This is a genomic window from Pseudomonas sp. CM25, from assembly GCF_013179705.1.
Classification (GTDB): Bacteria; Pseudomonadota; Gammaproteobacteria; order Pseudomonadales; family Pseudomonadaceae; genus Aquipseudomonas.
The window spans coordinates 1-44,475 of sequence record NZ_JABMCW010000008.1 but is presented as its reverse complement, the minus strand read 5'-3'; the positions used below and the strand labels follow the sequence as shown (position 1 = coordinate 44,475).

The 44,475-nt window shown below is 58.8% G+C and carries 44 protein-coding genes and 1 pseudogene; 32 read left to right on the top strand and 13 right to left on the bottom strand.

Features of this window, described 5'->3' with window-relative positions:
* Positions 1-53: 53 nt before the first annotated feature.
* Positions 54-281, bottom strand: a complete 228-nt coding sequence (locus tag HP546_RS01925) for a hypothetical protein (protein WP_172219091.1) — start codon at positions 279-281, stop codon at positions 54-56.
* Between the two features lie 141 nt (positions 282-422).
* On the opposite strand from HP546_RS01925, the gene HP546_RS01920 reads away from it, so the two are divergent.
* The 13 genes and pseudogenes from HP546_RS01920 (at position 423) to HP546_RS01860 (ending at position 11,670) form a co-directional block, all read left to right on the top strand.
* The gene (locus tag HP546_RS01920; RefSeq protein ID WP_172219090.1) at positions 423-767 is read left to right on the top strand and encodes a helix-turn-helix domain-containing protein; all 345 of its coding nucleotides are present in this window, start codon (positions 423-425) and stop codon (positions 765-767) included.
* A 97-nt stretch (positions 768-864) separates the two neighbouring features.
* Complete coding sequence (locus HP546_RS01915) at positions 865-2,832, top strand: DNA topoisomerase III (RefSeq protein WP_172219089.1); 1,968 nt, start codon at positions 865-867, stop codon at positions 2,830-2,832.
* A gap of 741 nt (positions 2,833-3,573) precedes the next feature.
* Complete coding sequence (locus tag HP546_RS01910; protein ID WP_172219088.1) at positions 3,574-4,104, top strand: STY4534 family ICE replication protein; 531 nt, start codon at positions 3,574-3,576, stop codon at positions 4,102-4,104.
* A 67-nt stretch (positions 4,105-4,171) separates the two neighbouring features.
* Positions 4,172-4,429: a hypothetical protein gene (locus HP546_RS01905; RefSeq protein WP_172219087.1), complete on the top strand. Its 258-nt coding sequence runs from the start codon at positions 4,172-4,174 to the stop codon at positions 4,427-4,429.
* A gap of 67 nt (positions 4,430-4,496) precedes the next feature.
* Complete coding sequence (locus HP546_RS01900) at positions 4,497-4,991, top strand: JAB domain-containing protein (RefSeq protein WP_172219086.1); 495 nt, start codon at positions 4,497-4,499, stop codon at positions 4,989-4,991.
* A 65-nt stretch (positions 4,992-5,056) separates the two neighbouring features.
* The gene (locus HP546_RS01895; RefSeq protein ID WP_172219084.1) at positions 5,057-5,773 is read left to right on the top strand and encodes a hypothetical protein; all 717 of its coding nucleotides are present in this window, start codon (positions 5,057-5,059) and stop codon (positions 5,771-5,773) included.
* A 130-nt stretch (positions 5,774-5,903) separates the two neighbouring features.
* Positions 5,904-6,419 carry a PilL N-terminal domain-containing protein gene (locus tag HP546_RS01890; RefSeq protein ID WP_172219082.1) on the top strand — a complete coding sequence of 172 codons (516 nt, stop codon included), beginning with the start codon at positions 5,904-5,906 and terminating at the stop codon, positions 6,417-6,419.
* Complete coding sequence (locus HP546_RS01885; RefSeq protein ID WP_172219080.1) at positions 6,416-7,087, top strand: hypothetical protein; 672 nt, start codon at positions 6,416-6,418, stop codon at positions 7,085-7,087. The genes HP546_RS01890 and HP546_RS01885 overlap by 4 nt, the downstream gene beginning before the upstream one ends.
* Positions 7,088-7,097: 10 nt before the next feature.
* A pseudogene (locus HP546_RS01880) lies at positions 7,098-7,818 on the top strand (TIGR03759 family integrating conjugative element protein).
* On the top strand, positions 7,800-8,354 hold the full coding sequence (locus HP546_RS01875; RefSeq protein ID WP_172219078.1) for a transglycosylase: 555 nt from the start codon (positions 7,800-7,802) through the stop codon (positions 8,352-8,354). Before HP546_RS01880 ends, HP546_RS01875 begins: the two are co-directional and overlap by 19 nt.
* Complete coding sequence (locus HP546_RS01870; protein ID WP_172219076.1) at positions 8,351-8,770, top strand: integrating conjugative element protein; 420 nt, start codon at positions 8,351-8,353, stop codon at positions 8,768-8,770. The genes HP546_RS01875 and HP546_RS01870 overlap by 4 nt, the downstream gene beginning before the upstream one ends.
* Positions 8,771-8,779: 9 nt before the next feature.
* The gene (traD, locus tag HP546_RS01865) at positions 8,780-10,903 is read left to right on the top strand and encodes a type IV conjugative transfer system coupling protein TraD (protein WP_172219074.1); all 2,124 of its coding nucleotides are present in this window, start codon (positions 8,780-8,782) and stop codon (positions 10,901-10,903) included.
* 38 nt (positions 10,904-10,941) lie between these two features.
* Positions 10,942-11,670, top strand: coding sequence for a TIGR03747 family integrating conjugative element membrane protein (locus HP546_RS01860; protein ID WP_172219072.1), 729 nt, complete (start codon positions 10,942-10,944; stop codon positions 11,668-11,670).
* Positions 11,671-11,781: 111 nt separating this feature from the next.
* Here the strand turns inward: HP546_RS01860 and HP546_RS01855 are convergent, their stop codons facing one another.
* From HP546_RS01855 to HP546_RS01845, 3 genes are all read right to left on the bottom strand, one after another.
* Entirely contained in the window at positions 11,782-12,393 is a 612-nt protein-coding gene (locus HP546_RS01855) for a hypothetical protein (protein WP_218584418.1), read from the bottom strand.
* Between the two features lie 444 nt (positions 12,394-12,837).
* Positions 12,838-13,422 carry a hypothetical protein gene (locus tag HP546_RS01850; protein ID WP_172219070.1) on the bottom strand — a complete coding sequence of 195 codons (585 nt, stop codon included), beginning with the start codon at positions 13,420-13,422 and terminating at the stop codon, positions 12,838-12,840.
* A gap of 19 nt (positions 13,423-13,441) precedes the next feature.
* Entirely contained in the window at positions 13,442-13,816 is a 375-nt protein-coding gene (locus tag HP546_RS01845; protein WP_172219068.1) for a hypothetical protein, read from the bottom strand.
* A gap of 303 nt (positions 13,817-14,119) precedes the next feature.
* Between HP546_RS01845 and HP546_RS01840 the strand changes: the two genes are divergently transcribed.
* From HP546_RS01840 to HP546_RS01770, 15 genes are all read left to right on the top strand, one after another.
* Entirely contained in the window at positions 14,120-14,455 is a 336-nt protein-coding gene (locus tag HP546_RS01840; RefSeq protein WP_172219066.1) for an RAQPRD family integrative conjugative element protein, read from the top strand.
* Positions 14,442-14,681, top strand: a complete 240-nt coding sequence (locus tag HP546_RS01835; protein ID WP_041167230.1) for a TIGR03758 family integrating conjugative element protein — start codon at positions 14,442-14,444, stop codon at positions 14,679-14,681. Before HP546_RS01840 ends, HP546_RS01835 begins: the two co-directional genes overlap by 14 nt.
* A 15-nt stretch (positions 14,682-14,696) precedes the next feature.
* Complete coding sequence (locus HP546_RS01830) at positions 14,697-15,074, top strand: TIGR03745 family integrating conjugative element membrane protein (protein ID WP_100773722.1); 378 nt, start codon at positions 14,697-14,699, stop codon at positions 15,072-15,074.
* A 7-nt stretch (positions 15,075-15,081) separates the two neighbouring features.
* Positions 15,082-15,483 (top strand): TIGR03750 family conjugal transfer protein, encoded by a 402-nt coding sequence (locus HP546_RS01825; protein WP_172219064.1) that lies wholly within the window; start codon positions 15,082-15,084, stop codon positions 15,481-15,483.
* Positions 15,480-16,121 (top strand): PFL_4703 family integrating conjugative element protein, encoded by a 642-nt coding sequence (locus HP546_RS01820; protein WP_172219062.1) that lies wholly within the window; start codon positions 15,480-15,482, stop codon positions 16,119-16,121. The genes HP546_RS01825 and HP546_RS01820 overlap by 4 nt, the downstream gene beginning before the upstream one ends.
* Positions 16,118-16,924 carry a TIGR03749 family integrating conjugative element protein gene (locus tag HP546_RS01815; RefSeq protein ID WP_172219060.1) on the top strand — a complete coding sequence of 269 codons (807 nt, stop codon included), beginning with the start codon at positions 16,118-16,120 and terminating at the stop codon, positions 16,922-16,924. The genes HP546_RS01820 and HP546_RS01815 overlap by 4 nt, the downstream gene beginning before the upstream one ends.
* The gene (locus tag HP546_RS01810) at positions 16,914-18,422 is read left to right on the top strand and encodes a TIGR03752 family integrating conjugative element protein (RefSeq protein WP_172219058.1); all 1,509 of its coding nucleotides are present in this window, start codon (positions 16,914-16,916) and stop codon (positions 18,420-18,422) included. The genes HP546_RS01815 and HP546_RS01810 overlap by 11 nt, the downstream gene beginning before the upstream one ends.
* A complete protein-coding gene (locus HP546_RS01805) occupies positions 18,385-18,837 on the top strand; it encodes a TIGR03751 family conjugal transfer lipoprotein (RefSeq protein ID WP_172219056.1) in 453 nt (150 codons plus the stop codon). Before HP546_RS01810 ends, HP546_RS01805 begins: the two co-directional genes overlap by 38 nt.
* Positions 18,837-21,578, top strand: coding sequence for a conjugative transfer ATPase (locus HP546_RS01800; protein ID WP_172219054.1), 2,742 nt, complete (start codon positions 18,837-18,839; stop codon positions 21,576-21,578). The genes HP546_RS01805 and HP546_RS01800 overlap by 1 nt, the downstream gene beginning before the upstream one ends.
* A gap of 265 nt (positions 21,579-21,843) precedes the next feature.
* Positions 21,844-22,674, top strand: a complete 831-nt coding sequence (locus tag HP546_RS01795) for a Hachiman antiphage defense system protein HamA (RefSeq protein ID WP_172219052.1) — start codon at positions 21,844-21,846, stop codon at positions 22,672-22,674.
* Positions 22,640-25,804: a DEAD/DEAH box helicase gene (locus HP546_RS01790; RefSeq protein WP_218584417.1), complete on the top strand. Its 3,165-nt coding sequence runs from the start codon at positions 22,640-22,642 to the stop codon at positions 25,802-25,804. Before HP546_RS01795 ends, HP546_RS01790 begins: the two co-directional genes overlap by 35 nt.
* Positions 25,805-26,180: 376 nt before the next feature.
* Entirely contained in the window at positions 26,181-27,158 is a 978-nt protein-coding gene (locus tag HP546_RS01785; RefSeq protein ID WP_172219050.1) for a TIGR03756 family integrating conjugative element protein, read from the top strand.
* Positions 27,158-28,513 carry an integrating conjugative element protein gene (locus tag HP546_RS01780; protein WP_172219048.1) on the top strand — a complete coding sequence of 452 codons (1,356 nt, stop codon included), beginning with the start codon at positions 27,158-27,160 and terminating at the stop codon, positions 28,511-28,513. The genes HP546_RS01785 and HP546_RS01780 overlap by 1 nt, the downstream gene beginning before the upstream one ends.
* Positions 28,510-28,815 (top strand): hypothetical protein, encoded by a 306-nt coding sequence (locus tag HP546_RS01775; RefSeq protein WP_172219046.1) that lies wholly within the window; start codon positions 28,510-28,512, stop codon positions 28,813-28,815. Before HP546_RS01780 ends, HP546_RS01775 begins: the two co-directional genes overlap by 4 nt.
* Before the next feature lie 9 nt (positions 28,816-28,824).
* On the top strand, positions 28,825-30,363 hold the full coding sequence (locus tag HP546_RS01770) for a conjugal transfer protein TraG N-terminal domain-containing protein (RefSeq protein WP_172219044.1): 1,539 nt from the start codon (positions 28,825-28,827) through the stop codon (positions 30,361-30,363).
* A 4-nt stretch (positions 30,364-30,367) separates the two neighbouring features.
* Here the strand turns inward: HP546_RS01770 and HP546_RS01765 are convergent, their stop codons facing one another.
* Positions 30,368-30,724 (bottom strand): hypothetical protein, encoded by a 357-nt coding sequence (locus HP546_RS01765; protein ID WP_172219042.1) that lies wholly within the window; start codon positions 30,722-30,724, stop codon positions 30,368-30,370.
* 467 nt (positions 30,725-31,191) lie between these two features.
* Between HP546_RS01765 and HP546_RS01760 the strand changes: the two genes are divergently transcribed.
* The 3 genes from HP546_RS01760 to HP546_RS01750 all read left to right on the top strand — a co-directional run bounded on the left by HP546_RS01760 (position 31,192) and on the right by HP546_RS01750 (position 33,204).
* Positions 31,192-31,557, top strand: a complete 366-nt coding sequence (locus HP546_RS01760; RefSeq protein ID WP_172219040.1) for a DUF3085 domain-containing protein — start codon at positions 31,192-31,194, stop codon at positions 31,555-31,557.
* A gap of 299 nt (positions 31,558-31,856) precedes the next feature.
* Positions 31,857-32,180: a hypothetical protein gene (locus tag HP546_RS01755; protein ID WP_256678409.1), complete on the top strand. Its 324-nt coding sequence runs from the start codon at positions 31,857-31,859 to the stop codon at positions 32,178-32,180.
* An 85-nt stretch (positions 32,181-32,265) separates the two neighbouring features.
* Positions 32,266-33,204 (top strand): ArdC family protein, encoded by a 939-nt coding sequence (locus HP546_RS01750; RefSeq protein WP_172219038.1) that lies wholly within the window; start codon positions 32,266-32,268, stop codon positions 33,202-33,204.
* 82 nt (positions 33,205-33,286) lie between these two features.
* Here the strand turns inward: HP546_RS01750 and HP546_RS01745 are convergent, their stop codons facing one another.
* Entirely contained in the window at positions 33,287-33,652 is a 366-nt protein-coding gene (locus HP546_RS01745; protein ID WP_172219036.1) for a histone-like nucleoid-structuring protein, MvaT/MvaU family, read from the bottom strand.
* Positions 33,653-33,776: 124 nt separating this feature from the next.
* Complete coding sequence (locus HP546_RS01740) at positions 33,777-33,971, bottom strand: hypothetical protein (RefSeq protein WP_172219034.1); 195 nt, start codon at positions 33,969-33,971, stop codon at positions 33,777-33,779.
* 222 nt (positions 33,972-34,193) lie between these two features.
* Here HP546_RS01740 and mobH point away from each other — a divergent pair, with 222 nt between their 5' ends.
* Positions 34,194-35,906, top strand: a complete 1,713-nt coding sequence (gene mobH, locus HP546_RS01735) for a MobH family relaxase (RefSeq protein WP_172219032.1) — start codon at positions 34,194-34,196, stop codon at positions 35,904-35,906.
* Positions 35,907-36,108: 202 nt separating this feature from the next.
* On the opposite strand, the gene HP546_RS01730 is transcribed toward mobH, so the two are convergent.
* The 6 genes from HP546_RS01730 to HP546_RS01705 form a co-directional block, all read right to left on the bottom strand.
* Positions 36,109-37,479 (bottom strand): hypothetical protein, encoded by a 1,371-nt coding sequence (locus HP546_RS01730; RefSeq protein ID WP_172219029.1) that lies wholly within the window; start codon positions 37,477-37,479, stop codon positions 36,109-36,111.
* Positions 37,480-37,537: 58 nt separating this feature from the next.
* Positions 37,538-38,278: a Qat anti-phage system TatD family nuclease QatD gene (gene qatD / locus HP546_RS01725; RefSeq protein WP_172219027.1), complete on the bottom strand. Its 741-nt coding sequence runs from the start codon at positions 38,276-38,278 to the stop codon at positions 37,538-37,540.
* On the bottom strand, positions 38,278-39,543 hold the full coding sequence (gene qatC / locus HP546_RS01720) for a Qat anti-phage system QueC-like protein QatC (RefSeq protein WP_172219025.1): 1,266 nt from the start codon (positions 39,541-39,543) through the stop codon (positions 38,278-38,280). The genes qatD and qatC overlap by 1 nt, the downstream gene beginning before the upstream one ends.
* Positions 39,540-40,385, bottom strand: coding sequence for a hypothetical protein (locus HP546_RS01715; protein WP_172219023.1), 846 nt, complete (start codon positions 40,383-40,385; stop codon positions 39,540-39,542). Before HP546_RS01715 ends, qatC begins: the two co-directional genes overlap by 4 nt.
* Positions 40,385-42,298: a P-loop NTPase fold protein gene (locus HP546_RS01710; RefSeq protein ID WP_172219021.1), complete on the bottom strand. Its 1,914-nt coding sequence runs from the start codon at positions 42,296-42,298 to the stop codon at positions 40,385-40,387. Before HP546_RS01710 ends, HP546_RS01715 begins: the two co-directional genes overlap by 1 nt.
* Before the next feature lie 392 nt (positions 42,299-42,690).
* Complete coding sequence (locus HP546_RS01705; protein ID WP_172219019.1) at positions 42,691-43,830, bottom strand: hypothetical protein; 1,140 nt, start codon at positions 43,828-43,830, stop codon at positions 42,691-42,693.
* Between the last annotated feature and the right edge of the window lie 645 nt (positions 43,831-44,475).

The following is a 44,475-nucleotide window of genomic DNA, read 5'->3' as shown; positions in this document are numbered from 1 at the left end:
TCACTGGAGCCATACAGTCAACCCAGCGGGCAATAGCTGCGGCTGCCGATGTTTCACTCTCGCCTGGCACTCCTATGCCGCTCATGTTCCAGCATTTGCTTCACTTCCGCCAAATACTGGTCCAGGGCAAGGAACGCCCGCCAGTGCAGCGGACTCTCCTGAACCCAGGCAATCAGCCGGGCCCGAGCCTCCTCCTTGTCCGGTTCCAGATGGGTGGCCATAAACAGCTCATAGGCCTTGATCGCTAGCGCATCTGCCTCACTCTGGTGGGTTCCGTGCAAGTTGTTGCCTCCGTGGTGACGGTCGAGTCATCCATCTTATTCTTGGTGATACGCCTCGTAAGGTTGTTAGTCAACCTTATGAGTCGTTCATATCTTTGGGTGGCTGCTCGACCATATAGGTCGAATTGGAGAGCGCCCCCATTGCCCGTCAAAGAGCCTAGCCCACATCACATTGGTCGCCAGTTGGCGAAGTATCGTCGTGCCCGGCATTTGACACAGGCGCAGGTTGGCGAGCACCTGCAGATCTCCGGCGAAGCGGTGTCGCGCCTGGAGCGAGGCTTCGTTGAGCTCTCGGTGTCCAAGCTGCTGCAATTGGCCGACTTGTACGGCTGCCCCGCCGATGAGCTGCTGCTCGCGATCAGCCCTCGGCCGCAGGACTTGGGCGTGCAGATCAATTCGATCATCAAGGAGCTCGATGAGGCGGATAAGCAATTCGCCCTGGACTCTCTGAAAACGCTGGCGAGCCACCTCGCGCAACGCAAGTAACACCCGCCCGCCGATATGAACGCGGCACCTTCGGATTTACCCTGGCGCTTCGTGACCACACCCCCACCCTGTCGGTACCCACCGAGAGGGCACGTTTATGCGCCTGTTCATCTGCGAGAAACCATCCCAAGCCCGCGACATCGCCCGGGTGCTGCAGGCCAGCCGCCGCGGTGATGGCTGCCTGCAGGGCCAGAACATCACCGTCACCTGGTGCGTCGGCCATCTGCTGGAGACCGCGCCGCCTGAAACCTATGGCGACTACAAGCGCTGGTCGTTGGACGACTTGCCGATCATTCCCAGCCGCTGGCAACTGGTGCCCAAGCCCAAGGTCGCTGGCCAACTCAAGGTGATCGGCCAACTGCTGCAGACATGCAGCGAAGTGGTGATCGCCACCGACGCCGACCGCGAGGGCGAGATGATTGCCCGGGAGATTCTCGAGCGCTGCCAGTTCCAGGGGCCGATTTTGCGCCTGTGGCTATCCGCGCTGGATGAGGCGTCAATCCGCCGAGCCTTGGAAGCCTTGCGCCCAGGAGAGCAGACCTTGCCGCTGTACCACTGTGCCCTCGCCCGCTCCCGTGCCGATTGGCTGGTCGGCATCAACCTGAGCCGGCTTTTTACCCTGCTCGGTCGCCGCGCCGGTTTCGACGGGCTGCTGCCGGTGGGGCGCGTGCAAACCCCCACCTTGCGCTTGGTGGTCGAGCGCGACCGGGCGATCGCGAGCTTTGTGCCGCAACCGTTCTGGAACGTCGATGTGCACCTGAAGCAGGACGGGATCCGCTTTCAAGCGCGCTGGCAGCCCCCGGCCGCAGTCAGCGATGCGGTTGGACGCTGTATTGACGAAACCGTCGCGCAACAGGCGCTCAAGCGCCTCACGCAAGCCGGCAGCGCACAGATCGACAGCGTCGAGGTCGAGCGCGTGCGCGAAGGGCCGCCACTGCCGTTCGACCTGGGCACGCTGCAGGAGATCTGCTCGGCCAAGCTCGGACTGGGTGCACAGGAGACCCTGGCCACCGCCCAGGCCCTGTATGAAACCCACAAGGCAACGACCTACCCGCGGACCGACTGCGGCTACTTGCCAGACAGCATGCTCGATGAGGTGCCACGCGTCCTTCACGCCTTGGCCGCCGCCGCACCCTCGTTGGGAGCAGTGCTCAAGGAAGTCGACCCCAGTCGCCGCTCACGCGCCTGGAACAGCAGCAAGATCACCGCGCACCACGGCATCATTCCCACCGCCGTCACCCTGGATTTGGCGCAGCTCTCCGAGCGCGAGCGTGCGGTTTATACGCTGATTCGCGCACGCTACCTCGCGCAGTTCATGCCCGAGCACGAGTACCTGAAAACCCAAGCGCAGTTACACAGCCAGTCCGACCATTTGCTGGCGCGCGGCAAACAGATCCTGGTCCGCGGCTGGAAGGCAGTGATCAACGAGGCTGACGGCACCGAGCCGGCCGAGCAGGCGCAGCGACTGCCGACGTTGCGTGAATCCGCGACGGTGGCGCTGATCGACGCCACGCTCAACGCACAGCGCACGCAGCCGCCCAAGGCCTACACCGAGGGCACGCTGGTCAAAGCGATGAAAACCATCGCCAATCAGGTGGCCGAACCGCGGCTCAAGCAGAAGCTCAAGGACAGTTGCGGGCTCGGTACCGAGGCCACCCGCGCAGCGATCATCCAAGGCTTGATCGACCACGGCTACCTGACCAAGAAGAAACGCAGCCTGGCCGCCTCAGCGGCGGCGCATACCTTGATCGAAGCGGTGCCACCAGAGGTGGCCGACCCGGTCATGACTGCTTTGTGGGAGCAGGCGCTGGACCGCATCGAATCGGGCCAACTGAGCGTCGAGACTTTTCTCGCCAAACAGGCAGAATGGCTGACTCGACTGGTACGCAGTAACGCCACGCTCACCCTGCACCCGCCCCCCAGCAAGGGGCCGTTCTGCCCAGTGTGCCGCAGCACCATGCGCCAGCGCAAAGGTCGCACCGGCAGCTTCTGGTCGTGCATCCGCTACCCCGAATGCAAGGGCACCAAACCGGTCGCGAAAGCCAAGCGGTCGAAAAACGCATGACTTGACGCCGCACCACCGCGCTGGTGTAGTGATTGAGCCCCTCGCCGCTTGGCGACCTAGACCGATTCGCTCCGGGCAGCTCGGTCAGACTCCTAGAGTTCGGAGCCACACTTCAGCACATCTGCGGATGACTTCTCAGCGTTCCAAGTCTCCCAGGAGGATGACCCGTGCGGCTTGTATCAAGCCGTAGGGGTCATCCGCTTCGGCGACGATGCTCAGCTCCGGTGCCCGCCGGCGAAACACTGGGCACCTTTTGTGCGCGGATGCGTGCCAGTTGATTCCGACCCAGGCCACGACAAGGGTCGGTTGATCCAGGTGGATCGGCAGTGGAGGTCTGCGACGGACTCCGGTGCCATATCGCCGGGTCAAGGGTGGTCCAACTCCTCCTAGCCTGATGACCGTCGGGCTATTTTTTCGCCGCCGACAATCCACCGAAAGCCACCCGATTCCGCCCGTTCAGACCGCCTGAAAACCACGGTTGACGGGCCTTTTGCAGCGCTTTATAGATGAGCTGCACCTCGCTGTCGTTGACAGCACCCAGGTAGCCAGGGCCTTCAAGGCTACGCCCGTTTCGGGTGGTCCTCCCCCAAAGTGCGACTCGCGCTCGGCAGCTCGCACGGTCACCGTCCCATCGGTGATGAGCGCCTTCTCGACCGATCATGTGTTTGCACTTCCCCTTGCGGAACTCACCAGCCGCCAGGGCCGGTGGATGTCCGCGTTCTGCTGAACAGGAGCTCCATCATGACGACTGCAAGCAATAACGCCCCCACCACCTACTTCAACCTGCACACCCAAGGCATCGGTTACCTGAACCGTGTTCGCGAAGTCCCGGTTCGCCGCGGCCAAGCGTTCATGGCCTGTGACATCGCTGCCTTGCACGGTGCCTCGGACGACGTCGAGTACACCCGCTTCGACTGCAAGGTCGCCAGCGGTGAAGCCGACCGGCTGATCCGTGAACACCTGGAAGACGTCCGCGCGGAACGCAAGGTCCTCATCGCGTTTCGCATCGGCGACCTCTGGGTCGATCCGTTCATGTACGAGAAAGGCGAACGCAAGGGGCAACCCGGCGCCAGCCTCAAAGGCCGACTGATCTTCATCGAGTGGATCAAGGTCGATGGTCAGTTCAGCTACCGTGCGCCAGCGCGCACCGACGCCGCCGCCCCTGAGGCTGCTGAATCAGCAGACTCGGAACAGGTGGACGGTGACGCTGACCAAGGCCAGCCAACTCCACCCGCTGCACGTAAATCCACCGCCGCACGCCAGTCTGCTTGAGGCAGTTTGACCGCACGCAGCAGGCGCTCTTATGAGCGCCTGTTGTTCATTCACGTCGGAGGTCGCCATGGAAAGCTTCTGGCTCTGCGAAGACTGCCTGCAGGCGGTCGCCTACGACGACTTCAGCGCGCTGTCGCTGTACTACAGCGAGGCTGAAGTCGAGCAACGCATCTCACACATGCGCGCTCAACTGCAGGCCCTGCTACCGCTGAGCGCCGATTTCGACCCGCATACCGGCGCCGGTATCGAGGCCTTTTCCACGCAACCGTGCGAGAGCTGCCAAAGCCCCCTACACGGCACGCGACATCGCTTCACGCGCCTTTGATCACACACCTAAACCAGCCTGGGGCACGCCCTTAGGAGGGCGCTCCATCTCTCACGAGGAATTGCCCATGAACACTGCCTTGAACCTGGTCGACCCGCTCGATCCCGTACTGGCCCAGCGCGCCCGTGAGGATGCGCTGATCTTTGAGGCCCTGCAGCTGCTGGACCAGCGTCACTTCCAGCGCGGCGAGGTGCTGATAACCCCCGCCGATGCCGCAGCCTACTTGAAACTGCAGCTCGCCCCCTACCACCACGAGGTGTTTGCCCTGCTCTGCCTCGACTCGCGCCACCGTGTGCTGGGCTTCGACATCCTGTTCACCGGTAGCATTGACGGTGCCTCCGTGTATCCACGCCAAGTCGTCATCAAGGCACTCGAACACAATGCCGCCGCCGTGATCTTCAGCCATAACCACCCCTCCGGCTGCTCGGAACCGAGCGGCGCCGATCGGGTGCTCACCACCCGCCTGACCGAGGCTTTGGCCCTGGTCGAGGTATGCGTCCTGGACCACATCATCGTCGGCGAAGGCACTCCGCTTTCGTTGGCCGAGTACGGCTGGATGTGACAGCCCACCTTGCCCTAGAGGTCACCGCCCGTTCGGGGTGGCCTCGGCGCTTCCGGAGAATCACCATGCACCCTTCCCTTACCAATCCGTTTCTTCGCGGTTTCCAAGACCTGCGCTATGAGCGCGTCCTGCAGATCAGCTATGCCGACGATTGCCCGCCGTGCTACCGCACGCTGCATCCGGCTCAGAACGAGCTACCCAACGAAGCCATCACCCTGCAGCCGTGTCTATTCGATGACGACGTCGCGGTGATCACAGACGGTGTGTGCGTGCCCGAGTTTGTGCGCATGCGCTGCCCGGCCGACGGCCTGGTGAACACGGTGCTCTACCAGATCATGGGCAATCAGCTCGGACGCCCGATGCATATCGGCGACCTCGGCAACGTCGAGGCTGCGCAAAACCTGATCGAACAACTGTCCTTTGCCACCGGGCACTACAGCCGCAGCTGGGAAATCAGCAGCGCCCACCTGCCCGAAGACGAGTTCGAGTTCCTGCAGGTGTGCACCTGGTGCAATTCGCCAGCGGGCTTTTTCGAGTGCTTCGAGCTCAACAGCAACCATGCCGTGGGGTGCAAGCTGTACTCGACACCCTGGGTAGCGGCACATGAAGCCAGCAGGATCGGCTGGAGCGCCAGCGAAGTCTGTGGGCGCATGCGCGATGACCATGTCCCGCCGGTGCTGCTCCAGCTGCTGATGCTGGCAGGCCAGGCAGACATCCGCCTGCTGATCTTTGACCCTGACGCCGCACCACTGGCGGAACTACCGCTCTTCACCGAAGAATGACCAAGGCGCCCTCCCGGGCGCCTTTTTTGTGATGCCCGATAGAAAAGCTGGCTGGCCAGATTCGGTTTTCCAGTGGGGACTTGACTCACGCCTTCGCCATCGTATCGGCAACATTTGTCGAGACACGGTCATGCACACACCCACGCTCTCCACCCTCGGCCTGATGCTCGTCCTGGCGGGCTGCAGCACGCCGCCACCGCCTCCGGCCCCAGCACCGGCAGCACCACCCGCGTTGCCGGCGGCATTGCCAAAGCCGAAAGCCCAGCTTCCGGCCTGGGTCCGCCAGGACCGTTACACCCTGGTCACCACCCGGCCGACGCTGGAGCAGCGCCAGCCGCTGTATCAATTGGTCAACGTACAAATTGCACCAGCCCTGCATGCCACCGTCGGTGAAGCCCTGCGTCACGTGCTGCAACGCTCAGGCTACGCGCTGTGTGCCGATAGCGCAGCGGTGGATCCCTTGTTCCGTCGTCCTCTGCCTGCAGTACAGCACCAATTCGGCCCCATCTCACTGCTGGACGCCTTGACCATCATCGGCGGCCCGGCCTGGCGACTCGACATTGATCCGGTCGAACGGACCGTGTGCTATATCCTGCGCGTGCCGACGCCCGCCCCCCCCTCCTCGACCCTGGAGCTCACGCTATGAAGGTCCTCCATTTTCAGGCCTTGGTGGTCGGTGCCCTGTGCCTGGGCGCCGCCGTGCTCGCCGCCGAAACGTACAACCATCATCAGCAACTGGCTGAGCTTCAGGCTGCGGCCCACAACGCCCCGGCCGATCCGGCGCCGGCCCTGCGCCGCGATATCGATGCGTTGGCCAACCGGCTCACGACGCTGCAGCCGCAGATCGTGGCGTTGGGAGAGGCGCAAGGTCGACACACTGCGGCGCAGGCCGCCCTCGGCCTGCAGCAGGATGAGCTGGCCGTGTCGCTCAAGGCGCTCCAGGCAGAACCGCCAGGACCAAGCAGCACCGATCTGACGGTTTGGGGACAACGGTTGGCCACGGCAGAGGCCACGCTCGAGAAACTGTCGACCCGCCCTGCTGCGCCTGCAACCGCCAATACGCAACCGCAGGCCTCCAGCGGTGAGAAAGCCAAGGCCAAGCCTCTGACCCCACCCTTCACCCTGCTGGGTATCGAGACCCGAGGTGACGTCAGGTTTGTGGCAGCACTGCCCGCCGGCGCCCATTCGCTGACGACTGTGCACCTGCTGCAACCGGGAGACAGCTTGAACAGCTGGCAGCTGCGCGCCATCCGCGCGGACCAGGTGATGTTCCATGTCCCGGGGCATGGCGACCACACACTGCCACTGCCGTGACGAGGTGCGTATGACTCGGATCTCCATCTTCTCGCTCATCCTGCTCCCCAGCTGCCTCTTCGCAGGCGTGGCGTGGAGCGCGCCGAAGCTGATCGACTCGGCCCCGCAGTTCAGCGAACAGACACTGTTGGATCGGCAGCCATCCGCTGCCGCTCGGGCCAAAGCCTGGGGGCTGACCGATGATGAGTGGGCCAAATTTGAACGGCTGCAGGCCGGGCCCCGCCACTACTGGTCGCCGCAGCTCGACCCACTCACCACCCTCGGCGTGGAAGCCGACTCGGACCAGGAGCGGCAACGCTACGCCGAGCTGCAGGTCCGTCTCGAGGCCAAGCGCGCCGAGCGCGAGTTGGCCTACCAGAAGGCTTATACCGCTGCCTGGGCGCGCCTGTTCCCGGGCATGCTGCCCGTGCAGGGCATGGCCGACGATCCAGCGGCAACCCCTGCTAGCCGCTTTGCCCTGTTTGTGGAGGAACGCTGCCCCCCCTGTGTCACCAACACCCCAGCAGTGGCTGCGTAGCGGCGCGCACCTGGACGTGTACCTGGTCGGCAGCCAGGGTGACGATAAGCGTCTACGCCAGTGGGCGCGGGGCGCGGGCATTACCCCCGCCCAGGTCAGCAGTGGCCAGGTCACTCTCAATCATGACCGCGGCCGCTGGTTCGCCCTGGGCGCCAGCCGCCCCTTGCCGGCGCGCTTCCAGCAAGTGGACGGAAAATGGCAGCGCATCGACTGATCTTGGCGCTGGTCTTGACCAGTGCCACAGCCGCTCACGCGGACGCGCTGCCGCCGCCTGCGTATCAACTGGCCGCCGCGCGTGCCGGCATCCCCGCTTCCGTGCTGTTCGCCATTGCCCTTCAGGAGAGCGGTACGCCACTGCGGGGTCACCTTATGCCCTGGCCTTGGACCCTGAATGTTGCTGGCATGCCGCAGCGTTTCGCCCGTCGTGATGAGGCGTGTGCCGCACTCAAACAGGCGCTGATTCGTCACGACCCCAAGCAAATCGATGTCGGGCTGGGCCAGACCAACCTCGGCTACCACCCAGACCGCTACCGCAGCGCTTGCGAGGCTCTGGATCCGCGCGCCAACCTGGCTGTGACTGCCGAGCTGCTACGCGCCCACTATGCCGACAGCGGTGACTGGGTCGTGGCGGCGGGCCGCTATCACCGCCCTGCTGGCGGTAAACCCGCAGCGCAGTACCGCCGACAGTTCAGCCAGCATTGGCAACGTGTGCAGGCAGTCGTGTCCTCTCCGAGCGGGCCGCGGCCATGAACCGCTGGTGCTGGATAGCGCTGTTTACCTGCCTGTGGTGGACGGTTGGCGCGCTCGCGGCCCCCAGCCAACTGCCCGATCCCCGCGCGTTGACCTGGGCCCTACCCGTACACAGTACACGCCTTTCACCCGGTGCCGTGTCGCCAAGGGCATTGAGGCTGCCAGGGTTCACGCCGCTGTTCCTGGTCGGGCAAGACCCCGCATCCCTAAAATGGTTGGCCCAGCATGCACAGAGGCTGCAGGACCTGGGCGCCAGCGGCCTGGCTGTTGAAGTGGCCGACGCCCAAGCCTTGCGCCGTATCCAGGCGGCAGCCCCGGGGCTGAACATCTGGCCGGTGAGTGGCGACGACATCGCCGAACGCCTGGAACTGCAGCACTACCCGGTGCTGATCACGCCCACCGGCCTGGAACAGTGAGGGTGCATCATGGGCGAACATGCGATGGAGTCCCTGCTGCGCCCTGCGGTGGAGCTGTACACCGTGGGCATCTGCGCCGGTGCCGGCGCCCTGTGCCTGCATTCGCCCTGGGCAGTAGCCCTGTCGCCCGAGGTAGGGGCAGGCATGGCACTGGCCTATACCGTATTCGGTCTGAAGCGGCTTAACGAGGCACGCATTGTTCTGCGCTACCGGCGCAACATCCGCCGCCTTCCGCGCTATTCGCTGACCAGTCGCCAGATTCCGGTGAGCGGCAAGCGCCTGTTCATGGGCCGCGGCTTTCGCTGGACTCGCCTGCATACCCAGCGTCTGCTCGAGGCGCAGGATCCGGCGCTGGCCCGCTACGTCAATCAATCGGCTGCCCACCAGTGGGCGCGGCGGATGGAGCACTTGCTGGAGAAGGCCCCACCCGGGCTGTCACTGCTGCCCCGCCTGACCGCCTGGGACAGCCCATTCAACCCGGTGCGGCCGCTACCGCCGGTGGGTGGCTCACCGCTGCTGCATGGCGTCGAGCCGAAGGAACAGGAAGCCAGCTTGCCGCTGGGCGAACGCGTCGGGCATACCCTGGTCCTGGGCACCACCCGGGTCGGCAAGACACGCCTGGCCGAGGTGTACATCACCCAGGACATCCACCGCCCTACTCAGGAAGTGGTGATCGTCTTCGACCCCAAGGGCGATGCCGACCTGCTCAAACGCATGTATGTGGAAGCGCGGCGGGCCGGCCGCGAGCATGAGTTCTACGTGTTCCACCTTGGCTGGCCGGAGATCTCTGCACGCTACAACGCCATCGGCCGCTTCGGCCGCATTTCCGAAGTCGCCACCCGCATCGCCGGCCAACTGAGCGGCGAAGGCAATTCCGCAGCCTTTCGCGAGTTCGCTTGGCGCTTCGTCAACATCATCGCCCGGGCGCTGATCGAGCTCGGCCGGCGCCCGGACTACCTGCAGATCCAGCGGCACGTGGTGAACATCGATGCGCTGTTCATCGAGTATGCCCAGCATTTCTTCGCCCGCCATGATCCTCAGGCCTGGGAAGCGATCGTGCAAATCGAAGGCCGGCTGAACGAGAAGAACATACCGCGGCACATGGTTGGTCGGGAAAAGCGCGTGGTCGCCATCGAGCAGTACCTGACCGCCAAGCGCATCTTCGATCCGGTGATGGACGGCCTCCGTTCGGCCGTGCGCTACGATCGCACCTACTTCGACAAGATCGTCGCTTCGCTGCTGCCACTCCTGGAAAAACTCACCAGCGGCAAGACCGCACAACTGCTCGCCCCCAACTACACCGACCTCGACGATCCACGGCCGATCTTCGACTGGCTGCAGGTCATCCGCAAACGCGGCATCGTCTACGTCGGCCTGGACGCGCTGTCCGATGCCGAAGTGGCGGCTGCCGTCGGCAACTCGATGTTTGCCGACTTGGTCTCCGTCGCCGGCCATATCTACAAGCACGGCATTGACCACGGGCTGCCAGGCTCCTCCAGCGCCGCGGACAAGGTACCGATCAACTTGCACGCCGACGAATTCAACGAACTCATGGGCGACGAGTTCATTCCACTGATCAACAAGGGCGGTGGCGCCGGTATCCAGGTCACCGCCTACACCCAGACCTTGAGCGACATTGAGGCGCGTATCGGCAACCGGGCCAAGGCCGGCCAGGTCATCGGCAACTTCAACACCCTGCAGATGCTTCGCGTGCGGGAAACCGCCACCGCCGAATTGCTGACCAATCAGTTGCCCAAGGTCAATGTGCAGACCCGAACCCTGATCTCCGGCGCGACGGACACCGCCGATCCTGATGCCCGAACCGACTTCACCTCCTCCTCGCAGGATCGGGTCACCACCACCGCCGTACCACTGATCGAACCGGCGCACATCATCGCCTTGCCCAAGGGGCAGATGTTCTCGTTCCAGGAAGGGGGGCAACTGTGGAAAGTGCGTATGCCACTGCCCAAACCCGCCAGTGACGACCAAATGCCGGCGGACCTGCAGACCCTGGCCGCGCGCATGCGCGATTCCTACAACACCAATGCGGGGGGTTGGTGGAGCACCACCAGCGGCGCTCCGACGGTCGATTTCGATCCAGAGCAGCCGCCACCAGGGCGCAGGCAACTCTAATGTGCACGGCGTGAGCAACTGGATACTCTGGAGCCTATATGCCTATCACCCCAGCCAGTCCGTCGCCTCCACAGCGAAGTACGGGGCTCATCTTTGGCTTAGTCGAGCTGTGTCTGCGGCTACTCGGCCTGCTGTTCGCATCGCTAATCTTCTCCATCGTATTGGAGTTCGCCGGCATGCTGTGGTTTTGGCCCGAGCAGGGTTGGCACCACAGCCATGCCATGTGGCTGAGTGAGCTCGGCTGGCTCAGCAATCACTTCAAGAATTCATTGCTCGTGCAAGAGCCAGCGCAAGCGACCGCCAAGGTGCTCGAGCACCTGAACGACTGGGTCGTAGTGCGCTCTGGATGGGCGACTTCCGTTACCCAGCTGAAGCTGCTCAGTCGAGAAGCGACAATGCAGGGGCAGTTCGCGCAGGTCTACGTTGTGGTGCAGGACTATCTGCTGGCGGCCCTGTTCACGGTCTTTACTTTCGTAGTGCGACTGGCCGTTCTCATACTCGCTACTCCCCTGTTCCTGCTCGCGGTGATCACCGGTGCGGTTGACGGTTTGATGCGCCGTGACCTACGCAAATTCGGAGCGGGCCGAGAAAGCAGTTTTGTCTACCACCGAGCGAAGCGAACTCTGCTACCTCTGATGATTAGCCCGTGGGTGATCTACCTTTCCCTGCCTTGGACACTCAACCCTATCTGGGTTCTGGTGCCTTGTGCTGCACTCCTCGGCAGCATGGTGGCGATCACAACTGCGACTTTCAAAAAGTACCTTTGATTGCCCACTTTTCACCCAGCTCTTGAAGGGCAGCTATCGGCCAAAAGCTTTAAACTAAGGGCCGGATTCACCCGACCTCTAGCAAGCGAAAGTAATGATTTTAACCCGTTGTTAGGGAGTGTCATCAGGACCTGGCTCTCTTAGGCTACCACGCAACGAACGAATATTACTTCGGGCAATGATGCTGAGCTTTAAAAATCGCAGGTAAATCCAGCGCCCCACTCTTGGGAGCACGCATCGAAGTATGCGACGAACGGGGGCTACCGGCAAAAATATTAACCAGAAGATCAAGACAACAACGCCTACGACGAGACCGACCGGAATCAAAACAGCTTGCACAAGGTCTTTGAGAAACTCAAATAAAGAAAATGATCGCTCATAGGCATGGTGTTTCAGCAACGCATCAGAAATAACATTAGTGCCAATTGCCGCCGATATGAATGGAAACATGTAAGCGAATACTAAGTAGTAACGCTCAAGCCGAGATAGAACGTCTTTCGACACATTACCTGATGCTTCCAGCTCCCTACACCGCTCCAACATGTCGAGGAAAGTGATGTGTCCAAAAATACCGACCCCAATAAAGCAAAGCCCAAACATAAATACGACTGGCCGCGTCAAACTAAGGCTAAGCAAGGAGCTGACCAAACAGAATAAAACCATAGCAAGGCATGCAGAAAGAGGAAGCAAAACGGGTGGAGAATACATAAAATCAAAATTCATGGATATTTCCCTAGCATTAATTATTTAGCCTTCTTGGTTGTCGCATAGATCGAGCTAAAGTTTTAACTCCACACCTCAGCGTCGCCACACCTGATGGCAATCGTCCAAAGCCAATATCTTTACGGCTGCCTCCAAGAGTCATCGCGCTCGCTCGACCTTCACACTAAAACATCTAATACTACTGACCGGACATACAAAAAAGCGCTGCAGCGATGCAAACGTGAGAACGTGTCGAAGTCACAACAAGGAAGAGCGGGAAAAACCTAACTTTCGAGAGCAACTAAATATTCAGATATACCCTTATAGTTATAGGTACCACATACTTGTACGCTCTTTACCAACGCCGGGATTTATGACCATCCGCACCCGGCCTCTCGCGCTTGTCCTACACGCTGACGACCGCCGTCGGCCGATATCATTTCAGCTGGCCAGTTTCGCGCAGAGTCACAAGCAAACCTGCTGCAGCACCTGGTCGACACCGTCAAGGTCATAGATCCAGCCCAGTGGCATGTCTACGGGCTTAGGCCCAGGTGTCAGTACCATCATGTCGCGGCTGTTACGGAGCATCCGTGGCAGGGCCGACCCGGCAGGCGCCTGCAATACGCCACGCTTACGGTTGACCGACCAACGCTCGGTGAGCACCTTGCCTTGGCCGAAGCGGAATGTCAGTGGCCAACTGTCGATAGACGCTGCCGACGGCGCCAGCATGTGCGGCAGAGCATCCAGGCTTATGCTGCCGCGCCCCTGCTCGCACCTGAGCATAAAGCTGCTGCGCGCCAGGCGTTCGGTGTCGATCATGTACAGTGCCGGCATGTGCGCGACCACAAGGTCGGTCTTGATGCTGCTGACCTGGCTACCGGACGGGGCTTGCTGCTGGAGGGCCCAGTTGCCAACAAACTTCACGCCACTTTGAAAGGCGATGGTTCGGCATTCTGCTGCACCCGGGCCGGCCATGATGTCGCAGAAATCAGCCGAGGCCTCCGCCGAGAACATCGTGAGGGCGACGATCAGGAATTTGAGTGCTTTCATGGTGTCTTCCAACCCAGTCTCAACCGAGCGTTTTCCAGGGGGACTCACCAGGAGTGGGCACAGGTTCGGCTGGCTTGCTACGTTTGCGATTCGACAGCGCCGGGATCCATCGCGTGACAAGAAAACCTATGTGGGCAGCCAATGCGCTGCAGAAGAACATAGGGATCAGGTTCTCCAAAAAGGTTTGCATCCAATGGTGAACAGCTTCATCTCGCGCCATCAGCGCGGCGAGGATGAAGGCCGTCACCAACATGATGACGTACTGCCGATATAGCCCGCACAGCGCGCCCATTGCCAGTGCCGATATGCCAAGGGCAAATCCTACGTGATCCATCAGTACATATTCCGTGACAAAAAAAGGCGTCAAAAATAGCATCAAAATGACATCAGTCAACCCTGCATGGCTTGTCCCGGACACAAGCGGTCAGGGTCATCTCTATTTCAAGCTCCCGTCGAAAGGGCTATTAACCTTTACAGGCGTGCGCTATCGGAAGCGGCAGTCGCCGACCGAGCAATCTGGAATCGAAGCCTTAAGCATCGCCAGTATCGATAGCAGCGAATCGCGGCCGACTGCCACCCATCCAAAACTGCCCTCCTCGAAGGAAAGCTAAAGCGAAGGCGCGGTGATCTTTTTAATCCATGCCAAAAGCTGTCTGACGCCTCAGGGTGAATGCCAGTTGCCCGGCTGGATTTCGCCATGAAAACTTCCCCCTCCGCCCTGTTGATTGCCTGCTTAGTGTCGCTCGGTGCCGGCGCTCAAGACGCGCCGGAGCGCTCGGATCTCGGCCTGGTGCAGCGACAGATCACTGCCATCGAACTGTTGGCCGACCGTGCCAACAGCGGCTCAGTCTATGCCGCAGGCGCCCGGTATCGCTTCGATTATTCGAGGTTCGCAGCAGACCTTGGACGTATACGTCAAGGCATCCACAAATACCTATCGCCCTCGCGTGCGCAGCCAGCTGATCTGGTCGAGCTGACCGGTGATTACCGTGCTGAAGCGCCTCACTCGGGTACCTCCGATGAGCATGACTGACGCCCAACTCAGCGCGTTTTCGGCCGTGGCCGGATTTACCCCGCAGCTCAGCTCGGTCCTATGGCGATCATCGGTGCTCGTGCTCGCATTGCTCTGGTGCACCTGGGCCCTGTGGACCGGCTACCGCGGCTGGGCGGCCGGCAACCTCAATTTCGGTGCGCTCGGCGGCAGCACGCTGCGCCTGGCCCTCGCCCTGATCGTGCTGATGTTTTTCATGCTGTCGTAACCTGGAGAACTTGCCATGAACCTCTCCCGTCGTTGCCATCGCCCGCTCGTTCTGTTGCGGGAATCCTATTCTCAAGTCCTGTTCGGTGGCCTGGTACTGCTGAGTTCGACGCTGGCTTGGGCTGACCTACCAACCATGGAAGCGCCCTCTCGTGGCGAAGGCTCGGGGCTGATCGACACCATCAAGAACTACGCCTACGACGGCGGCATCCTGCTCGGCTTGTTGATCGCCACTCTCGCCTTCCTCGGCGTGGCCTGGCACTCGCTCACCGTCTACGCCGACGTGCAAAACCAGCGCAAGACTTGGAAGGATCTCGGCGCGGTGGTCGGCGTCGGCGCATTGCTGGTGGTGGTGATCCTGTGGTTCCTCACCAAAGCCGCGACGATCCTGTGAGGTCACCATGTCCGAAGCCCCTACCACCCTGCCTGACGGCACGCTGACCTTCCTCCCAGAGCGCCTCAATCGTGACCCGGCCGTCTTACGCGGACTCACCAACGATGAGATGTGGGTCGCGATGATCGTGGGCGCCGGCCTGGGTGTGATCCTCGGTGCACCGCTGGCGGTGGCCACCGCCTCCATCGCCACCCTCCCCACCTGTATGTTCATCTGCATGGCGCTGGTGTTGCTGGGCGGTGGCAAGCTGATGCGCCGAGCCAAGCGCGCCCGCCCCGAAACCTGGCTATACCGACGTCTGCAGTGGCATCTGGCAGTGCACTGGGGTGTCGGTACTCATCAGTTGATCCTGCACTCGGGGCCTTGGACAGTGCGCCGCACGCGTCGACATGCGAGGGTCACACCATGAGCCGCTTCCGCAACAAGGTGGATGCGCAGCAGGCGCATATCTTCAGCCTGCGTCTGGCCGTGTCGATTCTGGCACTGCTGTGCTGCGGGCTCTGGTACGGCTGGCAGTCCGCACCCTCCGAGCTCACCATTCACGTGCCGCCCGATCTGCGCTCGGGCAGTACACGCAAATGGTGGGATGTCCCCCCGGAAAACATCTACGCCTTCGCGCTGTATATCTTCGGCCAGCTCAACCGCTGGCCAACCGACGGCGAGGTCGATTACCACCGCGCCATCTTTGCCCTGCAGCCCTACCTGACACCGGCGTGCAAAACCTTCTTCGACGGCGACTTCGAGTATCGCAAGGCTGCCGGCGAACTGCGAGGCAGGGTGCGCGGCGTTTATGAGGTGCTGGGCCGCGGCTACAGCGACGACCCCGACCTGCGGGTGAAGCAGTTGGATAAGCACAGCTGGCTGGTAAAGCTCGACCTCAACGCCGACGAGTACTACGCCGCCGAGCCGGTGAAGCGCGTGGTGGTGCGTTATCCGCTGCGCGTGGTGCGCTTCGACGTCGACCCCGAGCACAACAAGTGGGGCCTGGCCCTGGACTGCTACGAAGGCACGCCGCAAAAGCTGACGCTGCCTGGAGGTGCGGGATGATGCGTGTCTTGATCATGATGCTGGCGGTAGCCGCAGGCTGGTGTTCTGCAGTCGGTGCGGTCGAGGTCAAATACTGGGATCGCCTGCCGTTGGCCGTTCCACTTACGGTGGGCCAGGAGCGCGTCCTGATGCTGGATGAGGATGTCCGCGTGGGGGTGCCGGGCACGATCGCCGGCAAGCTGCGTGTGCAGTCCGTCAGTGGCACCGTGTATCTGCGCGCCGCGGAAGCCCTTCCCCCTACCCGGTTGCAACTGCAGTCGGTGAAGTCAGGCGACATCATCCTGATTGACATCGAAGCGCTTGAAGGCAGCGAGGCACTGGAGCCGGTCAAGATCGTGGCCCAGGCTCCGGTACCGGACGTGGAAGCTGCGAAGCAGGCGACACCAGCAGCGACGCCGATACCGGTGGTGCTCACCCGCTATGCGGCGCAGAACCTCTATGCGCCACTGCGTACCGTGGCGCCCCTACCCGGTGTGCGGCGGATGCCGCTGAGCGACTCCATCGCGTTCAGCACCTTGCTGCCCACCGGACGGGTTTCGATCAAGGCACTCGCAGCCTGGCGGCTGGGCGATTACTGGGTGACGGCGGTAAAGATCGTAAACCGCGGCCCCGGCAAGGTCGCGCTCGACCCGCGTCACCTGCAGGCCACGCTGTTCGCCGCAACCTTCCAGCACGCGGACCTCGGTCTCGCCGGCACGCCTGAGGACACCACCGTGGCCTACCTCGTCACCCGTGGCGGCGACCTGAAGCACGCGCTGCTATTGCCCCCGCCAAAACCGGAGGCTGCCGATCATGAAATCTAACGGCTTGCTGAAATGGTTGGTACCCGGAGTCCTGCTGGGCATCGTGCTGATCATCGTCAAATCCTGGGTGGCAACGCCAGACGGCGAGCCTACTCACGATCCGGACAAGGCCACGCTAACTGCCGAACAGGCCAAGGCCTTGGGCATTGCAGGCGACACCCCGCGCGACACCGTGGCCACGCTGATCGGCCAGGTCAAAGCGATGCGCAGCGAGATGCAGACGCTGAAGAAAGGCAACGATGCGCTGCAGATCGAGAACAACCGGCTTCGCACGCGCGAAGGCAACATCGACACGCGCATCCAGAGCACACTTAGCAGTGTCACTCAACAGGTCACCGAGCAGCGCCAGCAGGCCAACGATGCCAGGCAGAAGGCCGAGCAGCAGCACCGCGAGACTCAAGGGCTACTTTCCAGGCTCAAGGACCAGCTCACCGGCAAGCCAGCCGCAAAGTCGGATGTTCCTGCGGGCTTCGGTCTTGAGCCGGGAGACGAGCAGCAGTTTGCAGGCCCTCAGGCACCGGCAGATGCGGTGCAGTGGATCGAACCATCGAATGTACGCGCCGGTCAGGAAGACACTGGCAAAGCCGACGGTCCGCTGTCGTCGCTGACCTCGAAGTTCAAGGACCTGCACGGTCTGGACAACAACGCCATCGACCGTGGCCAGGACCGCTTGCGTGCCGTCGCGAAAGGCGAACGTGACCTGGGGAACGCCCAGAGCCGTACCGAAGGCACCAGGCCCGTCTACACCATCCCCGAGAACTCGACGTTGATCGGCTCGATAGCGATGACCGCACTTATTGGCCGAGTACCGGTGGACGGCACGGTGAACGATCCCTATCCGTTCAAGGTGCTGGTGGGGCCGGACAACCTCACTGCCAACGGCATCGACCTGCCGGACGTGGTCGGCGCGGTCATGAGCGGCACCGCCGCCGGCGACTGGACGCTCTCCTGCGTGCGCGGCCAGGTCGAGTCGATCACCTTTGTCTTCAGCGACGGTACTGTCCGCACGGTGCCGCAGCCGCAGAAGGTCGTCAGCCGCAATCGCAGCAGCAACCAGACCTCGGACACCGAGAAGATCCGTGGTGGCCTGGGCTACATCTCCGACCCTTATGGCATTCCCTGCATTTCCGGGGAGCGCCGCTCCAACGCCCAGCAATACCTGGGCAGCCAGAGCCTGATCACCGCGGCCGGCGCCGGCTTTGCCGCAGCCCTGGGCAGCGAGCAGACCAACACCTCGTTCATCAATTCGTCCAGCGGCAGCCTGGGTTTGACCCAGAACAGTGGCAACAGCGCGCTGAACTCGGTGATCAGCGGTGGCATTGGCGATATCCGTGAGTGGATCAACAAGCTTTACGGCGAAGCCTTCGCCGCCATCTACGTGCCCCCCGGGGCGGAAGTGGCCCTGCACCTGGACCAAGAAATCAGCATCGACTACGAACCCAAAGGCCGGAGAGTGAACCATGAAAGCCCATCCGTCTCGGTACTGGATCTGGATTAGCCTGCTGCTCGGCCTGCACCTGGCCGGCTGCTCCACCAGCAAGGAAGAAATGCTGCCCCACGGTGATCACACCATGCTAGATATCTGGAACGGCGGCGGCTCGGTCGGTACTCAGCAACAGCTGCTGGAGGCGCGTGGCGAACTGCGTCGCCCGGTGCTGGAGGCGCGTGGCGAACTGCGTCGCCCGGTGCTGGATCCCGAGCGCCTGATCAACGACCAGAGCGCCTACACGCGCACGGCTGCCAACGAGATCCGTGCCCAGTTCCCGCGTCTGCCCAATCCAGACCTGGTCATGTACGTCTACCCGCATCTGGCCGGTACCCAACAGACGCCGGTGCCAGGCTACTCGACCGTATTTCCGTTGTACGAGAAGGTCCAGTACGCGCTGCCCGGCGAGCGCCTGGACGATCTGTGATGGCCGATGACGCCAGTCGCGACCCGCCATACTGGAAGCCTTGGCGTGCAGCACAGCGTCGGCGCGCCACGCTGGCCGATGAAGTCGCCCAGTACGCACACAACCCCAGCTTTGCCGACCACCTGCCCTGGGTCGAATACCTCGAAGATGAGCAGTGCTTTTTGCTCGATGACAACCGTTCTGTGGGTGCCGTATTCGAGCTGCAACCGATCGGCACGGAGGGTCGCGAGCCCGAATGGCTGATGGCCGCACGCGACGCCCTGGAAGATGCGCTGCAGGACAGCTTCGACGAGTTCGACCAAGCGCCCTGGGTGGTGCAGTTCTTCTGCCAGGACGACAGTGACTTCGCCCCGTACCTTGAGCGCCTGGAGCGCTATATCGCGCCGCGCGCGCGAGGTACGCCGTTCACCGAGGCCTTCCTCGCATCGATGGAGCGTCACCTTGAAGCCGTCGGCAAACCGGGTGGGCTGTTCGACGACCATGTGGTGTCTCACCTGCCGTGGCGCGGCAGCAACCGGCGGATTCGCCTGGTGGTCTACCGCTGGCTCGGGGATCAGGCCGACGATGATGGGCAGAACCCAGTCCAGCTGTTGAGCCGCACCTGCGATCGTCTGGTGGCCTCGCTGCAGGCCTGCGGGGTCAGCCCTCGGCGGCTGACCGGGCGCGACTTCTACGCCTGGTTGCTGCCTTGGTTCAACCCCGCTCCTGCCCTCACCGGCGAATCCCCCGCCGCGTTCTATCGACGTGTGCCTTATCCGGAAGGAGATGACGGCGAGGAGCTACCGCTGCCGTTCGACCACGATTTCGCCGAGAGGCTGTTCTTCCAAGAGCCGCGCTCCGACAGCGAGCAAGGTCTGTGGTACTTCGATCAGCAGCCACACGCCGTGATGGTGGTCGACAAGCTGCGCAGGCCACCGCATATCGGCCAACTGACCGGCGAAACGCGCAAGGGCGAAGCCTTGAACGCCTTGTTTGATCAATTGCCCGAGCAGGCGGTGATGAGCCTGACTTTGGTGATCACGCCCCAGGATGTGCTCGAGGAGCAGCTCAACCGCCTGGCGCGCAAAGCCATCGGCGAGAACCTTGCTTCGACCCAGACCCGTCAGGACGTGGAAGAAGCGCGGGCGTTGATCGGTCGCCAGCACAAGCTGTACCGCGGCACGTTGGCGCTGTACCTGCGCGGTGCCGATGAGCAGCAGCTGCGCCAACGTTCGGTCCAGGCCGCTAACGTCCTGCTCGGCGCCGGCGTGCAGCCGGTGCGCGAGGGCGATGAAGTGGCCGCCTGCAACAGCTATCTGCGCTGGTTGCCGATGGTCTACAACCCGGCGCGGGACACGCGCAACTGGTACACCCGGCTGCTGTTTGCGCAGCACGTCGCCAACCTGCTGCCGCTCTGGGGGCGCAGCATCGGTACCGGCAACCCAGGCATCACCTTCTTCAACCGAGGTGGCGCGCCGCTGTCGTTCGATCCGCTGTCACGCTTCGATCGCTCGATGAATGGTCATCTGCTGTTGTTTGGCCCGACCGGCGCCGGCAAGTCGGCCACCCTGGTTTCAATCCTGATGCAGGTCATGGCCGTGTACCGGCCGCGGCTGTTTATCGTCGAAGCGGGCAACTCTTTTGGCCTGCAGGGCGACTACTTCGCCACCCTCGGACTTTCCGTCAACAAGGTTCAGCTCAAACCGGGCAGTGATGTGAGCCTGGCGCCATTCGCCCATGCCCGGCGTCTGATCGAACATCCGGACCAGGTCGCCAGCTTGTCGACCGAAGACCTGGATGAGGCCGCGCCGGACGGTGACGAGCAGCGCGATGTCCTGGGCGAGCTGGAGATCACCGCGCGACTGATGATCACCGGCGGCGAAGCCAAGGAAGAAGCGCGCCTGACCCGGGCAGACCGTAGCCTGATCCGCGAGTGCATCCTCGATGCCGCCCGGCACTGCGCGACGACTGAGCAGCAGGTTCTGACCCGCCATGTGCGCGATGCCCTGCGTAAGGTCGCCAGCGACACCCACCTGCCTGACAAACGCCGCGAGCGCTCGCAGGAGATGGCCGAGTCGATCGACCTGTTCTGCCAGGGTTTCGAAGGTGTCTTGTTCGACCGACCCGGCACGCCCTGGCCGGAGAGCGACGTGACGATAGTCGACCTCGCCACGTACGCTCGTGAGGGTTACGAGGCGCAGATGTCCATCAGCTACATCAGCCTGATGAACACGGTGAACAACATCGCCGAGCGCGATCAGTACCTGGGGCGACCGATCATCATGGTCACCGACGAAGGCCACATCATCACCAAGAACCCGCTGCTGGCGCCCTTTGTGGTCAAGGGCACGAAAATGTGGCGCAAGCTCGGCGCCTGGTTCTGGCTGGCAACGCAGAACATGGCCGACTTGCCCGATGCGGCGCAGACCATGCTCAACATGATCGAGTGGTGGATCTGCTTGAATATGCCGCCAGCAGAAATCGAGGAGATCGCCCGCTTCAAGAAACTCACGCCGGCGCAGAAAGCGCTGCTGCTTTCCGCGAGCAAGGCCTCGGGCAAATACACCGAGGGCGTGGTCCTTTCGAAGAACCTTGAGACGCTGTTCCGCGCAGTGCCGCCGAGCCTGTACCTCGCTTTGGCCATGACCGAGCCCGAGGAGAAAGCCCAGCGCTGGCGATTGATGGAAGAACATCAGCAGTCCGAACTGGAGGCCGGCCTGCAGATTGCGGCAGAAATCGATCGCCTGCGCGGCATGCCGTGAGCATCGCAGTTAGAGAAGTGCAAGATTGCAGCGTACAGTCTAGAGCGAGTATCGACGAACAGCAGCGATCGGCCAACGAAGCCGCCATTTCCGAAGCGCGGGAACTGACCAGAAGTAGCAGCACGGATAAGGCCACCTTATTATTCTTGTCAGAATGCAGGGATTGAGTTTAATCTGCCCACAAACCCCTGCTTTTTCAGTACCGTAATATCATAACTCTCATCCTATGGATGGATATAGTTCTCAAGAATGAGCGGAGTACTAGATGTCTGCATCGCCTCCATATGCAGCTTGGTTAAAAAAATCAAGACATAAAGTTACAACATCTGATGGCGTCTCGGTTAAAGTTTTTGAGCTTCGAATAAAGCTTAGTTCAACTCCAACTCTGAGCGCTTGGGCGAAAGTTTTTCGTGAGCATTACTGCCTTGACGCGCAGATAGACCGACTCCGACGAGGCACCGGTAAGTCTCGCGCTGAATACCTAACTGACATGGTGTTTCCAGACAAATCGCACGACTTCGGGCCAGCGACACGCTCCGGAGATTTTGCAGAAATCCTCATTGCCGACCTTCTTGAAAGTCAGTTTGGATTCTGGGCACCTAGGACACGTTATGACGACAAGCTTGTTCGTAACGAGTCACCGAAAGGCACAGATGTACTTGCATTTAAATTTTATGAATCAGGTCCTTTAAACCCCTCCCGCAAAGACGTTTTGGTTTCTTTTGAGTCGAAAGCGCAACTTAGCGGCAAGAAAGCGCTGCCACGCCTGCAAGATGCAGTAAACGACTCGGTTAAAGATGTCTATCGAATCTCTGAATCTTTAAACGCTATCAAACGGCGCCTAATTAACCGAGGTGATGAGGACGGCGCTGACCGTGTTGAGCGCTTCCAGGAGGGTTTAGAAATTCCCTACATCCGTAAAACAGGCGCTGCCGCAGTGCTCTGCTCAAGTATTTACGACTCAACCTATATTTCTGAGACGACAGATTGTGCAGGTCACGAGAATATAAATAACCTCATGCTCATCGTCGTTCACGCCAAGACATTAATGGCGTTCGTGCATGCTCTCTATGAAAGGGCCGCAAATGAAGCCTAATAATCGAGCCCGTTTTGCTGCTGCTATTACTCATTCAAAGGGCAAGATGTACGAATATGGGATTCGCGCGGAAGACCATCTCGAGCTCCCGAAAGATCTCAATCTTGAAATGCAGTTTCCTTTGGCTATTGGAACACTGGGAGACTTCGCTTCCGAAACAGTGGGCCGCGCTACTGGGGCGGCAGATGCCGGCGAAACTCCCGACGATGAGGTTGTCTTTGCAGCTCAAGTGCTACAAGCTTTTGATGAGTCCTTGTTGAATCAGAGTATTTCTTTCAATTTACGTCTACTGTCCGCAGCTGGTTTCTACCTTGGGAATGTCCCCGGTAATGCCGCAGTGCAGATATCTCGGTTACGCCAACTCTCAGATTCTGAGGGCACCCCGTTAGCTAGGGCGGTGAGTGTCGCCCTCGACAAACCATGGAGCGGATCGCGGGCGGTAGAACTTGAACACGCGAGATCTCTTCTCCTTGCGCTTGAGCGGCACTACATGACAGGAAAGGGTGGTGGCACAATCTTAAGCGAAATTAGAGATTTGCGACGTTGGGCGTACACGTCGGCCACAGCCCATGAGTTGTTAATGTCTGATTTATTGGGTGCTGCGGCGGTGACTCGAGTCAGTAATTCCGCGTGGACGTTGCTGCCTCAATACAGTGATCTGACTCGGAGGGCCTGGACACCTTACCTATCTCGGACGTTGTCTATTAAGGAGATGTGGCCTTCTCAGCGAATGCTAGGGGAAGCAGGCCTATATAGGGGACAGTCTGGCGTTGTTCAGATGCCAACCAGCACCGGGAAGTCTCGGGCAACAGAACTGCTAATTCGATCAGCCTTCCTTTCATCCCGGACAAAACTGGCATTAGTAATTGCTCCATTTCGAGCACTTTGCCAAGAAATTGCGAGCGATCTAGATAAAGCCTTCAAGGATGATGATTATAGTGTAAATCAGGTCAGCGATGCATTGCAGCCAGATATTGATCTCGACATTTTTGGATTGAAAATTGAAACGAAGCCGCATGTCGTAGTTTTGACACCCGAGAAGCTGCTTTTCTTGCTAAGGCAAGAGCCAGATATAATTTTGAATGCGGGCTTGGTGGTCTATGATGAAGGTCATCAATTCGATACCGGCACTCGCGGGGTGACTTACGAATTATTGCTGACTTCCATCAAAAGGATGCTGTCGGAAGACTCGCAAAGCGTATTGATCTCAGCAGTGATACAGAATGCTTCCGCTGTAGCCAAATGGCTTCTGGAGGATCAGTCCAAGGTAGTGGCTGATAACTCAGTGCAATCGAGGCGTCTAGTCGCCTTTGCGAGCATCCCTAAAGATGTCACGAATGGGCAGCTGCAGTTTAACGTCCTATCGGAAAGCGAACAGAGCTTTTTTGTACCTCGCGTGATCGTTACCGAAAAAATGCCTCGCCTAAAGGGTGAGAGAAAAGATAGGTTTTTCCCCACTAAGGAAAGCGGCTCTATTGCGTTATATCTCGCGTTATTGCTTCTAAGGAATGGGGGTGTCGCTATCTATGCGGGAAAAAAAGCGTCCGCTTCAAAAATTGTAAAGGAAGCAGTCGAGGACACTTTTCTCCGTGGGGTCTCCCTTCCTTCCCCACTAGAGCACTGCGATCCAGATGAAATCCGTCGATTCGTTCGACTATATACTGATAACTTCGGCGAAAGCGCATACCTAACAAAGGCAGCTGCGATAGGTATTTTTGCTCATCATGGTAATACCCCTCAAGGGGTGCGCCTCGCTATAGAGCATGCTATGAGACAACGCTTGATCCGTCTGATCGTCTGTACCTCCACTCTTGCTCAAGGAGTAAATCTACCCATCCGATATCTACTTGTCACAAGTGCAATGGTTGGGCGTGAGTCCATTCGAGTTCGAGATTTCCATAACCTCATGGGACGAGCGGGACGAGCAGGCATGTATGGTGAGGGCACAGTAATCTTCACAGATCACCGTCTGTACGATGAACGAACCACTCAGACGTACCGCTGGCAGGATACAGTGAATCTGATAAAGCCAGATACTGCGGAGCCCACAGGAAGCACATTGCTTTCTCTATTCGATCCTATGACGAACGATTCAGGCAGAAAATACATAACTTCACCGAGTCCATCTGAGATCGCTACCCAGATCGTCGATAATTGGGAGGGCTTGTGGACCGCCGTAGGAAATATTTCTGAGGCGCTCGTTCAAAACGGATATTCGGTTGCCTCCCTTCGTGCACAACTGGAGGATAAAAAGAAAATCATTGAAGCCGTAGAAAGCTTTTTGATGACCTATCGAAGTGATGTGGACTCAGAGACGTTTGTGGCAAACGCAAAAGTTCTTGCGAGTGAGACGCTGGCCTATTCCCTTGCCACTCCAGATCAGCAGGTGCTGCTGTCAGGTATTTTTGAATCTGTAGCACGTAGGATTGAAAGGCTTGTGCCGGAAACGACAACTCAACATCGCTTTGGCCGCACCCTTTTGGGAATTGATCACGCGTTGGCGATTGACGCTTGGGTTCGAACCAATGAGTCATCTCTGGAGCATGTCTCGTCGGCAACCGAGCTATTTGAAAAAATTTGGCCATTACTGGTTTCGCTTTCGACTGAGAAGCGGCTTCATGACACCATACCAAATACAGCAATAGGTGGACTAGCTACTGGATGGATCGAGGGGCACTCTTTTGCAGCTCTTCAACAACAACTTCATGACTTAGGGGCGAAGTACCCTCACGGCGCAAATTCTAGGTCATTCGACCTCGATCTAATCGTAGATATTTGCGAACAGACATTCGGCTTTGAATTTGCCTTGCTCCTTGCTGCTCTCAAAGAGGCCTTCTTAGCTCTGGCTGATGAGGAGGTTGGAAATGAATTTAGATGGCATGCCGATCTTCTTCAGAAGCGCTTGAAATACGGGCTTCCTAGCGAAGAGTCAATCTCGTATTACGAAGCAGGGTTTTCTGAGCGAGTAATAGCGCAGCGCATGGCTTTAACGCTGGTAGATCGTGTGGACTCGATCCATGAAGCCCGAAATTTGATACGTGACTATCAAGGACACTTTGAAGTTGTCCTCGAAGATTACCCCTCCTATTTTGGAGAAATCTTACAACGAATTATTACACCGCGGGCGTAGCTCTCACTTACTAACATATCAGCCACAGACACCTGTTTATGGCCAATAGCTGCCCTTTGCGAAGGGCAGCCTCATGCCGTTAACTGCCAAGCGTAATCAGCTCATTATCCGAATCATTAACCACCTGTAGAATTCAACGCTATATCAGAGGCCCGACGCGCCGGGGAATGTTGTGTTCGAAGGTATTACGCCCAATAGCCCCAAAGGAATACATCTAAACCCCCTTCAATATTCTGCCTAGTTAGTAGCCTTTACCAGTCTTCAAAAGAAACCGATTATCCCGGGCTCGGTTTGTCCGACCTTCTCCTGCCTCGGATCCGGGATGCTGAAGCTTGGCGCATGGACGCACACTGCTGCCACCTGTCGAGCGTTGCCCATGAACGTCACTACCTTCACCCGAAGCAAAGCGCCGAAATCCAGAAAGGCTCGCCGTGGCCGTGCCTTCACCGCCGCTGCTCTGCTGGTGGCCGCCGAGCAGTGTCTGGCATTGACCACGCCAACCCTTATCGCCTCCGTCTCTTCGCTGCGGTGTCTGGAGTATCGGGTCGTCGGGATCTGCTACTGGTTGCTCTGTACACCTTTCGGCTGCACGGTGCGGACCTCACCGAAGATCCGTCACTTCATTCCCGAGCTCGTCGTATCGAGCTATGCCGACCCCGGCGCCAATCCTTGGAGCGAAATGTCGGCGCTGTCGACGCCGACGCCGGCGTCGCAAGGGGGTGGCAACCTGATCACGCCTTCGCCGCAGCGCGATAACCTGCCCAGGTTCAAGAATGTCGACGGCATTGGCCATCCCGGCGGGGCAGCCCTCACAGCTCTCGCGCATACATTCGGTTATGCGTGCCCAAGCGGAGCCGTACCGTTTTCGCCCTACTACCTCAGCACGCTCGACCCGCTGGCGTGGCGCCAGGCGATCCCCGAGTCCGTCTACCCACAGGCACTGGTCCCGGGGATGCGCGAGATCGGCAACCAGGCTCTCGGGGACATGTGGGGCAGCGTGTATCCGCGCCATGGTTTTCTGGTGCAGCCCGATGATTTCAAGGCAGCTGCCGTGATGGCCCAGCGCGCCAGCGACTTCATCACCCGCGTCGGCCAGCCGCACGTTTATCTACCACTGCAGCCGATGCCGGCTCCCGGCTATTGGCCGCCGCAGCCGGTGATGGAGAACAAGGTCAACAACCACCGCTGGCAGTTGCTGGTCCCGGTCATCCAGAACACCTGCGCCATCTTCCCCAGCCCAACGATCCAGAGCGCCGACGGCGCCTATGCCTGGTCGCTGTGGCGGCCCTACCGTTGCTGCCAGCGCATGGGTCAGACGTTTCTGTTCAGCATCGACTTTGATGGAGGCCAATGATGAAAAACCTCGCGCTCGGGTTGGTTTGCCTCCTCATGTGTGCCGCAGGCCATGCCGTAGAGAACGGCTACCACCTCGGTGACCAGGCCCCGGTCCTGGTTGACCGCGTGATGTACACCATTGGCGGCGGTTCGGCAGCGGGAGCGCCCTCCTCGCTCTACCGTCCCAATGGCCTTGGCGTGGGCATGTCGTGGCGGGCCAACATGATGTGCGGAAACATGAACCTCTCGAATACGCTGCAGAACCAACTCAATGGCGCCACCCAGGGCTTCCAGCAGATCATGGGCAACGTCATTCAGAACGCCACGCAGGCGGTGATGTCGTTGCCGGCGATGATCATCCAGCGCGCCAACCCCGGGCTGTATGAGCTGCTGAGTAATGGCGTGCTGCAGGGACGCATCGACTTCGATCGTTCCAAGCTCACCTGCCAGGCGATGGCGACGAAAATGGCCGACAAAGTCGACCAGGCCGGGTGGGGCGCGCTGGCTCAGAATCAGGAAATGCAGCACAACCTCGAGCAGTCCGGCGGCGATGCCGTAATGGCGGTGAAGGATACCGAGTCGAACAACGGCAACAACGGCGTCAGCTGGGTCGGTGGGCAGAAAGCCGGCGGCAACGGCCAGCAGCCCATCCGGGTGACCTCGGATGTGGTCAAGGCCGGCTACAACCTGCTGTACAACCGGTCCGTCGAGGACACCTCGGCCGTCGGGTCGGCTTGCCAGAATGGCGCCATCTGCCAAGCCTGGTCGAGCCCCGAGGAGGCCTCTGAATGGGCGACACGGGTGCTCGGTGAAACCGAGGTGGAAACCTGCGATGACTGCGAGACGCTGCGTGTAACCGCCGGTACGGGCCTGTCGCCGTTGATCCAGGAAACCTACACGGAACACCTGGAAGGCCTGCAGCGCATGGTCTCGGACGCCGACCAGCCTACCCCAGAGAACCTCAGCAAGGTCTCCAGCCCCTTGCTGCAGGTCTCGCGCGGCGTCATTGAGGGGCTGCGCGATGACCCTGATCAGAACCTGCTGGCCCGGCGTCTGGCCAGTGAGACCGCACTGTCCAGCGTGATCTACAAGGCGATGCTGCTGCAGCGCACGCTGTTCGCCGGCAGCCACGAACCGAACGTAGCGTCGGCGCAGCCGGCCACTACCGCCCTCAACAGCAACGTCGAAACACTGGAGCGCGAGATCCGCCTGCTGCAAACCGAGCTGCAGGTACGCCAGTCGCTGGCCACCAATACAGCCAGCCTGGTCCTTGATCGCCACGCCGGCGGTGCCGACGCCTCGCGCAGCATCGATCAGCGCGACCCGGTGCCGGACCGACTGCGCCGGGCTGAACAGGAGAGGAACACGCCATGACCACGTCATCTATGAGATGCCTGATCGTCCACGCGCTGCTGATCTTCGGCTTCATGCTGGCCATATTGCTGATTGCCTGGATGGCGCTGCAATTGCCCGCCACCCAACTGGATTGGCTCGCACCAACGCGGGCGACTGCCGCCTACTTCGCGTGGTGGCGCACCCTGCTGTACACCCTGATCTTCACCGGTTGGGCCGCAGCGTTGCGCATGCGGCCTGCGCCTGTGGACCAGCAACGGCTAAAGCGTCTGGGGTTGATCGGCTTCAGCTCGATCATCCTGGTCGAACTGTCTCGCGTGTGAGGTGCGGCCATGAACATGAGCACCAACAGCTACCTTGAGTACTACCTGTCGCTGCTGGCCTGGATCATCAACAACGGCATCTGGAACACGCTGGCGGATACCGGGCTGTTCGCCGCCCCCTTCGGTGCAATCATCCTGCAGGAGTGGCTGTCGGCCCGCCAACAGGGAGCCGACGAGGGAAACAAGGGCCTGCTGTCGATCCCTCGCGTCGAGAACCGGTTGTGGATGAGCTACGTGGTCATTCTGTTCGGCTGCATGCCGTTCTTCCCGCTGAACCTGTCCTCCGTGACTTTCGACGATGCCGCGAGCAAGCGCTGTGGGGTCTCAATGGCCAGGCCCGCCGACACGGCCTGGGCCACGACTTTCAACACCATCGGCGAGAAGTCAGCGAACGTGCCGGTGTGGTGGTTCCTCGTGCATGCCATGAGCAAAGGCATCACCGCCGCTGCCACCGCGGCGATTCCCTGCGCGCCCGACATCCGAGCGATGCGCATGGAGATCGACAGTTCGCGGATCAACGACCAGGTGCTGCTACAGGAAGTCGCCGACTTCACCCGGGACTGCTACGGTTTTTCGCGCTCGCGGCTGTTCACAAATCGCCCCGAGCTGGACGAGTCGCAGAGCTACGACGCCTCCTGGATTGGCTCGACGTACCTGCTCAACACACCGGGCTACTACGATACCGACCGCTCGCGAATGCCCAGGGTCGATTGGCCATACGACGAGACCCGGGACACCTCTCTGCCTCAGCTCGACAACGGCGCCGGCTACCCCACCTGCAAGCAGTGGTGGAGCGATGGAACGATCGGGCTACGCGATCGCCTGGTCGCCGAGGTTGACCCATCGCTGCTTACGCAGTTGCGGGGTTGGCTGACCGGGCGCACATCTACGGAGGTCGAAGACGCTACCTTGCGCGAACTGGTGAGCCCACGGCAGCAATCATTGAGCATGGCACCTGGGCAGGTGTTCCAGGACTACGGCAGCAGTGCCCGCGGCGGTTCGCTGACGCAAGGGCTCAACAACCTGGCCACCAACACAGGCCTTGCGCTGGGCTCGTTCAGCAACTTCCCGGCAATGAATGCGCTGCGCGCGGCATTGCCGATGGTCCAGGCCTTCTTGATCATGGGCACGATCATCAGCCTCCCGCTGGTGCTGCTGATCAGCACCTACCAGCTCAAGACGCTCATGACGATCACGTTCGCGTTATTCACGCTGCACATGCTGACATTCTGGTGGGAGCTCGCGCGCTGGATCGACTCGAGCATGCTGGAAACGCTGTACAACCAAGTATCGGCCACAGACCATGCGCTATTGTCGTTGCCAACAGCAGGATTCATGGATGGAACAGTCACCGCACAGGTGATCGAGTACGTGATGGGTGCAATGTTCGTAGTGCTGCCGATGTTTTTCCTCGGCGTCATGAGTTGGGCGGGATACAACGTGGGCAGCGGTATGCAAACGCTCCTCACCCGGGGAACAGAAGGTGCTCAGGTACAAGCAGAGAAGGGATCTTCACAGGTCATGTCCGGTGCCAGCAGACTGAAGTAACCAATCACCTGGGGGCCCCGTTATCGTCGTACATTTCTGGGAATCTAAGATGATGTCGAGGGTGGCTCATTTCATGGATCCGGGGCTCTCTCTCAGTACTGATTGGCAGCGCGGCAATGGTCCATAAAGCAAGCATCCCGAGCGCGAGAGATATCGCAACTGAAGCAACGACGAGCATCAGGATCAACTTAACTACCTGAAAGCCAATTTTGCGATATTTGAACGGCACGGCGGCCAAAACGCTGGAGTTCAAAACCTTGGATTCAAATCTGTTCACCACTCGACCAGCACCAACCGCAGCGCGAATAAGATGCTTGCCGATCCCGGTGCTGCCAGAAGCCGAGGATGCTTGAGTCGACATTTGATTGCCTCCCTTACCTATCACCGCGCACGCGGTCCAGCCGCTACCGCAAATTTGGATCCAAGCTTTAGCTTACTCCTCTGTCGCTGAATTCCATGACCGTTGATCACTTAGACAACGCGGATTATCGCCGGTGGCGCTCATTGGATAGGGAACATTGCCTTCGCCGAAAAGCGCCGTTGACGCAGTGCCGGTTCGCTTGGTAAACCAAGTGTGCAATCGCTGGTTTTCCAGCAGCCCAGGTAGCCATAACCTTTGAGGCTACGTCACACATGTGATGGTTACCCCAAAATGCGATACGCGTTCGGCAGCTCGCATGGTCACCGTTCCCCGGTGATGAACGCTTTCTATTCTCTCTGGGCTCAGTGAGCCCGCGTCTTTGATGCACCCTACTCACATCCATTCCAGTGCTGGGAACTCTCCCACACGGGGGTGGAGTTCCTCCGCACCCTCTGGAGGATCTCATCATGCTGCGTTTCACAGGCACTGAACTTCACGCCGTGTTGGCCGAGGCCGGTATCAATGGTTGCAGACTGATACTGGTCAAGGACCACGGTGTTTACCTCATGTCCGAGATCGGCGAAAGCAAACCAGACGGTGGCGGCCGCAAACGCGTGGCCTATGCCACTGGCTGCAACCCTAACGTCGACGACTTCGATACCTGGTGGAATCGCGCCCGCGAAGAATTCGGCGGCGATGATTTTGCCGAGTACTTCGACATCGATGATCCTGTCCTCGCCAGCCTTCGCGGTACTGCAGGATCACTGGTGGTAGAGGCCACCTCCACCCACCTGTACCTGGCCGCCGATGTTGATCCGGCAGGCAAATCTTGAACGCAGAAGCGAGCTCCACGCGTACCCAGAGCGGCACCTTAATCGGGCCTCTCTGGGCGCCTCTCGCATCATTCTTCAGTCGGTTGAGGACCGCCGTTTGTCAGGAATCCAAGGAGGGAAGTCTTCGCTGGAACTCCCTGGATAGAGCCCTCCGTATAAGGTGCAGATCGGAGATTGACCTCACGTCCAAGCGCGGTTTAATACATGGACGCACCCTGCTCAATGTCTTGTTCAGATTGAGCAGGTTCACGCACGAACCTCACATGAGGTGTCGCGGGATCAGCTACGCGGAGGTCCCAATGTCCAGGATGAAGCGCTTTTCCAATGCGGTGGTACTGAGCCCAGGCGTTTGGCAGCAGTTCATTGCACCTGCCACAGGTGAGGAACCAATTGGACAGTCAGGCCTGCGCCTGGCATGCCTGCTCAACAGCGTGCGGACTTCGGCACCGCGTGCTTCACACTGCCCCATCGAGCTGCAACTCGACCGCTTGCGGCACAACGGCACTTCAGTATCTGCTCACCTGCCGCAGCTTCAGCTGGCTCGCATCACGCCACGCAGGGGCCCGGCTTTTCTGCTCATCCGGCTACCCGGCGAGATCGTAGTAGATATCGCCGCCCTCTAACCCTGCTGCACCGCTACTGCCTGACTACCCCACCGGGAACCCTTCCCGGCTGGGCAGCGTTCCCCCTACACGCCCGGAGAACGCCATGTCAGATGTCTATCTGGATGTCACCAACAAGATCGTCAGCGCCTTAAGCCAAGGCGTGATCCCCTGGATCAAACCCTGGACCACCACCGGTTCAAATGCTGACTCCCCTTTTCCAATCAACGCCATCACCAGACGCCCCTACGCCGGCATCAACATTCCACTGCTGTGGGCCGAGGCGCGCCTGCGAGGTTTCACCCAGGATCGCTGGCTGACCTTCAACCAGGCACGCAAAGCTGGTGGCCATGTACGCAAGGGCGAGCAATCCACCCTTGCAGTGCTGTACAAACCGATGAGCAAGGAGGCGCACGACGAGGACGGCCAGGTCGTTCGCGATGAACAGGGCAACATCAAGATGGTGCAGTTCGCCCTCTTGCGCACGCACTGCCTGTTCAACATCGAGCAGACAGAAGGCTTGCTTGGCGAGCAGCCAGAACACGCTGAGCACACCGAGTCGCCTGCTTTTATCGACCATGCCCCAGCCGAACAGTTGCTGCTAGCCAGCGGCGCCCAGATCGAGCATTGCTACGGCGATAGCGCGTTCTATCAGCCGCTGCGCGATCGCATCCAATTACCCACCAAGGCCCAGTTCGAGGACGTTGGCAGCTACTACGCTACGGCCCTGCATGAGCTGACTCACTGGTCGGGTCATCGATCGCGCCTGAATCGCGATGGCATCACCGGCGGGCACGCGTTCGGTTCCGCAGCCTATGCTTTCGAGGAGTTGGTCGCGGAAATGGGTGCAGCGTTTCTCTGCGCACTGACCGCTACCCAGGGAGAATTGCGCCACGAGGAGTACCTGGCCTCCTGGCTGAAGATCCTCAAGGAAGACAAGCGTGCGATTTTCCGCGCCAGTGGCCAGGCCCGTGAGGCCTCGGAGTTCCTGCTGGCACTGCAGGCCGACCGCATCACAGAAGCGCCGGAGCGACTCACGGCGTGATTTCCCTCAACCAGCAATAAGGCCCCGATTGGGGCCTTTGTTTTTTCTGTGGGGCCGGCATCGACCCCCAGTGAGCAGCCGATTACTGCAGCCAGCTCTCGACGGTATCCGAGCCGTGTTCCTGCTTCCACTGCTTCAGGATCTTGTGATTGCCACCCTTGGTTTCCACGACCTCACCACTGTGCGGGTTCTTGTAGCGCTTGACCTCGCGCGGCTTGCGCTGAGCGCCGCTCGACACGCTTGCGGCACTCACGTTCACGCCCTTGGACGGGTCCAGAATGGTGATCACCTGACGCAGGCTCATGCCGTACTCTTCCAGCAAGGCTTTCAGCTTCTGTTCAAACTCGATTTCCTGCTTCAGGCCGGAATCGTTTTTCATCGCATCCAGCTGTTGAAGTTGCGCGGCCAGCTGCGCTTCCAGTGCTTTGAATTCGGCAAGTTTGGACATGAGAAATCTTTCCTAGGCATGAGACATTTGTAGGTATAGTAACTGAGACATACTCAATATCCAAGTATTAATTCCCAATCTAAGAGTCATTCTATGCTCATTAATTGCAGAACTCTGTGACAGATCAGTCAGCCAAGTTCTGACAAAGATGGGCCACCACTTCGCGAGGCGCCACGCTGTTGCCAATCTTGAACAAGATGTCGCGCTGGCTGCGCGGCATCTTGTTCGCACAGCGCTTGGCGGCAGACCGAATGGCAGCATCAGTGCCATGAATTCGGTCCGTCAGCAGCACGATCAATAGAGCATCACTCAGCGTCATCAGCGCCCCAGATTAAAAAATGATGCCGGGCAGTCTACCCCCACTCGAAAGGGTCGGCTATGCCGATCGGCCGGCTAACCCGATGCGCCAGACTTCGGATTATTGCACTCGCGAAAAAGGCCAACGCGGTAAAGGGTAATGGTGTCAATGGAAGGGGGCGCAAGGGTAAGAGGCTTATCCGAAAAGGCAAAAGGACCTTTTGAACGCAAGGCAGGTACTGCGATGAAACGCTGGTGGTTCAAACCTCAAAAAGGCCTTCCCGAAGAGACCAAATCCGCCGCCGAGGGTTTTCTTCCAGCGCTGTCGGCAGAATCACTGCTTGCTGCTGGCCACCGCAAAAAGCTGCTTGACCGCATCTGGCAATACACTGCCCTTTCTCAACCGCAGTTCGAGCAACTCTACCTCGAACCGATCCACCGCTACGCCATCTATGTACAGCAACTACCGGCCAGTGAGAGTCATCACCATGCCTATCCTGGGGGCATGCTCGACCACGGCTTGGAGCTGGTGGCGTGCAGCCTGAAGTTGCGTCAGTCCTACCTGCTCCCCAGTGGTGCCGCACCGGAAGACCAGGCCGCGCAGGCTGATGCCTGGAGCGCCGCCATTGCCTACGGCGCCCTTCTCCATGATGTTGGTAAAATTGCCGTCGATCTCCAGGTGGAGTACCAGAATGGTGAACGCTGGCACCCCTGGCACGGCCCCCTGAACCAGCCTTACCGCATCCGCTACCTCCCCGACCGGGATTACCAGTTACACGGTGCCGCCGCAAGTTTGCTGTATATGAAGATCCTGCCCCCAGCCCTACTCGACTGGCTCTGCATCTACCCAGCACTGTGGAAACAGTTACTGTCCTTGCTAGCCGACCACTATGAGCTCGCCGGCACGCTTGGGGAGCTCGTACTGCAGGCAGACAGGGTTTCCACGGCGCAAAACATCGGCGCCAACCCGATAAAGGCACTGCAAGCACCCAAGCGCTCGCTGCAACATCATCTGTTGACGGGGCTGCGCCATCTGATCAAAAACGAATTCAAGCTCAACCAGCCCGGCGCGGCCGGCTGGCTCACCCCGGACCATCTGTGGTTGGTCAGCAAAACTGCGACTGACAAACTGCGTGCCTACCTGCTGGCCCAATCCGTTGATGGTATCCCCTCCTCCAATATCGCCTTGTTCGATGAGCTGCAATCACATGGATTGGTGGACGCGACAGGTGAAGGGAAAGCGGTGTGGAGCGCCGCCGTCACAGACGGGGACTGGCAGCATCGTTTTACCTTTCTTCGCCTAAGGCCGGGCCTGATTTGGGCCGATGAGCCCCGACCAGCATACTTTGGCGGTACGGTTGAGCCGGTGCTGGACGATTCTCTGCCAACTCATGAAATCAGCGAGTCAGCCCCAGATCGGCCGCAAGTAGTTCCAGAAGAAAAACTGCACGCCCCCGAGCAATTGAATCAGGATTTCGACTACCTCGACGATTTGATGGACATGTTGCAAGTGCCAGGCGAGCTCGAAACTGGATCAGGCACGGGAAGCCAGCAATCCGCCGCTGCGCCACCCCAGGATGCCGCAGGGCTTGCCTTCCTCGAGTGGCTGCGCGACGGAATCCATACTCATCGCTTACTGGTCAACGACAGCAAGGCAAAGGTCCATACCGTGGACGGCACTTTTTTCCTAGTCACGCCGGGCATTTTCCAGCGTTACGCTGTCGAGCACGCCACGTTGGTCGAAACAGCGACTCAAAGAGAGGAATGGCGAAGCCTCCAGCGTCAATTTGAGAAGTTGGATGTTCATCTGAGAAAGCCCAATGGTAGGAATATTTGGAGCTGCGAGGTCAGAGGTCCCCGCAAAGCCAGCTCATTGAATGGCTACTTGTTACGCGACGCCAGATCAATTTCGAGGGAACTTCCCGCCAACAATCCGTTTTTGACTTTAATCTCTTAAAGCCCGGAACTACCCAGCCGTTCATTCGCGAACCGTGTGGGATGTGGCAGTCAGTAATGGTGCCGCTAATAGTGCTGGTGCGTTTACTGGAGACCACAAGGTATTTCTACACATCCCAACCTTTTCTACAACATGGCAGGGCTATTCAGACCTATGCACACAACCTTGCCGAAAAGCGAGGCGAGCTCATCGCATCACGCTGTCATAACAAAGCGTATCGATCAAATAGTGCTCGGAAGAACCGGACCAGCACCTCTTCAGCGCCAGGCTGACCAAGCTCGTATCCCCCAAACCTATACACTTCATAGCCTGACAACCTGAGCAGTCTGTCTGCAGCCACCATGGCTGAGTATCGCTTCGGGCTAGCTCGGCCATCATCCGTTGCGTAATGGTGCTGGCCATCGACTTCGATGACTATCCTGACACCGCCGGGCAGCAGCAGAAGAAAATCCATCCGCGACCGGAGTAACGCGTCTTTGCCACGTTGCGCAACCGTCTGCGGATCCCAGTGAAACCAGACCTCTGGCAGTAGAGCTGGGAGGTTTGGAACGTTCTCCCTGGGGAACGCTTTGTAGAAGCTTGTGAACGCCAGTGACTGCACCTTCGATGTGCCCTTGAGACTCTCGCTCAAGCGTTGATACAAGGGCTTTTTGCCCTCCCCTTTACTGAGCCCTTCCTTCTCCTCGTACCATGACTGCAGGTCTCGCCATAGCAAACCGGCATGTCCTATTGACCGGTCATAAATCAGCACCCTATCCACACTGGTCATCACCTCGACATCATTATCCAAAGCGTTGCTGAGCCGGAGGTCGGGCTTAACTGACGATGCGAAGATCAGATTCTTGGGAGCAGGTTTTCCTTCAGCGCCGATGTAGGCCAGCGCCAGACTCAAGTAACCGTCATCAGCTATCGTCGCGACAAAATGGACGCCACAGGGAGCAAGGGCGCCATCAACAGCTGCCATAAAGCAGCGCTGCGAGTTTTCATCTGGCCTCACTTGGGATGAAGCCAGCGACTCTAGAAAATGGGTGAATCGGGAATCAGAACACTTGAATGCACCGAGCACTTCAAAGAGTTTCGTGACAGACCAGTCTTGATTCCTAACAAAGTGCTGCACAATGAGATCACGCAACGTGGGGCCAAAGGTGAAATCGGGTTGCAGACTCCCCTCGTCGACTCGCCAGTAAGCCCCAATTGCCTCTTGGAAGCCTACCTCATCAATGAACAAGGGATGAGCTTCAAGGCTATGGGCCAGATCACGTCTGTAGCGCCCTGGTATGACAGGGCAATTTCCGTCACTCCACAAGAGCTCCTGGAGATTGTCGCGCTCGTAGACTGTCAGAGAAAGAGTCTTCAGCGCTTCTTGAGACGCAAGCACAAGTTGCTCATCAGTCGAAGCCCAGACACCACCGCTCAGGTGCTTTCGCTTTGAGTCTGCCTCTGGGCAATCCTCTAGGCCCAACCGAGCAAGGAGCGGCGGGATATCTATGCTTCTGAAGTTGTCCTTCTGGTCACCCATGATCTTGGCGAAGCATTCGCGCAGCGCTGTTAGGTTGGCTGACGTACGGGGCATGACATAATCTCAGAGAAGGACTGCCTCACTTGCTGAAGTTGCGAGGCCATCAAGAGAGTTAACCAGCAGCACGGATCAATCCAATGAGCCGATGGGAGTTGACCTCGAGGCTGAGGATTACTTCATCCACTGGCAGCGCCCAAGCATCTGCCAGCAACACAGCCGTTTGCCTTGAGCTCCAAGGCATGACGGTTTCGCCATTCACTTGTGCAAATGGCCCGTCACTTTCGGGCACTACACGATGTCGAGGCAGTTTTTTGGCTAATGCTTTCCCAGATGCGGAGTTGAAAGCTGCCGGACCAATGCTGAACCAGCATCCCATATCGGAGGCTGTCTTAAGCTCTGAGGCAGTGCCGGTAAACCAGTGAAGTACGGCTATTCCGTATCCTGGGTGGCCATCAAGGATGGACAACACATCTCTAACAGCCTGCCGCGAATGGATGCTCAACACTCGACCGCCCAATTTCGCACATTGGGAGACAACGGCATTGAACACCTTGAGTTGAAAGTCATAGCTTCGTTGGAAGCGCTTCGAGCCGTCCAAACCGACCTCTCCGACGGCGCCTGCATGCTTGATTTGCTCAAGCAGACTCTCGAGTTCGCCATACCGTTCATGCACTAACTCTGGATGTAACCCAGGTGTGATTAACAGGTTCTCATGCCCACCTAAAACTCGACTGGTAGCCGTGTAAGCCCGGGGGCTGGTGGTAACCAGCCAAGTGAACTCGTTTTTTTTCACCGCCTGCGCGCACACATCACGGGCGTTGGGGTAAAGGTCGAGATGACAGTGGAAATCCATCAAAGCAATCCGTCTCCGGTCAGAAGGGCCTCCAGCTCCTGAATGCCGTTGCTAAGTACCGCGCGATACTGACGTCGTTCAGGAACAGAAGCAAACGCCAACGAGGCACCCAGAAATCTATCGACTCCCTTCTCTTTTGCCGTGAGCACCGCCAAAGCCACAGCCATAGGGTCGTCAGGCCCATTTGATTTTTCACTGGTTTTTAAGTTCGGGTGAACGTACTCAGTTTCATCAGCGCCGCCAGTCCAAGCCGTGAAGGCGGCTCGCCTGATCATACATGGGACACACCTTCCGCAGTGCGTTCGATTATAGGTGCGGAATCGACCACAACTGGTGCTATCAGAGGCAAGTTGGAGTAGCCGTGGCTGATCCAAACATTCGTTCATCATCTGCCCTTTGGTCTTGTACTGATAAGGTAACTCCAGCTGAACGGAAACCCCAACACCGTCCAAGACGCGCTGCAGCTGACTTATGAAGAACGGATGCGTCGTACGAGTACTAAGACTCGACACTCTGCCCGGTACCAACGGAGGGTTAACACAGATGAAGCCGTTCTCCGGGATGAACACTGTCGGGCGCACATTATCCAGCCGGGAAGCAGCAAGAACTGCGAAAGCATAAAATGCCAACGATCGCCCCCGGGTCGAAGGCTCGCGCGGCCCTTTGAAACTGATGCCGTGGCTCCACTGATAGTGAGCGCCGGCACCGCCCAAGAGGTGTGCGTAATCTCGCTGACGCTGGGAGTCCTCATGAGCCAGCTGGGAAACGAAAAGTGGGCGTCGCCCTTGAGCAACAAGATCCAAGCCGCCAATGAGACTGTCGAGACCACCAGACAGCAGGGAGACACAATCCTGCTCCTTGCCGACAAAGCGACCTTGAGGAGGAGGCAGGCCTGCGTCGGTAAAAATTAGCGTCCAGTAATCACCTGTCAGTACCTTCAGCAATTGCTCAAGCTCAGTCTTCCAAGGCCCCCAGCGCATAGGATCAAACAGCCCTACACTCAGCTCGATCGTCCTCGTCCAACCATCAGCACTTGTGCCTCTAAGCGCACAGAGATCAGTAGCGCATACAGCCAGACAGAACTGGACGAAATCCCAGGTCTCTGCACTTGGGCGAAACCCCTTCCGTTTCAGCGAGCCGTGCCAGCTCTTCGCGATGGTGCCAACACCCTCACGTTTCGCACTTTTGAAATAGGTAAAGGCGCGCTCACCTTCTCCGAGCTCTGCTGGAAGGCGGTCGACGCTGGTGCAAATGACCTTGATCATTCAGCGAATACCTCCAGCGCGGTTTGAAGCACTGCTTGGGCGAGCGTTTGCGGATCAACTCTGCGCCCTACTAGACCTTCCATGATTCGCTGCACCTCTCCATGAACCCATTCTTTTATGTCGTTGCGAAATTCTTGGATTTCAACCGGTGAATACTTGAGCTTCTCGTAGGTTTGACCCAACTGAAGATCCATGCGGTTGCAAACCTCATTGGCGATCGTAAAACCAATGACGGAAGTGATCTGCTGATCACTCAATTGGAGGATATCTACGTCGGGGTCCTGCTCGTACAACTGCCCCAATGCATCAACGGCGGCGTTTCTCAGAGATTCGTCGTCAACGCTCCCTGTCTCAGGCATGACCTTTTTGATAACTTCCAGCGCAAGGTCATTGGCCGAAAGGTTGAGTCCTCGAATCCATTGAATCCAGTCCAAGACCTGCGGGTCTGTACCGGTTCGCACTGCTTCAAGAAACGATCCCAGACGTCCTGCGCCCTGAGCAACCCCGCGCATCGTGCTGGTCGCGCGCCCTGCCCCACCCATACCTTTATTGATCATGCTGCTGGCCGCGCCACGCAGCGCGTCGCGACCACCACCAGAAAGATACTTACCCATTTTGGATCGAGCCGGCATGAACCTGCGGTCAGGGGCTAGGTCATGTTCCTGGGCAGGGTTCTGGCCATCGTCTGGTGCATCCTGTGGTTGTTCACCATCGCCATCTGGCGCACCATCTCCAGCCCCGTCTCCCGGACCTCCATCGCCAGCTGAGTCGCCTTGATCTAACCATTCAGGGTCGAATGGAGAGCCTGCCTTACCACCACTGCTTGATGTCGAGGTACCCATCAGGCATCACTCCTTAACGCCGACTCGATGGCCCGCTTTGTAATCTCACGAATACCGGTTTCTTCTGCCCATGACCTTAGGACGTCCTTGGCCCAAGCTTGACCAGCAAGTGCAGGAATGAGTCCAGGACCGACGGACTCAACAGGCGCAAGCCCTAAGAGTCCGGCTGCACGCTTACCGAGTGCCGGATGAACCTTGCAAGGCTCGATCAAAATGACCATTTCGCTAGCAGACCTCCATGTCCGCGAGGGCGTATTAGCCTGCCAGGCTTTCACCATTGCAAGCTCAGCCTGCTCGCTATCGACGGCGGCGATGGCTCTCGTTAAATGTTCATTTGAGGCGGTAGCAGCTTTCAACGCATCCCTCAGCTCACGAGCAGCAGGAGTCATGTTGTCGTCCCCAAAGTCGCGGGTCGCGGTATCTCTGCTGAGGTGGAGTAACGGACGCAGATCGGCTGCGCCCAGGGAGGGCGCCAACTGCAACCACTCCAGAACAAACGGGTCGTCAGCGAATAGCTTGGATTGGGAACCTCCCTCACGTGCCACTTCCTCTGCCTGGAGCAGCTCCTGCACCTTGCCATCATTTTCAGAGCTAACCATCGACGACAACGTGTCCGCCAACTCCTCCTTATAACGCTCCAGCAAATGCCACTTGGCCAAAGCCGGGATATCCAACGAGATACCTTGGGGCAACGCCAATGACTCACGCAGGTAAACCGTGTTCAAAAAGCGCTTCATCAGTCGTGGATTTGCGCTGATGCTGGTCGACTGGAACATGAGAGTGGCCAACCCCTGTGCCAGATCCATGAGTTGCTGAAGGCGGCCATCCGATCCAACCAGCTCGTGCAGGAATGCAGACGATATGGTTTCTCCAAGCCAACTTCTCGCAAGACGTTGAGGAATTTCCACCTTGGCAAGATCAAATTTTTCTTGAGGAAAACCACCGCTTCTAGCCTCTTTCTCGAGCAAGAGCAGAACCAAGTATGCCTTGGCTTCGTTTACCCCAATGCGAGGTACGTGGAGAGGCACCTGGATCAGCTTATCGAAATAGTTGGTAGCGATATCACTCTTGATCCCGGTGCCTTCAAAATGCTTCTTGACTGCGCCATGAATAAAGTCATTGTCTGCGGCGATCACGAAGGCAGTACGCTTGAGGAAAAGCAGTAACCGGATCGACTCGAGGGTTGAAATTGCTGTCTCCGGCAGACACCGATCCAAGTCATCCACGAACACTACGAGAGTGATGCCAAGCTCTTCCAGCAGCTTCTCAAGGGCGAGACGGAAAGCATGAATTTCGTTCGGCAGGGAGAGAGGTTTGGCTGGGTTTAACAGGCCGGCAGGCTTTAAATCCGGCGATCCTTCTTCATCCTTCTCTTTGCCCACTGCGTCTTCCGCTTGCGGAGCATCTTCCTCTGCTGTGAATGCATCCCAGAGGCTCGCCGCCTTTCCGATCGCTTTCCCAACCGCCCCAACGGGCACTCCGGTCGTCAACGTGATTGCGGCTTCACCACCGACTTGAACGAGGCGCAAAAAGTTGATGCGCTTTAAGAGCTCCAGGGCCTTCTTCTGCAGAGGTGCATTACCCTTGGCGAGCTCAAGCACGTGATCGCCTACGATCTGCAGGAGGGCACTTCGTGCACTTTCGAAGTCCTGATACAGCCATGGGTTGAACGTGATTACAACATACCGATGCTCCGCGAGCTGCTGCGCACCAGCGAATTGACGCTGCTGGCTACCCTCAGTCTCAAGCCGGGCCGCAATCATTTTCACAAGAGATGATTTGCCTGCCCCCCACCCACCTGAAACGCCTATCGAAATCGGCTCGCCGTGGCTCTGCCGGAGGAGGCTCGCGCAGGCGTCAGCGACCACGCCAAAATTGAGGTAGTCGACAGTTGTTTCGTTGTCATGCCACATGCTTTGAAGTCCGTTTCGCTCTATTTGGAAAGCGCTTGGAGCGCCTCACCGCCCTGATCACTGCGTGAAGCGGAATCGAGGTAGGGCCATGATGCGTCCATACGTCTAGGTGAAGTGTGGCCAGCGTGAGTGACTCAATTACCGTCTAATCGGTTTCGAATTTCGCTGGGCGGGTTGAAGCTACGCAGGAATACTAAATCGCCTAATGCCAATTAGCCACACTTCAAAGCGTTCAGCAGTTACTGTTTGTGTACAAAAAAAACAAAGTTGACGCCAATAACTGGGCGCTTTTCACGATTTGGCATGCCTCAGAACCGAGCCCGAGGCAACACATATTGTCCCCGGGCTCAGATCCTGCGCACGGCAAAAAAGCGTATCGATATCTTGACTGATCAGCTCAACGGGTGTTCGAGATGGATTTTGTCTGCGCCTAACAGCATCTGCAAATACGCCACCTCGTCGGCATCACACTTCAGCAAACGCTCGTCAAATACAGCCTGGAAGCCCCCGCTGAGATCGGTGCTCACTTTTTGGATCTTCATTCCCATCCAAAGCATCGCAAGGTTTTTGTCACGCGTGAGCAACGCAGAACGATGTACACGACTGTGGAGTTGGAACTCCCTCAGCAAAAACAGCAGGAAAACATCCCACATGGCGTTGTAGGCCTGCGCCGCCCCGTAGACGATTGCCGGCTTCAGTACTTTCTTCGCAGGGTTGAAGTTCTGCGAAGCTGTCAGCGCGCTAAGCGCCATGACGACGCTCATGTGCTGAGGTGAAATACCAGTTTCCCTCGCAGCCTGAATGAGCATTTGCCAGGCAGCACGCCGCTTTGATCGTCCGGTTGTCGCCATCAGGGATGGCCCGACCTTTTGAAGGAACTCCATGCCCTTAGAAAAGTACGAGTGATAGCTGTCAAGAGTGGCTTGGGTTTGCGCCCGATCATAGGACGTCGGCCAGACCTTGACATCTGGGATGGCACCCGCAAGGTCAGCTAGGGCGATCCGAAGCTGTTGATGCACGAGATCTACATCCGGGAGGCCCTGGATATTGCCCTCAAGCCCGTAAGGCAAGGGATTTAGCGAACTGCTGCAAGGCTGCTGAACCAGGAGATCGAGAAAGTCCTTTCCCGACGCTACACCTGGCTTGATCATGCCCCCCTCAAACCTCGCCTTGATTTCGGCGACAACATTCTTGTCTACGAGAATGTTGGTGCCAGTCAAGCAATAGATCAACGGCAGCCAGCCACCATCGACTAAGCAAATGCTCTCATTTTTGATTGCAGGGTCAATCTGCAGATTTCTACTGACCCAGATGCCTACCGGGGGCACGCCAGGCTTAGAGGTGTTGCTTCCCACATCGACCCGCCCTCTAATCTCTACGAACAGGGGCTCACCCTTTTGGTACTTGAACCAGTCGTCCAAAGTGAGGGGTTTAGCGGTAACCTCTCCCAAGACAATACCATCGGCATTTGATGGCAATACTTCATCATGAGCTAAAAGCATGACCGAAACGGGCGAACCTACCTGCTGCAACTCAAAACCTCCCAGGTTTACTGTCGTGTGATGGGTACCAACTGGGTAGTGAATTGTTCTGTTCGTTGGACGACGCCACCTGAGTTGCAGCGCATTTGCAGCTCTTGTGTTACCTGCTCTGGTTGGAAGGAAGCTGCAACGAAGCCCGTGAGCCGTCCTTTTTAGCAGCGGATCCCACTTGATCGGGCACCCCAGTGAACCCAATACGTCCACCACTATCCGTAAAAGACCAGAGGAAGCCAACCTAAAAATGGGGGACCAGATGGGGGACCAAAAACGATCAGGCACAAAAAAGCCCCGAAAATCAGGGCTTTAATGAGAATTAGTGGCGGAAGCGTAGGGATTCGAACCTTCCAGCTGCCCTCCCTCTCGGCTAATCGCCATTTTCGCATGAGCGGATGCAAATGCCCGAGACTCTACCGTTTCTGAATTATTGACTAACGGCAGTTGAAATTCGGTGGGGCAAAAAGTGGGGCAAAATTGTTAAGCAGAGAAAAGCGGACATGCATAAAAAAATCCAGTCACCGCTAAGTGACTGGATTCTTTGGAGTTATTTGGTCGGGACGGAGTGATTCGAACACTCGACCCCTTGCACCCAATACATAACAAACCACGGTAATGGCTTGATAACACAGGTCTTCCGGC

What these genes read in the sequence shown, in the direction of transcription:
- HP546_RS01795 (WP_172219052.1), top strand. Translation starts at nt 21,844, where the DNA reads ATGTCTGCATCGCCTCCATATGCAGCTTGGTTAAAAAAATCAAGACAT.
- HP546_RS01890 (WP_172219082.1), top strand. Translation starts at nt 5,904, where the DNA reads ATGCACACACCCACGCTCTCCACCCTCGGCCTGATGCTCGTCCTGGCG.
- HP546_RS01805 (WP_172219056.1), top strand. Translation starts at nt 18,385, where the DNA reads ATGAAAGCCCATCCGTCTCGGTACTGGATCTGGATTAGCCTGCTGCTC.
- HP546_RS01730 (WP_172219029.1), bottom strand. Translation starts at nt 37,479, where the DNA reads ATGCCCCGTACGTCAGCCAACCTAACAGCGCTGCGCGAATGCTTCGCC.
- HP546_RS01775 (WP_172219046.1), top strand. Translation starts at nt 28,510, where the DNA reads ATGACCACGTCATCTATGAGATGCCTGATCGTCCACGCGCTGCTGATC.
- traD (WP_172219074.1), top strand. Translation starts at nt 8,780, where the DNA reads ATGGGCGAACATGCGATGGAGTCCCTGCTGCGCCCTGCGGTGGAGCTG.
- HP546_RS01835 (WP_041167230.1), top strand. Translation starts at nt 14,442, where the DNA reads ATGAGCATGACTGACGCCCAACTCAGCGCGTTTTCGGCCGTGGCCGGA.
- HP546_RS01905 (WP_172219087.1), top strand. Translation starts at nt 4,172, where the DNA reads ATGGAAAGCTTCTGGCTCTGCGAAGACTGCCTGCAGGCGGTCGCCTAC.
- HP546_RS01830 (WP_100773722.1), top strand. Translation starts at nt 14,697, where the DNA reads ATGAACCTCTCCCGTCGTTGCCATCGCCCGCTCGTTCTGTTGCGGGAA.
- HP546_RS01855 (WP_218584418.1), bottom strand. Translation starts at nt 12,393, where the DNA reads ATGAATTTTGATTTTATGTATTCTCCACCCGTTTTGCTTCCTCTTTCT.
- HP546_RS01910 (WP_172219088.1), top strand. Translation starts at nt 3,574, where the DNA reads ATGACGACTGCAAGCAATAACGCCCCCACCACCTACTTCAACCTGCAC.
- qatC (WP_172219025.1), bottom strand. Translation starts at nt 39,543, where the DNA reads ATGATCAAGGTCATTTGCACCAGCGTCGACCGCCTTCCAGCAGAGCTC.
- HP546_RS01750 (WP_172219038.1), top strand. Translation starts at nt 32,266, where the DNA reads ATGTCAGATGTCTATCTGGATGTCACCAACAAGATCGTCAGCGCCTTA.
- HP546_RS01745 (WP_172219036.1), bottom strand. Translation starts at nt 33,652, where the DNA reads ATGTCCAAACTTGCCGAATTCAAAGCACTGGAAGCGCAGCTGGCCGCG.
- qatD (WP_172219027.1), bottom strand. Translation starts at nt 38,278, where the DNA reads ATGGATTTCCACTGTCATCTCGACCTTTACCCCAACGCCCGTGATGTG.
- HP546_RS01825 (WP_172219064.1), top strand. Translation starts at nt 15,082, where the DNA reads ATGTCCGAAGCCCCTACCACCCTGCCTGACGGCACGCTGACCTTCCTC.
- HP546_RS01850 (WP_172219070.1), bottom strand. Translation starts at nt 13,422, where the DNA reads ATGAAAGCACTCAAATTCCTGATCGTCGCCCTCACGATGTTCTCGGCG.
- HP546_RS01770 (WP_172219044.1), top strand. Translation starts at nt 28,825, where the DNA reads ATGAACATGAGCACCAACAGCTACCTTGAGTACTACCTGTCGCTGCTG.
- HP546_RS01860 (WP_172219072.1), top strand. Translation starts at nt 10,942, where the DNA reads ATGCCTATCACCCCAGCCAGTCCGTCGCCTCCACAGCGAAGTACGGGG.
- HP546_RS01810 (WP_172219058.1), top strand. Translation starts at nt 16,914, where the DNA reads ATGAAATCTAACGGCTTGCTGAAATGGTTGGTACCCGGAGTCCTGCTG.
- HP546_RS01785 (WP_172219050.1), top strand. Translation starts at nt 26,181, where the DNA reads ATGAACGTCACTACCTTCACCCGAAGCAAAGCGCCGAAATCCAGAAAG.
- HP546_RS01875 (WP_172219078.1), top strand. Translation starts at nt 7,800, where the DNA reads ATGGCAGCGCATCGACTGATCTTGGCGCTGGTCTTGACCAGTGCCACA.
- HP546_RS01900 (WP_172219086.1), top strand. Translation starts at nt 4,497, where the DNA reads ATGAACACTGCCTTGAACCTGGTCGACCCGCTCGATCCCGTACTGGCC.
- HP546_RS01895 (WP_172219084.1), top strand. Translation starts at nt 5,057, where the DNA reads ATGCACCCTTCCCTTACCAATCCGTTTCTTCGCGGTTTCCAAGACCTG.
- HP546_RS01760 (WP_172219040.1), top strand. Translation starts at nt 31,192, where the DNA reads ATGCTGCGTTTCACAGGCACTGAACTTCACGCCGTGTTGGCCGAGGCC.
- HP546_RS01915 (WP_172219089.1), top strand. Translation starts at nt 865, where the DNA reads ATGCGCCTGTTCATCTGCGAGAAACCATCCCAAGCCCGCGACATCGCC.
- HP546_RS01765 (WP_172219042.1), bottom strand. Translation starts at nt 30,724, where the DNA reads ATGTCGACTCAAGCATCCTCGGCTTCTGGCAGCACCGGGATCGGCAAG.
- HP546_RS01870 (WP_172219076.1), top strand. Translation starts at nt 8,351, where the DNA reads ATGAACCGCTGGTGCTGGATAGCGCTGTTTACCTGCCTGTGGTGGACG.
- HP546_RS01820 (WP_172219062.1), top strand. Translation starts at nt 15,480, where the DNA reads ATGAGCCGCTTCCGCAACAAGGTGGATGCGCAGCAGGCGCATATCTTC.
- HP546_RS01710 (WP_172219021.1), bottom strand. Translation starts at nt 42,298, where the DNA reads ATGTGGCATGACAACGAAACAACTGTCGACTACCTCAATTTTGGCGTG.
- HP546_RS01790 (WP_218584417.1), top strand. Translation starts at nt 22,640, where the DNA reads ATGCTCTCTATGAAAGGGCCGCAAATGAAGCCTAATAATCGAGCCCGT.
- HP546_RS01800 (WP_172219054.1), top strand. Translation starts at nt 18,837, where the DNA reads ATGGCCGATGACGCCAGTCGCGACCCGCCATACTGGAAGCCTTGGCGT.
- mobH (WP_172219032.1), top strand. Translation starts at nt 34,194, where the DNA reads ATGAAACGCTGGTGGTTCAAACCTCAAAAAGGCCTTCCCGAAGAGACC.
- HP546_RS01815 (WP_172219060.1), top strand. Translation starts at nt 16,118, where the DNA reads ATGATGCGTGTCTTGATCATGATGCTGGCGGTAGCCGCAGGCTGGTGT.
- HP546_RS01840 (WP_172219066.1), top strand. Translation starts at nt 14,120, where the DNA reads ATGAAAACTTCCCCCTCCGCCCTGTTGATTGCCTGCTTAGTGTCGCTC.
- HP546_RS01740 (WP_172219034.1), bottom strand. Translation starts at nt 33,971, where the DNA reads ATGACGCTGAGTGATGCTCTATTGATCGTGCTGCTGACGGACCGAATT.
- HP546_RS01715 (WP_172219023.1), bottom strand. Translation starts at nt 40,385, where the DNA reads ATGGGTACCTCGACATCAAGCAGTGGTGGTAAGGCAGGCTCTCCATTC.
- HP546_RS01885 (WP_172219080.1), top strand. Translation starts at nt 6,416, where the DNA reads ATGAAGGTCCTCCATTTTCAGGCCTTGGTGGTCGGTGCCCTGTGCCTG.
- HP546_RS01755 (WP_256678409.1), top strand. Translation starts at nt 31,857, where the DNA reads ATGTCCAGGATGAAGCGCTTTTCCAATGCGGTGGTACTGAGCCCAGGC.
- HP546_RS01780 (WP_172219048.1), top strand. Translation starts at nt 27,158, where the DNA reads ATGAAAAACCTCGCGCTCGGGTTGGTTTGCCTCCTCATGTGTGCCGCA.